At 69.6% G+C, this 48790-nt stretch carries 43 protein-coding genes and 2 pseudogenes; 19 read left to right on the top strand and 26 right to left on the bottom strand.

All coding sequences use genetic code 11. From position 1 onward, the window contains the following. The coding region (locus VFA06_RS09150; protein ID WP_324840012.1) for a hypothetical protein at positions 1 to 360 on the top strand (360 nt) is incomplete at its 5' end. Then, positions 318 to 1637, top strand: a complete 1320-nt coding sequence (locus VFA06_RS09145; protein ID WP_324840011.1) for an ATP-dependent 6-phosphofructokinase — start codon at positions 318 to 320, stop codon at positions 1635 to 1637. The genes VFA06_RS09150 and VFA06_RS09145, both read left to right, overlap by 43 nt. Positions 1638 to 1720: 83 nt before the next feature. On the opposite strand, the gene VFA06_RS09140 is transcribed toward VFA06_RS09145, so the two are convergent. The 8 genes from VFA06_RS09140 to VFA06_RS09105 all read right to left on the bottom strand — a co-directional run bounded on the left by VFA06_RS09140 (position 1721) and on the right by VFA06_RS09105 (position 9461). Continuing rightward, positions 1721 to 2467, bottom strand: a complete 747-nt coding sequence (locus VFA06_RS09140; RefSeq protein ID WP_324840010.1) for an urease accessory protein UreD — start codon at positions 2465 to 2467, stop codon at positions 1721 to 1723. Positions 2468 to 2528: 61 nt separating this feature from the next. After that, positions 2529 to 3257 (bottom strand): urease accessory protein UreG, encoded by a 729-nt coding sequence (ureG, locus tag VFA06_RS09135; protein WP_324840009.1) that lies wholly within the window; start codon positions 3255 to 3257, stop codon positions 2529 to 2531. Continuing rightward, positions 3247 to 3951 (bottom strand): urease accessory protein UreF, encoded by a 705-nt coding sequence (locus tag VFA06_RS09130; RefSeq protein ID WP_324840008.1) that lies wholly within the window; start codon positions 3949 to 3951, stop codon positions 3247 to 3249. The genes ureG and VFA06_RS09130 overlap by 11 nt, the downstream gene beginning before the upstream one ends. A 9-nt stretch (positions 3952 to 3960) precedes the next feature. Beyond that, positions 3961 to 5685: an urease subunit alpha gene (locus VFA06_RS09125; RefSeq protein WP_324840007.1), complete on the bottom strand. Its 1725-nt coding sequence runs from the start codon at positions 5683 to 5685 to the stop codon at positions 3961 to 3963. Continuing rightward, positions 5678 to 6001 (bottom strand): urease subunit beta, encoded by a 324-nt coding sequence (locus VFA06_RS09120; protein WP_349260121.1) that lies wholly within the window; start codon positions 5999 to 6001, stop codon positions 5678 to 5680. Before VFA06_RS09120 ends, VFA06_RS09125 begins: the two co-directional genes overlap by 8 nt. A gap of 92 nt (positions 6002 to 6093) precedes the next feature. After that, the gene (locus VFA06_RS09115) at positions 6094 to 6396 is read right to left on the bottom strand and encodes an urease subunit gamma (protein WP_324840005.1); all 303 of its coding nucleotides are present in this window, start codon (positions 6394 to 6396) and stop codon (positions 6094 to 6096) included. 11 nt (positions 6397 to 6407) lie between these two features. Beyond that, positions 6408 to 8144 carry a hypothetical protein gene (locus VFA06_RS09110; RefSeq protein WP_324840004.1) on the bottom strand — a complete coding sequence of 579 codons (1737 nt, stop codon included), beginning with the start codon at positions 8142 to 8144 and terminating at the stop codon, positions 6408 to 6410. A 213-nt stretch (positions 8145 to 8357) separates the two neighbouring features. Then, positions 8358 to 9461, bottom strand: a complete 1104-nt coding sequence (locus VFA06_RS09105) for a substrate-binding domain-containing protein (RefSeq protein WP_324840003.1) — start codon at positions 9459 to 9461, stop codon at positions 8358 to 8360. A 143-nt stretch (positions 9462 to 9604) separates the two neighbouring features. Here VFA06_RS09105 and VFA06_RS09100 point away from each other — a divergent pair, with 143 nt between their 5' ends. Then, the gene (locus tag VFA06_RS09100; protein ID WP_324840002.1) at positions 9605 to 10063 is read left to right on the top strand and encodes a MarR family winged helix-turn-helix transcriptional regulator; all 459 of its coding nucleotides are present in this window, start codon (positions 9605 to 9607) and stop codon (positions 10061 to 10063) included. 40 nt (positions 10064 to 10103) lie between these two features. On the opposite strand, the gene VFA06_RS09095 is transcribed toward VFA06_RS09100, so the two are convergent. The 6 genes from VFA06_RS09095 to VFA06_RS09070 all read right to left on the bottom strand — a co-directional run bounded on the left by VFA06_RS09095 (position 10104) and on the right by VFA06_RS09070 (position 19985). Continuing rightward, positions 10104 to 12542 (bottom strand): glycoside hydrolase family 95 protein, encoded by a 2439-nt coding sequence (locus tag VFA06_RS09095; RefSeq protein WP_324840015.1) that lies wholly within the window; start codon positions 12540 to 12542, stop codon positions 10104 to 10106. Then, positions 12536 to 15499, bottom strand: coding sequence for a glycoside hydrolase family 2 TIM barrel-domain containing protein (locus tag VFA06_RS09090; protein WP_414639857.1), 2964 nt, complete (start codon positions 15497 to 15499; stop codon positions 12536 to 12538). Before VFA06_RS09090 ends, VFA06_RS09095 begins: the two co-directional genes overlap by 7 nt. Positions 15500 to 15502: 3 nt before the next feature. Further along, positions 15503 to 16351: a carbohydrate ABC transporter permease gene (locus VFA06_RS09085; RefSeq protein ID WP_324840000.1), complete on the bottom strand. Its 849-nt coding sequence runs from the start codon at positions 16349 to 16351 to the stop codon at positions 15503 to 15505. A gap of 11 nt (positions 16352 to 16362) precedes the next feature. After that, positions 16363 to 17403, bottom strand: a complete 1041-nt coding sequence (locus tag VFA06_RS09080) for a sugar ABC transporter permease (protein WP_324839999.1) — start codon at positions 17401 to 17403, stop codon at positions 16363 to 16365. A gap of 34 nt (positions 17404 to 17437) precedes the next feature. Further along, positions 17438 to 18820 (bottom strand): extracellular solute-binding protein, encoded by a 1383-nt coding sequence (locus VFA06_RS09075; protein WP_324839998.1) that lies wholly within the window; start codon positions 18818 to 18820, stop codon positions 17438 to 17440. A 148-nt stretch (positions 18821 to 18968) separates the two neighbouring features. Continuing rightward, entirely contained in the window at positions 18969 to 19985 is a 1017-nt protein-coding gene (locus tag VFA06_RS09070) for a LacI family DNA-binding transcriptional regulator (protein WP_324840014.1), read from the bottom strand. Between the two features lie 343 nt (positions 19986 to 20328). Here VFA06_RS09070 and VFA06_RS09065 point away from each other — a divergent pair, with 343 nt between their 5' ends. The 4 genes from VFA06_RS09065 to VFA06_RS09050 all read left to right on the top strand — a co-directional run bounded on the left by VFA06_RS09065 (position 20329) and on the right by VFA06_RS09050 (position 29189). Next, the gene (locus VFA06_RS09065; protein ID WP_324839997.1) at positions 20329 to 21018 is read left to right on the top strand and encodes a peroxiredoxin family protein; all 690 of its coding nucleotides are present in this window, start codon (positions 20329 to 20331) and stop codon (positions 21016 to 21018) included. A 104-nt stretch (positions 21019 to 21122) separates the two neighbouring features. Beyond that, positions 21123 to 23576, top strand: coding sequence for a ricin-type beta-trefoil lectin domain protein (locus tag VFA06_RS09060; RefSeq protein ID WP_324839996.1), 2454 nt, complete (start codon positions 21123 to 21125; stop codon positions 23574 to 23576). Between the two features lie 31 nt (positions 23577 to 23607). Beyond that, positions 23608 to 26055: an RICIN domain-containing protein gene (locus VFA06_RS09055; protein ID WP_324839995.1), complete on the top strand. Its 2448-nt coding sequence runs from the start codon at positions 23608 to 23610 to the stop codon at positions 26053 to 26055. A gap of 104 nt (positions 26056 to 26159) precedes the next feature. Next, the gene (locus VFA06_RS09050; protein WP_324839994.1) at positions 26160 to 29189 is read left to right on the top strand and encodes a glycosyl hydrolase family 95 catalytic domain-containing protein; all 3030 of its coding nucleotides are present in this window, start codon (positions 26160 to 26162) and stop codon (positions 29187 to 29189) included. A gap of 71 nt (positions 29190 to 29260) precedes the next feature. Here the strand turns inward: VFA06_RS09050 and VFA06_RS09045 are convergent, their stop codons facing one another. The 9 genes and pseudogenes from VFA06_RS09045 to VFA06_RS09010 form a co-directional block, all read right to left on the bottom strand. Then, on the bottom strand, positions 29261 to 30631 hold the full coding sequence (locus tag VFA06_RS09045; protein ID WP_324839993.1) for a phosphoribosyltransferase: 1371 nt from the start codon (positions 30629 to 30631) through the stop codon (positions 29261 to 29263). A gap of 130 nt (positions 30632 to 30761) precedes the next feature. Then, positions 30762 to 31013, bottom strand: coding sequence for a DUF1918 domain-containing protein (locus VFA06_RS09040; RefSeq protein WP_324839992.1), 252 nt, complete (start codon positions 31011 to 31013; stop codon positions 30762 to 30764). Positions 31014 to 31122: 109 nt separating this feature from the next. Then, a complete protein-coding gene (locus VFA06_RS09035) occupies positions 31123 to 31866 on the bottom strand; it encodes a GAF and ANTAR domain-containing protein (protein ID WP_324839991.1) in 744 nt (247 codons plus the stop codon). A gap of 101 nt (positions 31867 to 31967) precedes the next feature. Then, the gene (locus VFA06_RS09030) at positions 31968 to 32864 is read right to left on the bottom strand and encodes an ANTAR domain-containing protein (RefSeq protein WP_324839990.1); all 897 of its coding nucleotides are present in this window, start codon (positions 32862 to 32864) and stop codon (positions 31968 to 31970) included. A gap of 62 nt (positions 32865 to 32926) precedes the next feature. Beyond that, positions 32927 to 33253 (bottom strand): annotated as a pseudogene (locus tag VFA06_RS26065) (PAS domain-containing protein); the annotation flags it as partial. 324 nt (positions 33254 to 33577) lie between these two features. Then, positions 33578 to 34783 (bottom strand): annotated as a pseudogene (locus tag VFA06_RS26060) (CheR family methyltransferase); the annotation flags it as partial. A gap of 47 nt (positions 34784 to 34830) precedes the next feature. Further along, complete coding sequence (locus VFA06_RS09020; RefSeq protein ID WP_324839988.1) at positions 34831 to 35439, bottom strand: chemotaxis protein CheB; 609 nt, start codon at positions 35437 to 35439, stop codon at positions 34831 to 34833. A 177-nt stretch (positions 35440 to 35616) separates the two neighbouring features. Continuing rightward, positions 35617 to 35835 (bottom strand): hypothetical protein, encoded by a 219-nt coding sequence (locus VFA06_RS09015; RefSeq protein WP_324839987.1) that lies wholly within the window; start codon positions 35833 to 35835, stop codon positions 35617 to 35619. Between the two features lie 21 nt (positions 35836 to 35856). Continuing rightward, positions 35857 to 36210 (bottom strand): hypothetical protein, encoded by a 354-nt coding sequence (locus VFA06_RS09010; protein WP_324839986.1) that lies wholly within the window; start codon positions 36208 to 36210, stop codon positions 35857 to 35859. Between the two features lie 343 nt (positions 36211 to 36553). Between VFA06_RS09010 and VFA06_RS09005 the strand changes: the two genes are divergently transcribed. The 4 genes from VFA06_RS09005 to VFA06_RS08990 all read left to right on the top strand — a co-directional run bounded on the left by VFA06_RS09005 (position 36554) and on the right by VFA06_RS08990 (position 38950). Then, entirely contained in the window at positions 36554 to 36742 is a 189-nt protein-coding gene (locus VFA06_RS09005) for a hypothetical protein (protein ID WP_324839985.1), read from the top strand. 405 nt (positions 36743 to 37147) lie between these two features. Further along, positions 37148 to 37588 (top strand): hypothetical protein, encoded by a 441-nt coding sequence (locus VFA06_RS09000; RefSeq protein ID WP_324839984.1) that lies wholly within the window; start codon positions 37148 to 37150, stop codon positions 37586 to 37588. Between the two features lie 111 nt (positions 37589 to 37699). Then, complete coding sequence (locus VFA06_RS08995) at positions 37700 to 38494, top strand: hypothetical protein (RefSeq protein ID WP_324839983.1); 795 nt, start codon at positions 37700 to 37702, stop codon at positions 38492 to 38494. 93 nt (positions 38495 to 38587) lie between these two features. After that, on the top strand, positions 38588 to 38950 hold the full coding sequence (locus tag VFA06_RS08990) for a VOC family protein (protein WP_324839982.1): 363 nt from the start codon (positions 38588 to 38590) through the stop codon (positions 38948 to 38950). 222 nt (positions 38951 to 39172) lie between these two features. Here the strand turns inward: VFA06_RS08990 and VFA06_RS08985 are convergent, their stop codons facing one another. Both VFA06_RS08985 and VFA06_RS08980 read right to left on the bottom strand, forming a co-directional pair. Next, entirely contained in the window at positions 39173 to 39808 is a 636-nt protein-coding gene (locus tag VFA06_RS08985) for a hypothetical protein (protein ID WP_324839981.1), read from the bottom strand. Between the two features lie 179 nt (positions 39809 to 39987). Then, entirely contained in the window at positions 39988 to 40782 is a 795-nt protein-coding gene (locus VFA06_RS08980; RefSeq protein ID WP_324839980.1) for an indole-3-glycerol-phosphate synthase TrpC, read from the bottom strand. A 307-nt stretch (positions 40783 to 41089) separates the two neighbouring features. Between VFA06_RS08980 and VFA06_RS08975 the strand changes: the two genes are divergently transcribed. From VFA06_RS08975 to VFA06_RS08960, 4 genes are read left to right on the top strand one after another with little or no spacing between them, the layout of a single operon-like run. Continuing rightward, a complete protein-coding gene (locus VFA06_RS08975) occupies positions 41090 to 41482 on the top strand; it encodes a TOBE domain-containing protein (protein WP_324839979.1) in 393 nt (130 codons plus the stop codon). Positions 41483 to 41530: 48 nt separating this feature from the next. Continuing rightward, positions 41531 to 42367 (top strand): molybdate ABC transporter substrate-binding protein, encoded by an 837-nt coding sequence (gene modA, locus VFA06_RS08970; RefSeq protein WP_324840013.1) that lies wholly within the window; start codon positions 41531 to 41533, stop codon positions 42365 to 42367. Next, positions 42367 to 43224, top strand: coding sequence for a molybdate ABC transporter permease subunit (gene modB, locus VFA06_RS08965; RefSeq protein WP_349260119.1), 858 nt, complete (start codon positions 42367 to 42369; stop codon positions 43222 to 43224). The genes modA and modB overlap by 1 nt, the downstream gene beginning before the upstream one ends. Beyond that, the gene (locus tag VFA06_RS08960; RefSeq protein WP_324839977.1) at positions 43221 to 44273 is read left to right on the top strand and encodes an ABC transporter ATP-binding protein; all 1053 of its coding nucleotides are present in this window, start codon (positions 43221 to 43223) and stop codon (positions 44271 to 44273) included. Before modB ends, VFA06_RS08960 begins: the two co-directional genes overlap by 4 nt. A 61-nt stretch (positions 44274 to 44334) precedes the next feature. Here the strand turns inward: VFA06_RS08960 and VFA06_RS08955 are convergent, their stop codons facing one another. Then, positions 44335 to 45348, bottom strand: a complete 1014-nt coding sequence (locus VFA06_RS08955) for a dihydroorotate dehydrogenase-like protein (RefSeq protein ID WP_324839976.1) — start codon at positions 45346 to 45348, stop codon at positions 44335 to 44337. Positions 45349 to 45626: 278 nt separating this feature from the next. On the opposite strand from VFA06_RS08955, the gene VFA06_RS08950 reads away from it, so the two are divergent. The 4 genes from VFA06_RS08950 to VFA06_RS08935 form a co-directional block, all read left to right on the top strand. Further along, a complete protein-coding gene (locus VFA06_RS08950; protein ID WP_324839975.1) occupies positions 45627 to 46208 on the top strand; it encodes a hypothetical protein in 582 nt (193 codons plus the stop codon). A 181-nt stretch (positions 46209 to 46389) separates the two neighbouring features. Next, entirely contained in the window at positions 46390 to 47694 is a 1305-nt protein-coding gene (locus VFA06_RS08945) for a citrate synthase (RefSeq protein ID WP_324839974.1), read from the top strand. 116 nt (positions 47695 to 47810) lie between these two features. Continuing rightward, positions 47811 to 48554 carry a phosphatase PAP2 family protein gene (locus tag VFA06_RS08940; protein ID WP_324839973.1) on the top strand — a complete coding sequence of 248 codons (744 nt, stop codon included), beginning with the start codon at positions 47811 to 47813 and terminating at the stop codon, positions 48552 to 48554. Further along, positions 48551 to 48790: diacylglycerol kinase family protein (locus VFA06_RS08935; protein WP_324839972.1), on the top strand; the 240-nt coding region annotated here is incomplete at its 3' end. The genes VFA06_RS08940 and VFA06_RS08935, both read left to right, overlap by 4 nt.

The following is a 48790-nucleotide window of genomic DNA, read 5'->3' as shown; positions in this document are numbered from 1 at the left end:
TGGAACGAGCACGGCTACGACGCGAACTGGTTCCCGCAACTGCGTAGCGCACTCAACAGCAACGGTTACAGCAGCGTGCAGGTCGTGGCCGCCGACGCGAACGACTCCGGCTGGTCGACCGCGAACGCGCTGGCGGGCAATGTGGGCGCGGCAACGACCCTCCGCTACAGACCAGCCGCTTGCACGTTGGCGCCGAGGGCGGTTGCTGTGCATACCGGCGAAACAATGGCGTCCTACGCTGCGGTGCACGTGGCCCACGTGTCAGAGCGCGCTGATCCGTGGTGCGGAGCGAAGCCATCGCAAGGGACGTGTTTGCTATGGACACCGCCGACCTGCTCGCCATCACCGCCGATGATCTGACCATCGCCCGGCTCGGCGAACGCACCGTGGACACGCCGCTGCGCGACCTGCTCGGCGGCCGCGAGGAGAGCGTGCATTACGTCACGGAGACCGACCGGGTGTTGCTCGACGACACCCTTGGCGTCGCCAAACGCCGCGGAGCCGCGGCCGATCTGCCCGCCTTCAACCCCGGCGGCCCACGCGAGAAGCTCTACTTCGAGCCCACCGCCGTCACCGCCGCCATCGTCACCTGCGGCGGTCTGTGCCCGGGGCTGAACAACGTCGTGCGCGCGCTGGTCTTGCAACTGGCCAACGCCTACGGGGTCAAGACGGTGCTGGGCTTCCGCAACGGGTACCGTGGACTGACCGACGGATCAACGCCGCTCGCCCTCACCCCCGAGTTCGTGCGCGACATCCACAATCGCGGCGGCACCATCCTCGGTACCTCCCGCGGCGGCCAGGACCCGGCCGCGATGGTCGAGACCCTGGCGCGATACCAGGTCGACATGCTGTTCGTGATCGGTGGCGACGGCACGCTGCGCGGCGCGCAGAAGATCGCCGCCGAGGCCGCCGCACGCGCCCTGCCGCTCGCCGTGGTCGGCATCCCGAAGACCATCGACAACGACATACCGTGGATCGACCAGAGCTTCGGCTTCCAGACCGCGTTCGCCCGCGCCGCCGAATCCATCCGCGCCGCGCACACCGAGGCGGAGTCCACCGCGGGCGGCGTGGGCCTGGTCAAGCTCATGGGCAGGCACAGCGGCTTCATCGCCTGCTACGCCACGCTGGCCAACCACGACGTCGACTTCACCCTCATCCCCGAGGTTCCGTTCCGGCTGGACAGCTTCCTGACATGCGTGCGCAAACGCGTCGAGCAGCAGGGCCATGCCGTGGTCGTGGTCGCCGAGGGCGCCGGCCAGGAACTGTTCCCCCAGTCCGCCGAAACCGACGCGTCGGGCAACGCGCGCCTCGGTGACATCGGAACCCTGCTGCGCGAAAGCATCACCGGCCACTTCGCGGACCACGGCACGGTGCTCTCGCTGCGCTACGTCGATCCCGGATACGCCATACGCTCGGTGCCCGCCAACGCGTTCGACGCCGTTTACTGCACCCGCCTCGCCCAAGCCGCCGCGCACGCGGGCATGGCCGGCTTCACCTCCATGGTCGTCGCCCGCTGGCACGGGCGCTTCATCCACCTGCCCATCGCCCTGGCCACTGCCACCCGCAACCAAGTCGACCCCCACGGTGACCTGTGGATGTCGGTACTCGAAGCCAACGGGCAGCCCAAACACCTCTGACGCGGCACGGTCCACATGGCGGATGCACCGCGAGACATAAGGACCAGGCGTGTGCTCGGGCTCGCCGCGTGTTCGAATACGCGTTAAGAGATCGGTGCCGAGTCGAGGAGTTTGCGCAGGCTAAGGCCGTCGGGTGCCAGGGCGCTGACGAGGACGGCTGGGCCGGGCAGCGGCATCACGGTGACGGCTCCGTCGCGGTCGTCGCGAGTGGCCACGGTGAGCCGGTCGGCGGGTGGGACGCGCTCCCAGGCGGGGTCGACGATCAGAATCGTGCCGATCGCACGGTCGCCGCTCGTCACGCCGGCGCCGAGAGAACCGGGGTAGTGCGGCCCCGCGGCGAGGGTGTGATCCAGCAGCGCCTTTCCGTTGCGCCGTACGCGTAGCCGCGTCGTGACGGAGCCAGGTGCTTCACCGTGGCGGCCGAGCACGGTCTCTTCGCGCCACAGCAGGCGTGAGCTCGCGGCGAGCTCGATGCGCGCGGTGGTGCGGTGGCGGGCACCACGCGCGACTATGAGCGGTTCGGGGCTCCAGGACAGGCTGGCGCGGTCTGCCACTCGGACAGCGATATCGAGGGTTGATTCGGTTTCGCCCAGTCCCGGCAGGGCGATCGATGCGGCGACGCTTCGCACGTCTACGCGTGCACCGGGGCCAAGTTCCACGTCGTATTCCAGTTCGTCGCCGCCGAGCGGGCCGGCGGCGCCACCGACGAGGTGGACGAGGGCGGCAGCCGGCCTGCTTGGGGAAGGCCGCTCGTGTGCTTCGGTGGATGGTTCCTCGTGCGTGTCGGTTTGACGCAGGAGCAGCGGCGCTTGTCCGGCCAACACGATCATGCGGGTGTGTCCGTCTGGGCGTGCTTCGGCGGCGATGCGGGCCGACGCCCTCACGTCAGGCTCACGCGGGGCTCGGGGCAGGGTTCGCGGCAGCGCGGCGCCGCGCGATGAGTCCCGTGATCCAGGCCGCAACCGCAGGGGCGCCCGAGTGTTCGGCGAGCGAGATGAACGCAGTGGGGCGCTCGCCGCGCTTGGCAGCGGCGTCGCGGCGCATGACCTCCAGGTCCGCGTGCACGAGGTGCGCCAGGTCGGTCTTGTTGATGACCAGCAGGTCGGATGAGGTGATCCCGGGGCCGCCCTTGCGCGGCACCTTGTCCCCGCCCGCGACGTCGATCACGAAGATCTGGTAGTCGATCAGGCCTTTGCTGAACGTGGCGGTCAGGTTGTCGCCGCCGCTTTCGATCAGCACCAGATCGAGAGGCGCGAAGCGTGCTTCGAGGGTTTCGACGGCGTCGAGGTTGGCGGAGATGTCGTCGCGGATGGCGGTGTGTGGGCAGCAGCCGGTTTCGACGGCCGCGATCCGCTCGGGATCGAGTACGCCTTGGCGCAGCAGGATCTCGGCGTCCTCGCGGGTGTAGATGTCGTTGGTGACCACGGCCAGGGAGTATTGCTCGCGAAGGGTGCGGCAGAGTGCTGCGACGAGGGCGGTCTTGCCGGAGCCGACCGGGCCGCCGATGCCGATGCGCAGCGGGCTGCCCGGTTGCGCGCGGCGGATTCCGAATCCCGCGGCCGGGGCCGGGCGCAGGCCGATTCCGGCGGCGCCGGGTTCGTCAGTGTGGTCACGATGCAAAGAGACGCACCTCCCAAGTGCTGTGATGTTCCGCAGACACGTCCAGTCGCGGGGCGCTGAATGAGGGCAGTTCGGCGGCTGGTCCGTGCGCCGCCTTGGTCGCGGCGGTGGCCACGTCGCCGACGAGCCGTTCGAGCGCCGCGAGCACGGCGGTGACCGCGTGGGGGTCGACGCCGAGCAGCCGGGTCGCGGCGTTCGCGGGTCCGGTAATGCTGCCGAGCGCGGCGGCTACGGCCGCGTCGTGCGGGTCGAGTCCGGTCGCCGCGCCGGCGGCTCCGAGGGCGAGCGGCTGGTGAGGGCCGTCGGGATGGATCGCGGCGGCGGCGTCGAGCGCGGGGTGCGGCCAGCCGGCGCGCACCGCGCGGATCAGCAGGCGGCCCAGTGCGCGTGATGCGCGGCGTTGCGCGGGAGACGGCGTACGTGCGTCGTATTCCGCGTCGAGATCGGCGAAGAGCGCGGCGGGTCCGGCTTGTTCGGCGCGGTTGGTCGGGTCGTACGCGGCTTGGACGGTGGCTGCGGCGAACGCTGCGCCGGTCAGGCCCACGGTGGTGAGCCTGCCGGTCAGGAAGGAGTGCAGATCGGCCGCGTCGCGTACCCGACCGGCGGCGACTGCCGCCTCCAGGCCTCCCGAGTGCGCGTGCGCACCGGCGGGCAGGCGACTGTCGGCGAGTAGCAGCAACGAAGTCAGGCTCATGACACCGCCCTAGAACAGGAAGTAGCGCTGGGCCATGGGCAGCACCTCGGCAGGTGCGGGCTCGACCGGGTCGCCGTCGATGCGCACGGTGAACGTGTCCGGGTCCACCTCGATCCGCGGCAGCGCGGTGTTTTCCGGCAGGTCGGCCTTGGTCAGAGTCCTTACGTCGCGCTGCAGGACGAGGCGGCGGCGCACCTCCAGCCGTTCGGCCAGCCCGTCTTCGAGGGCCGCCTCGGCGACGAACGCCAGGCTGGTGGCGGAAGCAGCCGCGCCGTACGCGCCGAACATCGGACGCGGGAGTACGGGCTGCGGGGTCGGGATCGAGGCATTCGCGTCGCCCATCGCGGCCCAGGCGATCGCGCCGCCTTTGAGCACCAGGGCCGGGCGCACTCCGAAGAACACGGGGTCCCACAGCACGAGGTCGGCCAGCTTGCCGGTCTCGACGGAACCGATCTCGCCGTCCATGCCGTGCGCGACCGCCGGGCCGATGGTGTACTTCGCCACGTATCGGCGGGCCCTGTGATTGTCGGCCGCACCGTCGCCGGGCAGCGCGCCGCGCCGCTTCTTCATCACGTGCGCGGTCTGCCAGGTGCGCAGCACGACTTCGCCGATGCGGCCCATCGCCTGCGAGTCCGAGCCGATCATCGAGATGGCGCCGAGGTCGTGCAGGACGTCCTCGGCCGCGATCGTGGTGGGGCGGATGCGCGACTCGGCGAAGGCCAGGTCCTCCGGGATCGACGGCTGCAGATGGTGGCAGACCATCAGCATGTCCAGGTGCTCGTCGATGGTGTTGACGGTGTGCGGCCGGGTGGGGTTGGTGGACGCGGGCAGGAAGTTCGGCAGCCCCGCCACGGTGATGATGTCGGGGGCGTGCCCGCCGCCCGCCCCCTCGACGTGGTAGGCCTCCAGGGTGCGCCCTGCCACCGCCGCGACGGTGTCTTCGACGAACCCTGCTTCGTTGAGAGTGTCGGTGTGGATGGAGACCTGCGCGCCGGAGGCGTCGGCAACGCGCAGGCACGTGTCGATGATCGCCGGGGTGGCGCCCCAGTCCTCGTGGATCTTGAATCCGGCGGCGCCCGCGCGCAGTTGTTCCCAGAGCGCGTGCTCGTTGGTCGAGTTCCCCTTGCCCAGCAACGCGAAGTTCACCGGCCAGGTGTCTAAGGACTCGAACATGCGCGCAAGATGCCAGGCGCCGGGTGTGACGGTGGTCGCCTTGCTGCCTTCGGCCGGGCCGGTGCCGCCGCCGATCAACGTGGTGACACCGGAGGCGAGCGCTTCTTCGATGGACTGCGGGCAGATCAGGTGTACGTGTCCGTCGATACCCCCAGCCGTCAGGATCTTTCCATTGCCCGCGATGATCTCGGTGGACGGGCCGATGACCAGTCGCGGGTGCACGCCGTCCATCGTGTCCGGGTTTCCGGCCTTGCCGAGCGCGACGATGCGGCCGTCGCGGATACCGACGTCGGCTTTGACGATGCCCCAGTGGTCGAGCACGATCGCGCCGGTGATGACCGTATCGGGGGTGCCCGGCACTCCGTCGCGCTCGACTCGCGTGGCGTGCGCCATACCCATCGATTCGCGGATCACTTTCCCACCGCCGAACACTGCTTCGTCGCCGCCTGCGCAGTGGTCGTGTTCGATCTCGATGAACAGGTCGGTGTCGGCCAAGCGGATGCGGTCGCCGGCGGTGGGTCCATAGAGGGCCGCGTAACGAGCCCGGGAGATCTCAGTCATCGAGTCGTCCTTCCGAGCGCGCACCGGCCTCGCCGCGTAGCCCGGTGACGATGCGCCGCCCGGTGATCGGCACGAGCCCAACCTCTCTCGGCAGACCGGGCTCGAAGCGGACCGCGGTTCCCGCCGGAATGTCAAGGCGCTGACCCCAGGCCGCCGCGCGGTCGAACTCGAGCGCGGGGTTGGCCTCGGCGAAGTGGTAGTGCGAGCCGACCTGCACCGGCCGGTCGCCGCGATTGCTGACGATCAGGGCCGTGCGCGGCGCGCCCGCGTTGAGCTGCACGGGCGCGTCGGCGAGGAGGTACTCGCCGGGGACCAGCGACTCGGTGGCCCCCGGCTGCCGCGATACGTGTTCTGACGCGGTGTCGTCTGATGCGGTGTTGTCTGACGCGCCGTTCGCTGACACGGTGCTCACCCGATCGGCCGGTGGACGGTGACCAGTTTCGTGCCGTCCGGGAAAGTGGCCTCGATCTGCACTTCCTTGATCATCTCGGCCACCCCCTCCATCACGTCCTCGCGGGTGAGCACCCGGCGGCCGGCATCCATCAACTCGGCCACCCCCTGCCCGTCGCGCGCCCGCTCCAGCAGGAAGGAGCCGATGACCGCGACCGCCTCCGGGTAGTTCAGCCGCAGGCCGCGCGCCCGTCGCTCCCGGGCCAGCCCGGCGGCGACGTGGATCAGCAGTCGTTCCTGTTCGTGGGGCGAGAGCAGCATCTGCGCGCCTTTCAGGCTTCGGCCGCCGCCGCGGCGACAGGCATTCCCAAGTCGACCGGTCCGGTCTTCTTGCAGGCATCGTGGCAGTCTTTCTCCAGGCTGCAACAGAGCGAGCAGATCGCGCCTTCGTGGAAGGGGCAGGCCGCCATGTCGGGACGCTCGAAGACATCGGCGCAGACGGTGCAAGTCAGCGTGGCCGCCGACAGCTGACCATCGACGATCAGCGGTTCGGCCATCTGGTCGATGCGGGCGATGTAGTAGCGGCCCTTGGTGAGGTAGGCGAGCACTGGGGATAGCACGATGCCGATGCCGAGCGCGATCAGCGGGGAGAACGCCTTGGCGTAGGCGCCGAACGCGTTGTAATAGGCGGCGATGGAGACCACGGAGGCGATCAGCATCGAGCCGAAGCCGACCGGGTTGAAGTTGTAGAGGTGCGCGCGCTTGAACTCGATGTAGGAAGGGCTCAGCTTCAGCGGTTTGTTGATGACCAGATCCGCTGTGACGGCGCCGATCCAGGCGATGGCGACGTTGGAGTAGAACCCGAGCACGTTGTTGAGGAAGGAGAAGACGCCGCCCTCCATCAGGGCCAGCGAGATGCCGACGTTCAGGAAGATCCACACCACCCGGCCCGGGTGCCAGTGCAGCAGCCGGGAGAAGAAGTTGGACCAGGACAGCGAGCCGGAGTACGCGTTCGTCGTGTTGATCTTGATCTGGGAGAGGACCACGAAGAAGGTGGCCAGGCCGAGCGCGACCGGGGCGGCGAAGGTCTTGAGGCCGGCCAGGTACTGCTGGATGGGCTGATCGGCCTTCACCAGGCCCACGCGGTCGGCGATGTAGAACGCGAGAAACGCCCCGCCGAGCTGCTTGAGCGCGCCGAGCACGACCCAGCCGGGTCCGGCCGTCAGCACCGCTGCCCACCAGCGTTTGTTGTTCGCGGCCGTCTTGTCGGGCATGAAGCGCAGGTAGTCCACCTGCTCACCGATCTGCGCGATCAGCGAGAGCGCGACGCCCGCCCCGGCTCCGGCGCCCAGGACGCTGAAGGACGAGCCGCTGGAGCTGTTGCCACCGAAGTGCGTGAACGCGGCGAACTTGCCAGGATCCTGAATCGCGATGGATACGAACGGGGCGACCATCAGCAGCAACCAGATCGGCTGCGTCCACACGTGCAGTTTCGATAGCGCCGTCATCCCGAAGATCACCAGTGGTATGACAAGCAGCGAGGAGATCAGATAACTGACGGCGAGCGGGATATGCAGGCCGAGCTGGAAGGCCTGCGCCATGATCGAGCCTTCGAGGGCGAAGAAGATGAAGGTGAAGCTGGCGTAGATGATCGAGGTCAGCGTCGAGCCGAGGTAGCCGAAGCCGGCGCCGCGGGTGAGCAGGTCCATGTCGATGGAGTACTTCGCCGAGTAGTACGCGATGGGAACACCGGTGGCGAAGATGATGACGGCCGCGATCAGGATCGCGACCGCGGCGCTGGAAAAGCCGTAGGAGATGGCGATCGAGCCGCCGATGGCGAAGTCGGCCAGGTACGCGATGCCGCCGAGCGCGGTGGTGGCCACGACGTACGGAGACCAGCGGCGGAAGGACTTGGGCGCGTAACGCAGTGAGTAGTCCTCGAGCGTGTCGTTCTTGGCCCAGCGGTGGTACGAGCGTCGAGCGGTGCTCGCTTCGGTGTGCGGCGCAGTGCCCGCTTCGACGTGCAGCGGTGGCGCGGTTTGGGCGGACCGGCTGCCGATGTCGGTCATGCTCTTCCCCTGTCACAGTCGCGGATGGCTGCTCCGGAAACGGCCTCCGGAACGGCACGAGCGTGCCGCGCGCCGGTGCAGGATGTGTTACGCCACGTTACTTCACAGAGAAATTATTTCCGCGAAGGGGTATTCGCGAGTGCAGAGCCCTACCATGGACTCGGGACGCACCGCGAACAGCGCACGGTGCACGACCGGCACAGCGAGGGGGCTTCACAGTTGCGCGACGATGTCGAAGTCGAACGCGTCGGCGCGCGCCAGGTAGATGCGCTGGGCGACGTGGTTGCCGCGCAGCGCGAGCGGCCCGCGCGGACCCTCGTACTGCACGCCCTCTCCCGTTCGCATCAGAGCACGTACATCCAGGGTGCCGGCCCGCTCGGCGAGGGCGGCCAGCAGCCGTACTCCCTCGTAGCAGGACTCCCCCAGGCTGCTGAGCACCGGCGCGTGCGCGCCGAACCGCGCGGCGTACCGGCCGCCGAAATCCATGCTCTCCGCGGTGGCCAGGGTCTCGAAATAGCCCGCGGCCGCCCACAGGTTCGCGGTGCCCTCCGCGCCGGTGGCCAGCAGCATGTTCTCGTCCATGTGGGTGCTCAGCCGCAGCATCTGCCCGTGCAGGCCGCGCTGCGCGAACGCGCGGTTGAAGTGGACCGCGTCAGCGCCGACGAGCAGCATCAGCACCGCGTCAGCGCCACTGCGCTCGATGGCGCTCAGCACACGGTCGTAGCGCTCGGTGCCCAGCGGCACGAACGCCGCCCCACGCACTTCGCCGCCGCATGCGCGCGCATAACGCCTGGCGGCGTGGGCGGTGACGCGGGGCCAGACGTAATCGTTGCCGACCACGAACCAGCGGCGCGCCGAAGCCGCCTGCGCGAGCACGCGCATCGCGGGCAGCAATTGACCGGCCGGGGTTTCACCCGTCACGAACACTCCGGGTGTTCTCTCGCCGCCCTCGTACTGCGCGGTGTACACGTACGGCACGCGCCCGGCGATCCGCGGACTCAGAGCCCTGCGCACCGCGGAGATGTGCCAGCCCACCACGGCGTCCACCGCGCCGAGCGACACCAGCGCGCCAACATCGTCTGCGACCTGCCGCGGTGCGCGGCCGCCGTCCACCGGCACCAGCCGCACCCGCCGGCCCAGCACACCCCCGGTCTCGTTCAGCTCGCCGACCGCCAGGCGCGCGGACAGCTCACAGGACGGTCCGAACACCCCGGCCGGCCCGCTGAGCGGCACCACCAGCGCCACGGCCAGTTCCTCCGTCCTGCGGCCGGGCGCGAGCGCGCCGGCGGACGGCGGCTGCGGAGGCTCGGCGGGCACGCGACCACCTCGAGGCGAGAACGAGAACGTACGGCGGACAGGCGTGGAAGGTGCAGTGCCGCTATGGTGACGGGCGCGTGGCGCGCACGTCCAGCGCCGATCAGGCGACGGGCGCGGCTTCGCCGTACGAGAGGAGAGAGCGCGTGAGCAGCGCGACACCCCCCCGTGACCTGGTTCATCTGCTCAGCCGCGCCGAGCACCTCGCGGCCCGCCGCCTGACCGCGGCACTGGAGCCGGAGGGCTGCTCCCTCGAACAGTGGCGCGCTCTGGCATTCCTGGCCGGTGGTGCCGGACGCACCATGACCGAGCTCGCCGAGTACGCCCTGCTGCCCGCACCGACCGCGACCAAGCTGATCGACCGGATGGTCACCGACGCGCTTGTCTACCGACGCCCCGATCCTGCCGACCGACGCAGAGTTCTGGTTTACCTGACCGAGCGCGGCGCGGCGCTACACGAGCGCGCGGCTGCGATCGTGCGCGAGGTGGCGGCTTCGCTGGCCGACGACGGCACTCTCGCCACGCGACTCGCGCACCTAGGCGACACCCTGGAGTCCGCGCCGCACCGCATCCCCGTCCCTTCGCCCGCGCCCACCGCAGGATAGGCACGCTGGGGCTTCGCGGCCGACGAGCGCGGTCAGCGGCTCAATCCACGAAGTCGATCAGATAGGTCGCGGGTTCAGGGTTGGCCGTGCTGAGGATCAGTTGCCCGTTGTCGGCGCGGCGATAGGTGCACGGCTGCGTGACGCGGCCGTCCGCACGGCGCAGCCGTGGTGTCCGGGCTTGGCTTCGGCCGGGTGTTGCGACCGCGAGTTCCGCTAGCGGCCGGCTCGTGGTCAACCTGGCTTGGCGCAGTTCGCCGTGCTGCCAGCGCAAGTCGACGACGACGCCGCCGCGTGCGCGCAGGCCGCGTGCTACGCCATTCGGCCAATGGTCGCCCGGCAGCGCGGGCAGCAGACGCAGCACGCCGTTGTGCGATTGCAGCAGCATCTCGGCGATGGCTGCGGTGATGCCGAAGTTCCCGTCGATTTGGAAGAGGCCGGGCGGGTGCAGGTCGAACAGGTTTGGCGCGACGGACGTGGTCAACAGCGTGCCGACCGCCTGATGGGCAAGTTCCGCTTCACCCAAGCGCGCGGCGAGTGCGGTCACCCAGGCGAGGCTCCAGCCGGTACCTCCTCCCCCGTGCTCCAGTCGCCGTTTCAGTGCTTTGCGGGCCGGTTCAACGCACGTGGTTTCAGAGATGGGGTCGATCGCGCTGCCGGGATAGAGGGCGTAGAGGTGGGAGAGGTGGCGGTGTCCGGCATCCTCCTCCGGTAGGTCTTCCCACCACTCCAGCAGACGTCCGTCTGCGCCTGTCGCCGGCCGGCGCAACTGTGAGCGTGTCCGCGTGAGCCGCGCGGCGAACGTCTTGTCTGTGCCGAGCAGTGCGGCGGCGGTTGCGGTGGTTTCGAAGAGTTCGTCGATGAGCCAGTAGTCCATGGCGCTCCCGGCGGACACCGCGGCCAGCCGGCCGTCCGGCGCACGGAAGTGGTGTTCCGGGGAAGTCGACGGGCAGGTGACCAGCCTTCCTTCGCCGTCGTCGACGAGAATGTCGAGCGCGAACCGGGCGGCGCCACGCATCACCGGGTAAGCGCGCTTCGCCAAGAACTCGATGTCGCCGGTGAATTGGTAATGCTCCCACAAGTGCGCGGCGAGCCAGGGTCCTGCCATCGGCCAGGTCGCCCAGACCGGATCGCCGGACACCGGGTTGGTGGCTCGCCACAGGTCGGTGTTGTGGTGGCAGCACCAGCCGCGGGCCCGATAGGACGTCTTGGCGGTACACGCGCCCGCTTCGGCAAGATCGCCGATCAAGTCGAACAGCGGCTCGTGGCACTCGGCGAGTCCGGTGGTCTCCGCGGGCCAGTAGTTCATCTGGACGTTGATGTTCGTGGTCCAGTCGCTGTTCCACGGCGGGGCGACTTCGCGGTTCCAGATGCCTTGTAGGTTGGCCGGCTGGGTGCCGGGGCGCGAGGAAGCGATCAGCAGGTACCGGCCGTAGGCGAAGAGCAGCGCGGCTAGACGCGGATCGTAGGAACCCGACCGTGCTGCGACTGTGCGCTCCTCGGTCGGCGCGTCGGACGATTCGTCGGCAGGCTCAAGCTGCACCGCGCAGGCCCGGTAGAGACGCCGGTGGTCGGCGACGTGCTCGGTGTGCAGTTCCTCGTATGACCGTCGTTGTGCGGCGTGCACGAACTGGCGCGCCTCCTGGACCACCGAATCGTCCGGCCCGAGCGGCGCATTGCGCCAGCCGCGATAGCCGGTGGCGACAGCGACCAGGATGACGACGTCATCGGTCTCTGAGACGGTGACCGAATCGGGTGCCATGGCGACCCGGCCATCCGGTGCTATCACGCGCAGGACAGCGGCGAAGCCCATGCCCGCGTCGGATGAATAGGTGGCGGGTCGTTCATGCTGGAAGGCGATGTGCGCGGGAACGCGGCCCCGGATCGCCAGTTCACCCTCGTGATGCGATTCGGTTCGTGTGTCTGGATGAACGCTGTCGAAGCGCGCGGTGAAGGCGAGAGCGCCGGAGCGCTCGGCCTTGATGCGCAGTGCCATGACACCGGCGGGCGCGGAAACGAAGGCTTGCCGCTCGATGCTCACGCCGTCCAGCTTGTAGGCGGTGGTGTGAACCGCGCGGTCGAGATCCAGGGTCCTGCGATAGCCGGTCACGTCATCTGCCGCGCCTGCGAACCCGATGCGCAGCGTGGCTAGCGGCTGGTACGCCTCTGTGTCGGGACCATGCATCCGCGTGGCGATCTCGTCGGCGCGCACGTAGTCGCGATCGCGAAGCACGGCTTCGCGCAAGGCAGGCAGGTGCATCGCGGCCCGGTATCGGTCGCGCGGACCCGGGCCGCCCGACCAAAGCGTGTCGGCGTTGAGTTCGATGCGTTCCTCGCGCACGCCGCCGTAGACCATGGCGCCCAAGCGGCCGTTCCCCAGCGGCAGGCCTTCAAGGAAGCTCTCGGCCGGTCGCCGGTACCAAAGTCGGTCGAGTGTGAAGTCGTCGGATCCGAAGTCATCGATCCGGTCCGCACTCAGCACGGCGCAAGCCCGAACGCAAAGCTCGTGGGCACCGCGGCAAGGGTGTACTGCGCGGGCAGCCAGGGACCGCAGGCCGCGCTGCCGATGCCGTGATGCGCGTGGTCGACGTGCAGGTGCAGCGATCCATCGGCGCGCAGATCGCTGGTGTGGCGCGCGGCTTCGAGCGCTGCGGTGCTCCATGGCCTGGCCGTCAGATCGAACCAGGGAGCGCCTACAAGTTCCAGCCCGCGCCCATTCGGGCGCGTTACGCGGGCTCGGCGTACTTGGCGGCGGTTGCCGTTCTCCTGCGGGAAAACGTACGGAGTCTGCATCGCCGCGACGGTGGCGCGGTAGCGGCCTACGCGTGCAGCCTGGCCGGTGTCGCGGTAAGCCTCGCCGGGACCGAGACCGAACCATTCGATCTGTGTATCGGCGTCTGCGCCGGGGATCGTCATGGCGACGCCGAGCCTGGGCAGCGGGCACGGCCACGTACCCTCCGGTGTCACCTCGATTGTCAACCAGAGCGCGCCGTCGTCGGCGTGTGCGGTCCAGCGGTAGTCGGCTCGCAATGCGACCTGCGCACCGGCTGCGGCCACCCTCGTCTGAATCAGAAGGTTGTCATGTCCAGCCGAGACGGACAGCAGCTTGTGCCGCATCCGGTCGAGCCCGGCGTCGCGCCAGGCGTCGATCAGCGGCGCGCCGAGTGCGTTTCTCAGGTCGTTGTCGATCGGTGCGCGCCACACGTCCAAGCGCGGTCCGTCGAGCTGGAGGTCCCCGAGGCGGCGCAGTGCACCGGTGCGGCGGTCAAACCGCGCCGCCCCGAGGACGATCGTGTCGGCGCCGTCGTGGGCGAGCGGCACCAGGGCGAGCTGCGGCGGCGTGGGCGCGGGTGCGAGCCCGGCCTGGGCTGCCGGGAGGATTCGGGACTGCGCCCAGGCGATTTCGTGTCCGGATGCGGCCCACGGCTCGTCGGCGTCGAGCGAGGCGCTGACGGTCAGCCACAACTCACCCGCCGTCGCGATCGGGGCACTGAGAAGGGCGTCGAGCTTGTCCGGCCAGGGGACGATCGTCGTCTGCGCCGCGCCTACGGGTTCCACGGGCAGGTCGTCGGTCGCGACCGGATCGCCGTCCGCTTCCAGCGTCCACCGCCAGCGCAGATAGGCGGTGCTGCGGGAGTGGTGAAGGTTCCGGATCGCGATGTGGCGGCGGTCGGGGTCGATCGTGAGGCGGACCGGTTCGCTGACCTTCTTGTAGTCCAGCAGTCCGGGCGACGGGGTGCGGTCGGGGAAGACCAAGCCGTCGGCGACGAAGTTGCCATCGTGGATCTCCTCGCCGAAGTCGCCGCCATAGGCGTAGTAACGCGAGCCGTCAGGCGCGGTCTGCGCGATGCCGTGGTCGATCCACTCCCAGATGAAGCCTCCGGCCAGGCGCGGATGCGCGTCGAAGAGTTCTTCATACTCGGACAGGCCGCCGGGTCCGGTGCCCATGGCGTGCGCGTATTCGCACAGGATGAACGGCAGGCCGCGGCGGTGGGCGTCGTGCGCCGGATCGCTGGTCAGCGCCTCTTGGCCCCGGCCGATTGCGGCCACCTCGTCATAGCCGGCGTACATCTTCGAGTACAGATCGACGTAGGAGGCGTTCTCGTGATCGCCTTCGTAGTGGATCAGGCGGCTGTCGTCACGCGCGCGGATCCACTGCGCCATCGCGGCCAGGTTCTGTCCCGTGCCGGCCTCGTTGCCGAGCGACCAGGCGATGATCGAGGGATGGTTCTTGTCCCGCTCGACCGTGCGCGCGGCCCGGTCCAGGTACGCCTCGCGCCATGCGGGATCGTCGCTGGGGTTGCCTTGCCAGCCGCCGAAGACGAAGCCGTGGGTTTCCAGGTCGCACTCGTCGATCACCCACAGCCCGTAGGCGTCGCAGAGATCGAGGAAGCGCGAGTCCGGCGGGTAGTGGCTGGTACGCACGGCGTTGATGTTGTGCCGTTTCATCAGCAGCACGTCCGCGAGCATCGTGTCGGGTGTCAGCGCGCGGCCGGTCTCCGGGTGCCACTCGTGCCGGTTCACTCCACGCAGCCGGATCGGCTTGCCATTGACGGTCAGCACACCGCCGTCCACACTTACCCGCCGGAAGCCGATGCGTAGCGCGATGGTCTCGCCGTCCGCGACGAGAAAGCCCTCGTAAAGCTTGGGCTGTTCGTCAGACCAGGGCGTGACCGCGTCAAAGGTGTGCGGCCCGGCGGGATCGGCGCCGACCAGGCCGAGTTCGGGCACTGACAGCTGAGCTGCGGCGGAGGTCTGGACGCTGAGGGTGCCGCAGCCGGTGCCGGCGTCGTAGTCGGCGTGGACGAAGAAATCCTCCAGTCCGCGGGCGATGATCCGCACGCTGCGGAATATTCCGGAGAGCCACCACATGTCCTGGTCTTCGAGGTAGCTGCCCGCCGACCACTGGTGCACCCGCACGGCCAGGACGTTGCGGCCAGGGGTCAGGGCGTGTGAGATATCGAACTCGCTGGGCAGCCGGCTGCCCTTGGCGTCGCCGAGCCGGATGCCGTTGAGCCACACCGCGAAGCACGAGTCCACGCCCTCGAATCGCAGCGCCGCGTGCGCAACCGGGAAATCGGCGTCCGCGTCGAATTCGAGCCGGTATTCGCCAGTCGGATTCTCGTTCGGCACACGCGGCGCATCGAGCGGAAACGGGTACACGATGTTCGTGTACGCGGGCAGGCTGTATTGCGGCGCGTCCAGGATGCCGTGCATCTGCCAGCTGGAGGGCACCGCGATCTCGTCCCAGGCGGCGCTGGCGAATTCAACTGCCTCGAAGCCTTCGGTGATGTCGTCGAGGCCTGATGCGAGGCGGAAGCGCCAGACACCATCCAGCTCGATCGTTTGGGCGTCGGAGGCGAAAGCCGCGCGCGGGCGCAGGCTGCCGCAGCCGGGAGAACGGTCTTCGACATAGGCGTGGTCCGTCGGCAACGGGATTTCCTAACCTTTCAGACCGGTGGTTGCGACGCCGCGCACGAACGAGCGCTGCGCGAGGAAGAAGACAATCAGCACCGGCAGGACGTAGAACATCGTCCCGGCCGCCAGAACGTTGGACAGCGGCGTGTCGGTGACCGGGTCGGTATAGCCGTTGCCCATCGCGACGGCCAGGGTCGTCTTGTCGTTGTTCAGGAAGATCTCCGGAGTGAAGAAGTCGCCCCAGACCCAGGTGAACGACAGGATGAAGGAGGTGGCCAGCACCGGCTTGGACAGCGGCAGGAAGATCCGCGCGAAGATGCGCAGCCAGCCGCAGCCGTCCAGGATCGCCGCGTCCTCCAGCTCGGCCGGGAGTGAGGCGAAGAACTGGCGGAACAGGAAGGCCAGGAACGGCGAGGCGGCCAGTCCCCACAGCACCCACGGCCAGCGCGTGTTGACCAGGTGAATCCGGGTGAACAGCACATAGGTCGGGATCACGGTGAGGATCTGCGGCACCATGCTGGTAGCCAGCATCAGGACGAACAGCCCGGAGCGGCCGCGGGCGCGCAGCCGCGCGAAACCGAACCCGACCAGCGCGCTGGTGATGGTGATCAGCGTCGCGTAGGGGACAGCGATCAGCAGCGTGTTCCACAGGTACTGCCAGAAGTCGATCAGAGTGAGCGCCTGCTTGTAGGTGCCCCATTGAGCGTGCTGCGGCAGCAGGTGGACATTGATCGACGCCGACTCGGCCGCGGACTTGAGGGAGTACAGGAAGTTCCAGGCCACGGGCGCGACGAACAGCGCCGCGAGCAGGATCAGCCCCGTGTACGTCAGGAACCTGCTGCGCCGCTGGTCCGCGCGCGTGCCGAACGTCATGCCGCCGCCGCTCATCGCCGACCGGCCTTTCCGTCCTGTTCGACCTCGTAGTAGACCCAGAACGAGCTGCTGCGCAGGATCGCCGCCGTGATCACGAGGATGACCACGAACAGGATCCACAGCAGCGCCGCGCCGTACCCGTACTGCTGATAGTCGAAGAACTGGGCGTAGACATGGACCATGTAGAGGTAGTCGCCTGCCTGCACGTGCGTCGGATCGGTGAACCCGCCGCCCGCACCGGAGTTCACCGCCGGCGAGAGCAGCAGCGGCTGCACTACCGTTTGCAGGGAAGCGATGGTGGCGAATACGAACTGGAAGAAGACGACCGGGCTGAGGATCGGCAGCGTGATGCGGCGGAAGCGCTGCCACGCGCCCGCGCCGTCGACCGTCGCCGCCTCCAGCAGCTCCGCCGGGATGCCTTGCAGCCCGGCCAGGAAGATCACCATGCCTCCGCCGAGGCCCCACAGCGCGAGCAGCACCATGATCTTGAACGCCCACGGGTCGGACAGCCAGCCGACCGCGCCGACGCCGAACCAGGAGAGCACCGTGTTCAGCAGGCCGGTGTTGCGGTCGAACAGCAGCTTGAACATCAAGGTGGTGGCGACCACCGGGATGACCGAGGGCAGGTAGAAGATCGTGCGGAACACGCCGACCGCGCGCAGCCGCCGGTTGACCAGCACCGCCAGGCCCAGGCCGCCGGCCAGCGAGAGCGGTACGGTGACGACGCCGTAGACCGCAGTCGTGCGCAGGCCGGACCAGAAGTGCTGGTCGTGCCAGGCCTTGTTGTAGTTGGCGAAGCCGACCCAGTGCCAGTGCCCTGAGAGGCCGTCGAAGTTCGTGAACGACATGCCGAGGGCGTAGAACATCGGGATGGCGGTCAGCGCGAGGAAGCCGAGCAGCCAGGGCGAGACGAAGGCGTAGAACATCCACGGCGAATAGCGGCGCCAGCGCCGGGGGCCGCGTTGGAGGGTCCAGGCGGCGCCGCGCGCCGCGAGGGCACGCGGCGGCACCGCTTCCAGGGCGCCGTTGTCGGACACCGCGTCGTCTGACACGGTGTTCCTAGACGCATCGTTCTTGGACGCCGTCTCAGGCACCGAGCTGCGCCTTACCCGAGTCGATGATCCCGTTGACGGCCGCCTGGAGGCTCGACACCGTCGCATCCAGCGATGCGCCGCCTTGCACCGCTCCGGTCAGCGCCGTGTTCAGCGCGGCCTCCATCGCCGAGCCCGCCGCGTACGGAGAGAACTTCAGGACGCTGAGGTATTTGACGTTGTTCATCTGCGTCGCGTACGTCGCCGAGGTGAAGGGCGTGTTCTGCGGCAGGTACTTCCGGTTGCTCAGGCACAGCGGCAGGCCGCCGCCTTGGGCGAAGTGGGCCTTGGCGCCGTCGGTGCCCGATCCGCGCCACGCCTCGAGGAATTTGAACGCCAGGTCCTTGTTCGCGGCCTTCGCCGGGATCCACGCGCCGGAGCCGCTCATGCACGCGTCCACACGGGTCGAACCGAACTGCGGCGCCGGGGCGAACACCGAGACCTGCTGGAGCTTGGCGGAATTCGCGCCCGCGTCCTGCCCGAGGATCTCCTGGCTGAACCAGTACCCGTAGCTGACGATCGCGATCCGGTCGGCGTCGTACACCGGCCCGTCCCAGTTCGACTCCTGATCCAGCGGACCCGGGCCGGTGCGGGCTTTACCCCAGTCGATGTACCACTGCAACGCCTTGCGGGCCTCGGGCGTGGTGAAGTCGGCCTTGGTGAAGTCGTCGTTCCACAGCGAACCGCCCTGCTGGGCGATCATCTGCATCAGGTGCGCCTGATTGTCGAAACCCCACACCGGGTCGAAGCCGTAGACCTGGGTCTTGCCGCCGGAGCGCTTCGTCAGCTGCTTGCCGATGGTCAGGTACTCGTCGTACGACATCGGGTCCGTGGTCGAGGGATGCGGGATCTTGGCCGCGTCGAGCATGTCCGTGCGGTACCAGATCATCGCGTCCTGCGAATAGTCGGACGGAATTCCGTAGATGGAGCCCTTGCCCTGGGTCTTGCCGTCGAACTTGTACACCCCGATGATCGGGTCGAGGTCGTCGGACTTGAAGTACTGGCTCTTGGCGAAGTAGGGGTCGAGGTTCTCGGCCAGGCCACGGGCGATGATGTTGGGCATCTCGGCGGCGCCGTTGGTGCGCACCAGGTCCGGCGGGCTGCCGGCGGCCAACGCGGCGTTCAGCTTGACCTGGTCGAACTTCGAGACCTTCACGACGCAGTCGTTGGCGGCCTGGAACGCCTTGAGCGCCGGCGCGAACGCCTGGTCGGTGTCCACGTTGTCGATCATCACGTTGAGGACGGCCTTGCCGCCCGCGGTCTTGGTCGCGGAACTCGACGAGCAGGCAGCCAGAGCGCTGCCGCCGAAAGCGAGCCCGGCGGCGGCGGCGCCGGTACGGCCGAGGAAGGCGCGGCGGGAAAGCGAGTTCTGGGACATCGGTGTCCCCCTTTGAGGGTGGCGGGAGAAACGGACACGACAAGAAACTGATATGCGTTTTGGGATTTCGGGCATGCCGAGGGCGACACGGCGCCCTGAACTCGTCAGCGCCGCGGCCCGAACCCGCTCATTGAGCCAAGCTATTTACTTATGCGACCGCGTCCACGCCGCGCGCCGGCGGCGGGGCGCTGCTGGACCGCACGACCAGCCGTGGCCGCAGCAGTGAGATGGCGTTCGCGGGCGGCTCACCGGACTGCACCGCGCGCAGCAGCAGTTCGACGGCTTCTTGGGCCATCTGCCGCTTCGGGAAGGCGATCGTGGTCAGCGCGGGGTGTGCGCGGCCGACCTCGGCGATGTCGTCGAACCCCACGACAGACAGGTCCCGCGGCACGTCTCGCCCGGCCAGCTTGGCGGCTTCCAGCGCGCCGAGGGCGAGGATGTCGTGCGTCGCGAAGATCGCCGTGGCGTCCGGGTAGGCGGCCAGCGCGCCGGTGGCCGCGTCAAACCCGCCGTCCGGGGAGGACTGCGCCGTGGCGAACACGGCCTGGTCGCTGACGGTCAGCCCGTCGCGGCCGAAGGCGCGGCGCAGGCCATCGATCCGCCGCTGGTGCGCGGGCAGATCGGCGATCACGATGATGTTCTCGTGGCCCAGTTCGCGCAGGTGCTGCCCGGCCAGGAAGCCGGCGTGCTCGTAGTCGATGGACACGACCGGCAGGCTGTCCGGCGGATCGACCTCCCAGGCGCACAGCGCGACCGGGAACCGCACCCCGGTCAGCGTCGGCAACTGCTCGGCCACGCCCTCGTCCCCGGCCACCAGCAGCGCGTCCACCGAGCGCGCGGTGAGGATCTCCAGATGCTGGCGGGTACGCTCCGCGTCGCCTTGCGTGGTGGCCAGCAGCAGGTTGTAGCCGTGGCGCATCAGGACGTCCTCTACCTCCTCGACCACCTCGCAGTAGAACGGGTTGACCACCGTCGGCACGAACAGCCCGACGGTCATCGTCGTGCCGGTGGCCAGCGAGCGGGCCACCAGGTTCGGCTTGTAGCCCAGCTCCTCGATCGCCGCCCGCACGCGGGCCGCGGTCTCGGGTCGTACCGCCACTTTGCCGGTCACCACGTTGGACACGGTCTGCTTGGTGACCCCTGCACGCGCGGCCACTTCTGCCATCGTCACCACGGCGCCACCTTTACTTGACCGGTCCAATTTCACTGCACCGGACCGTAGCGGCGCTGTCCGGTTGAGTCAACCCCCACGTCGAGGCGCCACCTCCAGTGGCCACCTATCACCCGAGCATGGTGATGCATCAGAATAGGTAAACATCGCGCTCCACGCGGACAATGCGTTGATCTTTGAACCGGAGACCGGATTCTTCGCCACCTCTTGACGCGCAAGTCACCCTTCGTTAGCTTCTCGGCTTGCGCAGCTTTAGCGGTCAAATGACGGCAGCGCGCGACGCTCGACAACCCGCCCCCCTCTCCCGCGACGTTCCGGCATACACAAAGAGGTGACTATGCCCGCGCCGACCCGCACCCGCGGCCATCCTCCTCCCGCGGCGCGCCCGTCTCGCGCCGCGCCCACGCGAATCCCAGCCGCTGCGGCCGTCTCCACTGTGCTCGCGCTGCTGATCGCGGTCGCCGTGACCGTCACGGTTCTCGTCGGGCACGACCGCGCCGGACGCGGCGGCAACTCCGCCGGGCGGGCAGACTCCGCCGCCGCAGGCGCGCACCCCGCAGCACCGCTCGCCGTCGGCGCCCAAGCACCGGCATTGAACCTGACCGACGCGGCCACCGGGAACCGGTATGCGCTCGCGTCCGCCACCAGCACGGTCACGCTGGTCTCCTTCCTGAGCACCCAGCCGGACACCGCGGACACCCCTTCGCGCAGCCAGGCGGTGGCTTTGGTCAGCCTCGCCACGCAGTACGGCGTCCGTGGGCTGCACGTGGCGATCGTCGATGAAAGCGGTGCATCGGCCGGATCCGGCGCGCTGGCAAATACGGCCTACGACTGGCAGCTCGGTCCGGTCGCGTTGCTGGCAGATCCCGGCCGCGGCGCGGCGGACCGGTACGGGGTCGTCTCGACGCCGAGCTCGTTCCTGATCAACGATTCAGGCACCATCCTCGCCCGATGGCCGGGATACGTCCTGACCTCGACGGCCGCCGCCAGCATCACGGCAAGTCTGCCGGTTTCCTCCGCGTCCTGAGCGCTCCAGCGTTCGCGTTCCCAGGCGCCACAACGCAGTCCCGCACATCCGCGCATCGGCAAACCAGCACAGACACGCACCTAACCAGAGGAGTGGGTACCCCCATGCCGCGAACCTCCCAGCCGCCCGGCGGATTGCTGCGCCGGTCGCTCGCCCTGCTCGCCGCGGTCGCGGCCGTGGCGGCCGGCTCAGTGATGGCCGAAGCGGCGCCGGCCGCAGCTGCCACGGGCACGACGTACTACGTCGACTGCGCCGCGACGACCAACGGCACCGGCACCCAGGCAAGCCCCTGGAACAGCACCGCCTCGGTCAACGCGGTGACCTTCCAGCCAGGCGATCAGATCCTGTTCGACCGCGGCACCACCTGCTCCGGCAACCTCGCTCCGCAGGGCTCCGGCAGCAGCGCCGCCGCCATCACCATCGATGCCTACGGAACCGGCGCCCTCCCGGTCATCGCCGCCGGAAGCAGCGCCGCCGCGGCCGTGCAGCTGTCCGACCAGAGCTACTGGAACCTCCAGAACCTCAAGATCACCGGCGGCGTCGACTACGGCGTCTACATCACCGGGAACACCGCGAACGCCACCCTGACGAACTTCAACCTCACCAACCTCGACGTCTCCGCGGCCACCGGGACCACCACCGTGCGCGGCGATTCCGGCGAGGTGTACGTCTATCCGCGCGGCAGCCAGGAAGTCATCGACAACGTCGTGATCAACGGCGTCACCGCGCACGACGCCAACGTCGGCGAGGGCATCTTCGTCGGCGGCGCCTACGGCGCTTTCCCGCCCGGCACCTCGGTGCCCGGCCCAGGCGGCACGCCGATCGGCCAGAACATCACCATCGAGAACTCCACCGCGCACACCGTGGCCGGCGACGGCATCCTGATGACGATGGTGCAGAACGGCACCATCCAGAACAGCGTCGCGTACGACTCGGGGGCCTGCTCCGCCTGTGGCAGCACGCCGAGCGGTCTGTGGGAGTGGTACTGCCAGAACTGCACGCTGCAATACAACGAGTCCTACAGCAACCACACCTGGGGCAGCAGCGACGGCGGTGCGTTCGACATCGACAACTACAACTCGAACAACACCCTGCAGTACAACTACGGCCACAACAACGACGGGTACTGCCTCGCCGTCTTCGGCGACCACGGCTTCACGCCCGTCAACGACGTATTCAGATACAACGTCTGCGCCGACAATGAACAGAAATCCTCGTCCAGCAGCGACGAGATGGATCTGTGGCAGACCGCCTCGACCAATGTCCAGCTGTACAACAACACCTTCTACTTCAATCCGGCGAACGGCCGCCCCTTCCTCCAGCAGACCACCAGCGGCGCGTCCGGGCTGTTCAAGAACAACATCGTCTACTCCACGCAGGCCGACCTGCTGAACACCACCGGAAGCTTCGCCTTCGACAACAACATCTACTACGTCTCCACCGGCACGACGCCGACCTTCACGCACAACGGGACGAGCTACTCCGGCCTGTCCGCGTACCAGTCGGCCACCGGTCAGGACACGCATTCGCTGACCAGCAACCCGTTGCTGAACAACCCGACCTACAGCGGCACCGGCGTATCGCTGACCGCTGACACGCTTCAGGCAGGTTCGCCCGCGTTCGGCGGCGGCATCAACATCTGCCAGGGCATCGCGGGCTGCTCGATGGGCACCCAGGACTTCTTCGGCGACCCGGTCACCACTGCGGGCACGCACACCATCGGCGCCGAGGACGTCCCCACACCGCTCAGCCCGCCGGTCAACACCGGCTTCGAGAGCGGCTGCTCGTCCTGGAACTGCTACGGCGGCGCGGCGGCCACCACCGGCAACGCCCGCACCGGCAACGACGCGGTCCGGCTGCCCGGCGGCAGCAGCGCGGGCGCCGAGCAGACCGTGACCGGGCTCGCCCCGAACACGCAATACCGCTTGCAGGGCTTTGCAAAGAGCGCGACGGCCGGGCAGTGCGTGTACGTCGGTGTGAAGAATTTCGGCGGCACGGAGACGCGCACCTGCGTCAGCACCACCAACTACACCGCCGGCGCGGTCACGTTCACCACCGGGTCGACCAACACCAGTGCGCTGATCTACTTCTGGAATCCGCCGACCAACACCGCCACCGGGTACGGCGACGACATCTCCCTCAGCGCCGTCCCGGCCGCGCACAACTACGGCGCCCTGCTGAACTCGGCGTCCAGCAGCTGCCTGGACATCACCGGCGGCAGCCAGAGCGCCGGCACCGCCGCGGAGCTGTGGAGTTGCAATGGCGGCACCAACCAGCAGTTCACTCGCGCGGCCGGCAGCGAGCTCCAGGTCTACAGCGGCGCGGCCACCATGTGCCTTGACGTCTCTGGCGGCGTGGCCACGGCCGGAGCGGCAGTCGTGATCGAAAGCTGCACCGGCAGTTCGACGCAGCAGTGGACCACGCATCCGAGCGGCACGATCACCGAGACCGCGTCAGGGCTCTGCATCGGCCCGACCGGCGGCGCCACTGCCGACGGCACCAAGCTCCAGCTCCAGACGTGCACCAGCGCCTCGAACCAGACCTGGACCGAGCTGTAACCCCTCCCGCCGAAACAGAAGGTTCCACACCATGCCTGATATCCGAAGGCGGAGGCGACCGCGCGCCGCGGTCCTCGCGACCGCCGCTCTCAGCCTGGCGCTGACCGGCCTCGCGCCGATCTCCCCCGCTCATGCCGCGACCGTGAACACGACGATCACTGTCGACGGCACCAGCCCCGGGCGTACGTTCGACGGCGTCGGCGCGATCAGCGGCGGTGGCGGCAACACGCGCCTGCTAGTCGACTACCCGGCCACCCAGCGCAACCAGATCCTCGACTACCTGTTCAAACCGGGCCACGGCGCGGACCTGCAAATCCTCAAGGCCGAGATCGGCGGCGACACCAACTCCACCGACGGCGCCGAATCAAGCATCGAGCACACGCAGGGCACGATCAACTGCTCCAACGGCTACGAATGGTGGCTGATGCAGCAGGCCAAGGCGCGCAACCCGAACATCAAGCTGTACGGCCTGGCCTGGGGCGCGCCCGGCTGGGTCGGCAGCACCTTCTGGACCACCAATACCATCAACTACCTCATCTCCTGGCTCGGCTGCGCCAAGCAGAACGGCCTGAGCATCGACTACCTCGGCGGCTGGAACGAGCGCAGCTACAACATCTCCTGGTATGAGCAGCTTCGCAGCACCCTGAACGCGAACGGCTACTCCGCGGTGAAGATCGTCGGCGCCGACGACAACTGGAACATCGCCAACGACATCGACAGCAACTCCACGTTCGCCTCCTCCGTCGACATCATCGGCACGCACTACCCCTGCGGCTACCTGACCGCGGAGACTTCGTGCCCGTCGACCTCCGCGGCCGTCTCCTCCGGCAAGCAGCTGTGGGCGAGCGAGAACGGCTCCGAGGACGCCGAGCTCGGCGCGGCGGCCACCGCGCGCGGCATCAACCGCGGCTATCTCGACGGGCAGATGACCGCGTACATCAACTGGCCGGTCGTCGCCTCGATCTACCCGGAACTCTTCTTCAACGACGACGGCCTGATCACTGCGAACCAGCCGTGGTCCGGGGCTTACACGGTCGGCCGCACCACCTGGGCGATCGCGCAGACCACTCAGTTCACCGCGCCCGGCTGGCAGTACTTGAACACGGCCTCCGGCTACCTGGGCGGTAGTCGAAGCAACGGCAGCTATGTCAGTTACGCCTCGCCCGATCGCAGCGCGTGGAGCACCGTCTTCGAGACGATGGACGCCACCGCGTCCCAAACCGTCTCCCTCTCGGTCACCGGCGGCCTGCCCAGCGGATCGCTGCACGTGTGGTCCACCGACCTCTCCCAGCCCGGCGCCGCCACACCGCACATGGTGCAGAACACGGACCTGACCGCGACCAGCGGCAGCTACCAGCTCACACTCGCCCCCGGCCACATCTACACCGTCACCACCACGACCGGACAGGGCGCGGGCACCACCACCAGCCCGCAACGCAGCATCCTGCCTCTCCCCTACAGCGACAGCTTCGCCAACTACACCACCGGGCAGGAGGCTACCTACTTCGCCACCATGAACGGCGCCTTCCAGGCAGAGCCCTGCCAAGGCGGCCGCAGCGGCAACTGCCTGCGCCAGATGGCGCCCACCACGCCGATCCGCTGGACCAACGAACCCGGCGATCAGCCGTACACGCTGATGGGTGATCTGAGCTGGAGCAATTACACGGTCGGCAGCGACGTGCTCCTGGAACAGAGCAGCAGCGCCGCGGAGATCCTCGGCCGCGTCGTCGCGCAGAACCGCAACAACAACGGCCTTAACGCCTACCATCTGCGCTTGGCCGACACCGGCGCCTGGTCGCTGCTCAAGACCGACTCCGCGTGGAACTGGACGACGCTCGCGAGCGGCACCGTCACGGCGCCCGGCACGGGAACCTGGCACCACCTCGCCCTCGGCTTCCAGGGCACCACCATCACCGCGGCGATCGACGGTACGACCGTCGCCACGGTGACCGACGCCAGCTACACCGGCGGGCAGGTCGGCCTCGGCACCGCGGGCTACTACCCGGTCGAGTACTCGAACTTCTCGGTCACGCCGGGCACGACGACGGCGCTGTCGGGCAAGTACAACATCGTCAACGTCAACAGCGGCCAGCTGATGGACGCCTCCGGTGGCAAGACCGCCGACGGCACCCCGATCCTTCAGTGGCCGTCCACCGGCGCCACCAACCAGCAGTGGACGGTGAGCCAGAACAGCGCCGGCTACTACACCATCACCGGCGTGGCCAGCGGCAAGGCGCTGGACATCCCCAACGTCACCACCTGGCCCGGCACGCAGCTGGAGCTGTGGACGCCCAACGGCGGCACCAACCAGCAGTGGCTGATCCGCCCCACCGGCGACGGCACGTACACGATCGAGTCCCGTTCCGACGGCGACGTCCTGGACGTGGCCGGTGCGTCGAGCACCAACGGCGCCACCATCGACCAGTGGTACCCGAACGGCAACAACAACCAGCTGTGGACGCTCGTCCCGGTCAGCTAATTCGTTAACTCTTTGATTCCTGTCGTGGCGCGCCGATTCGACGATCGGCGCGCCACGCGCATAAGACGCATGCCTTTAAGACGCATGCATTGAGGAAGGTTTCCATGGTCACCCATCCACGTGTGCAACGAAGGACCGCGGCGGCGGTTTTCTGCGCCCTCGGCGTCGCGCTGTTGCTGCCCGCCTTCGGTCCCGCGCCGCGAGCGCGCGCCGCCACACCCACGACCGCATGGCAGAACGGCGCGTTCTCCGAGAACACCGCGGGCGTCGTCGACCGCTCAGACGTGATACTCGGCAGCCCGAACTCCCAGGCCGCGCAGTCGCTCCCGCTCGGCAACGGCTCGCTCGGCGTCGCGGCGTGGGCGGCAGGCGGGTTCACCGCGCAACTCAACCGCGCCGACACCCTGCCCGGCCGCAAGTCACCGGGCCAGGTGGTCATCCCCGGCCTGGCCAAGCTCACCTCCGCCCCCAACTTCACCGGCCGCCTCGACCTGTACGACGGCGTGCTCACCGAGTCCGGCGGCGGGATGACCATGAGGGCCTTCGTCGCTCAAGGCAGCGCGCAGAGCAGCGACGAACTGATCGTCGACGTGACCGGCGCGGATCCGTCCACGACGCAGACCGCCGACGTGCACTTGTGGAGCGGACGCGCGCCGAGTGCGGCGGCGTCCGGGGCGATCGGTACTCTCGCGGAAACCTGGTCCGACGTGCCCGCACCGATCGGCACCGCCGGTACCTTCGGCTCGATGGCCGCGATCACCGCCGGCGGTCAGGACGTCGCCGCCTCCGTCGTCAGCTCGACCGACGTGCGCGTCAGCTTCACCCCGAACGCCGACGGCTCGTTCCGCGTCATCGTCGCCGCGCCACACTGGACCGGCGGCAATGCGCTGACGACAGCACAAACTATCTTCAGCGCCGATTCCCTCTCCACCGGCGGCGCGCCATACTCCACGACCACCACCTGGTGGCACAACTTCTGGGCGAACGCCGGGTTGTTGGAGCTTTCCTCATCCGACGGCGCCGCCCAGTACCTCGAGAACATCAGAACCCTCTACCTCTTCGACAACGCCGCCGAAGAACCGACCACCGGGCAGTTGCCGGGCTCGACCTCTGGCGCGGCCTCGCTGTTCAACTTCTCCGCCGACAGCCAGCCGTTCTATCCGAACGCGTACTGGTTCTGGAATCTGCGCCAGCAGGTCGCGGCGAACCTGAGCACCGGGCAGTACGCGCTGAACCTGCCGGTCTACAACCTCTATCTGAACAACCTCGCCAATATCCAGACATGGACGAAGGCGAACATGGGCGGACTGCCGGGCATCTGCGTGCCGGAGACCATGCGCTTCAACGGCAACGGCTACCAGAGCGACACCAGCACGACCTTCGCCGTCAGCTGCCAGAACGCCACCGCCACCTACAACGGTGAGACGATCACCAGCGGCGCCGAGATCTCGCTGTGGATCTGGCAGCAGTACCTTGACACCGGGGATCTCGACTTCCTGAAGACCTACTACCCGCTGATCAGCCAGTCCGCGCAGTTCCTCTACTCCTATGCGAGCAAGGGCAGCGACGGACTGCTGCACACCGTGAGCAACGCGCACGAGACGCAGTGGGACGTCACCGATCCGACGACCACGCTTGCCGCGATGCGGTCGCTGTTCCCGGCCGAGATCCAGGCCGCCGCGCTGCTCGGCACCGACCAGACGCTCTCCGCACAGCTGAGCACCGCACTGACCGAACTGCCCGACTACGCGCGCACCGACGAATCCACGCACACCCAGCTGCTGACGGCCTCGGCGGACGCCTCCGGCACCGACGTGATCGGCGACTCGTATCAGCCCACTGCTGCCTTCCACAACTCGGAGAACATCGGCCTGGAACCGGTGTGGCCCTACAACGTCATCGGCGACGACTCGGGCTCGCTCACCGCGCTGGCTCAGCGCACGTATACCTACCGGCCCAACGTGAACAACCCTGACTGGACCGACGACGCGATCGACGCCGCCCGCCTCGACCTGCCCGCGCAGGTGCAGAGCACGCTGGTCGCCTCGGTCGAGAAATACCAGGTCTTCCCCTCCGGCATGGCCTCGTGGCTGGGCAGCCAGGGCAGCGAGCCGTTCATCGAGGAACCCGGCGTGGTGACCACCGCGCTCGACGAGGCGCTGGTCACGGACTACGACGGCACGTTGCGCATCGCGCCGGCATGGCCGTCCGGCTGGGACGCCTCAGGCACCGTCTACCTGCGTGACCAGACCAAGGTGGACGTCCAGGTCGAAGGCGGTACGACAGTGACCGTGGGCATCGTGACAGGCGCCACGCACTCGATGACGATTCGCAACCCCTGGCCCGGCCAACTGGTGCAGGCCGTCGACGGCGCGAGCGGCGCCATCGTGCTCGGTCCCACCTCGGCCGGAACCTTCACCCTCGGCGCGACCGGAGGGCACTCCTATCTGCTCGAACCCACCGCGAACCCGACTACGGCGCTGCCCTTCGCGCAGGTGACCGGAACGCCGGCCACCGCCGCAAAGCACCTGGGCAGCCAGAGCATCGGCCTTGACGCGCCGACAGCCTATGCGTCACTCGCGGCGTCGTTCGACAACGTCGGCGTCACGAGCGACACGAACACCAATGTGGGCAACTTCGACGGCAACGGCGCGAGCATGTCGTCACAGGCCCTCGCCACAGCCGGGGCGGCTTCCGGCGGAACCGTCACCGCGGGCGGCCTGACGTTCGCATGGCCGGCCGAGGGCGGCGGGCAGAACGACAACACGCTGGCTGCCGGCCAGATCATCAACCTCGGCGGATCCGGCTCAACACTCGGATTCCTCTTCGCCGCGACGTACGGTCCGCTCTCCGGGACCGGCTCCATCATCTACGGCGACGGGACTGTGCAGTCGTTCACCCTGAGCGCGACCGACTGGCAGGCCACGCCCACCTCCGGCGAGACCACCGCAGTCACCGAGGCCTACCAGAACCGTGCCGGCAACACGCAGTACAACAAGCCGAGCTACGTGCTCTACGCCGGCATCCCGCTGGCGGCGGGCAAGACGGTGACGCGGGTTCAGTTGCCCAACGTCGGCCCGGTCCCGGCGGCCAAGACCGCCGAATTGCACATCTTCGCCATCGCCATCGGTTAGGGCGTGTTTGGAAGTAGCGCTGCGGCCTCTTTCGACACTGGTAGGCGGTGAAAGGACGTCTCCCTTCCGCTTCAACGCGGGGCTGCTGCCGCCATCCGGCGTTCGAGGCCGCCGAATTGCAGGTGGTAGGCGAACCAGCCGCGAGCCAACCGCGCGACGACGCCGAGGGTGTGTGGCTCCTCGAACAGGTGGCCCGCTCCGGCGACGAGCACCAGGCGGCTCTCGCAGCGCATCCTGCCCTGGGCGCGGCGGTTGAGGTCAATCGCCGCGTGGTCGTGCGAGCCGACGATCAGCAGCGTCGGCGCCGAGACCGCGGGCAGGTAGGGGCCGGCCAGGTCGGGTCGGCCGCCGCGGCAGACGAGCGCCGCGACTTCGGTATCCGGGTCGGCCGCGGCCTGCAGCGCCGCGGCGGCCCCGGTGCTGGCGCCGAACAGGCCGATCGGCAGCCGCGCCGCGCCGGGCTGCTCGCGCAGCCAGCGCATCGCGTGGGCCAGTCGTTCGGCGAGCAGGTCGATGTCGAACACCGCCTGCCGGTCTGCGGCTTCTTCCGCGCTGAGCAGATCGAACACCAGGGTGCCGAGGCGCGCGCGGTTGAGCTGGCCGGCGACGAACCGGTTGCGCGGGCTGGTGTGGCTGCTACCCGCGCCGTGCGCGAACACCACGATCCCGCGCGCGTTCTCCGGAATCTCCAGCCGGCCGGGGAGATGTATCTGCCCGAGCGTGATTTCGACCTCTGGGACGCGCGCGGCGCGTCTGGCTCCGGCGAAGCTGGTCGCGGCCGTCTCGGCGGCCGCGACGTCGCCGAAGCGCTTGGCCGCGTGTTCGAGGCACTCGATCACCTGGCCGTCGCTGACCGGCTGGAATCGCGCGTAGTGCAGGCTGATCGCCGACAGGTCCCGCGGAGCGTGGGCGCAGACGACCTCGTCCGCGAATCCGCGCAGCCGCTCCACCGCCTCCGCCGCGCCGACCGGCACCGCCAGCACGATCCGGGACGCGCCGCGCCGACGCAACACGGTGCAGGCGGCCTGCGCGGTGGCCCCGGTGGCCAGCCCGTCGTCGACCACGATCACGGTGCGGCCCCTGACATCCAGCGGCCCGCTCCCGCCGCGATACCAGCGAAGCATCCGCTCGAGCGCGGCCCGCTCGCTCTGCTCGACCTGCGCGAACTCCCGCTCGCTCACTCGCGCCGCACGCACCAGCTCGTGGTGCACGATGCGCACACCGTCCTCGCCGATCGCGCCCATCGCCAGCTCCGGCTGGAAGGGCACGCCCACCTTGCGCACGAGGCACACGTCCAGTGGCGCGCCCAGCGCCTCGGCGACCTCAGCGGCGACCGGGACGCCGCCACGCGGCAATCCCACCACCACGACGTCGAGGCCGTGCAGGTACTCCAGCCGCGCGGCCAGTTGCTCGCCAGCATCCTGCCGATCGACGAAGAACACGACGAGACTCCCTTCGCCCGCGGACGGCGGCCCGTCGCGGATCACGGCGCCCGGACGGTCAGCGTCCTCAGCTCCTGATCGAATCAGTGCTGATCGATTCACTGCTGATCGAAGCGCCGACGGCCGGCGGTCACCAGCCGCGGAGCGTGTGGACGCGGCGGCGATGGCCGCCGTGCGCGGCGGAGAGCTCCCCGTGCGGTATCTCGGACTCGACGACGGCGTCCGGGCCGGGGAAGAGCAGGCCCACGTGTCCGTCCGGGAACTCGACGAGGTACGGCGGGGTACCGTCCGCGCCGCGGATCTCCACGATCCGGCCCCACTGATCCGGCGAGTCGGTGTGCCTGGCGTGGATGTGAAGGGTGTCGCCTACCTTCGCGTGCATCGTGGTCGCCTCTTTCCTCGTCTTAGCACTAAGCCCATTTCAGCCGCCCCGAGGTCGGCGGCCAACGGCCGAACGTCCCGAATCCGGCACGCGGACGGGGACGCGCCCGTCACTTCGCGGGCGGCTGCGGGCGGTCGGCCGTCTGGGCGGGCAAGCGCAGGTTCTCGCTGATCACGTCCGCGGCCACTTCGTGGATCTTGCGGCCATGGCTGCGGGCGTATTCGCGCAGCAGCTGGAAGGCCTGGTCGACGGTGGTGCCGGCGCGTTCGGAAAGCACGCCCTTCGCCTGCTCGATCAGGATCCTGCTGTCCAGCGCGAAGCGCAGCTGGGCCGTGACCAGCGCCTGGCGGCGCAGCAGCCGCTGGTGCAGCAGCCCGACGGTCGCGGCGTCCGCCAGCGCCTGGACCGTAGCCAGCTGGCGATGGTTCAGGTGGGGTGTCGCCTCGCTCGCCAGGAGAGTCAGGACGCCGACACGGTACTGCCTGCGTCGCAGTGGTCTGACGTACGCGGCGGTGAATCCCGCGCCCCGCGCCTGCCCACCCCACAGCGGCCAGCTCGGAGTCCGATCGCGCAGGTCGGTCCATGCGAGCGGGACTCCGTCGCGGAAGCAGTCCACGCTCGGACCCTGGCCGGAATCGACTTCCGTCGCGGCGAGGTCCGCCGCCTCGGATCCGTGCGCCGCGGCGACAGTCAGCGAGCCGGCCTCATCGAGCAGCACGGCGGTGTCGGTCTTGACCAGGCCGGCCACGCCGTCCGCGAGGATCTGCGGCAGGTTCTGCTGCCGCGAGTCCGCGCCGACGCTGTCGGCCAGCGTGACGATCAGCTCGTGAACGGCCTGGGTACTGCCCGCCATGAGCCACCCCAATCCGTTGCGGCCAGGTTACTGCCGTGTCCCGAGCATTGTCCCGCCTCCGGTTCCTGCCGGAAGAACATCCGAGCGATTTTGGCGCTAATTCAGCGATCGAGGCGCAATCGGCGATCGACGATGTCCTGGGCGACGGTGTCGATCGAGACGCCCTCGGCGTATGCGTGGGCGCGGATCAGGGAGAGGGCCTCGGCCGGCGGACAGCCGAGTTGCGCCGCTAGTACGCCGCTGGCTTGGTGCACCGTGGCGTGTATGTCCGCCTGCGTGAACAGCGACGGCAGTTCGGCCGCGCCGCCGCGGCCTTCGGCGGATTGCCGCGGGCTGAGCATGACCCGGGAGAGGGTGTCGGCGATCACGTGCAGGCGCTCGAATCCGTCTTGGACGGCGGATTCGCGCGGATCGAAGACGGTCAGGGCGCCGAGCGGGGCTCCCGCGGGCTGGACCGGGACCGCGACGACATCCGTCACACCGAGGCTGGCGGCCGCCGGACCGAAGACGGGCCAGCGTTCCAGCAATGCCGCGCCGCGTGCCCGTACCGCGCTGTGCAGCTCGACGCTCGAGTGGGCGGGGCCCTCGCCGAGGGCGAACTCGATGTCCTGGACGGCTTTGCTGCGTTCATCCGAGGCGGCCGCGAGGGTCTCGACCGACTCGGGCCCGAACAGGGTCACCGCGGCCCCCGCGGCATCCGCGATCTCCGCCACCGCGGCCATGAACTCCCCCAGCAGCTGCGCCACGTGCGGATTACGCGCCCGCAGGCGGCCGGCGAAGGACTCGTGCATGCGGGCGGTGGTGTAATGCCGCTGTTCGGCGCGGCGGTGGGTCTGCGCGAGCCGCTCGTGGAACTCGCGCATCACCTCGGGACCGGACTTCGCCCGCTCCTCGTGCCGCGCGGCCACCGCGGCCGCGCGGCGCGCCCGCTGCCGCTCGAGCGCGGCCCAGCCGAGCGCGACGCGCACGGTTCGCGGCACTGACGGCGATGGCGTCATGAGCGCAGCGTAACTCCGATGCGCCCGCGCCGGGCCCGCTCGCGCCAACCCGCCCATCGCGGTCAGCCGATGCGGTCGGCCTCCTCCATCAGGAGCACGAGGCCCTCGGCCGGTTCGTGCAGCGGCGAGCAGATGACCGAGCAGGTGATGGGGCGCCCGATGCGGTTGATCGCCGCTACCCGGACCGGTCCGACCCGGGTCTTGGCGGCGCGGCACTGATCGACCGCCTCCCGCAGCTCGGCCGCGGGCAGCCCGAAGTCGAGCGCGAAGAAGTCCTTCAGCTCCACCTCGCCCGACCGCAGCCCCCACAGGTCCTCGGCCCTCGCGTTCCAGCTGCGCACCCGCAGGTCGGCGTCGAGGACGACGAGGCCGGCGCCGATGCTGGCCACCACGCCGGTGAGGAACGCGTGCGCTTCGTCGAGCTCGGCGGAGCGGCTGCGCAGCTGGTCGTTGACCGCCTGCAGCTCCTCGTTGCCGGATTCGAGCTCTTCGTTGGTGGTCTCCAGCTCCTCGTTGGTCGACTGGAGCTCCTCGTTGGTGGTCTCCAGCTCCTCGATGCTGGACTGCAGCTCCTCGTTGGTGGTCTCCAGCTCCTCGTTCGTCGACTGCAGCGCCTCGTAGGCCGTGGCCAGGTCCTGGCGGATGCGCTGTACCTCGTTCTGCAGCCGGACGGTCGCGGTGCAGTCGACGAAGGTCAGCGACACTCCAGCGCGTTCCCGGTCCGCAGTGGACAGCGGCTGGACCAGGACGTCGAGGTACTGGGTCTCTCCCGTCGGCAGCCGGCGCTGCGCCGCCTGCATCCGCACGCTGCGATGCTCCGACTCGGCCTGCTCGACCAGCGCGCGCAGGTCCAGGGGGCGGTAGGACAGCTCCAAGTCCCGGAAGGGCCGGTGCCGGTCGTGCGCCATCAAGCCGAACAGGGCCCGGGCCTGCGCGTTGAACATCACCACGACGCCGTCGGCGTCGAGCGTGATCATCGCGTTCGGCGCGGTCTCCAGGGTCAGGTCCCGGGCGGCGCGCCTGCGGCCGGCGGCGCGCGACTCGCGGGTCGCCGCGCTCTCCGGCCGGGCCGGCTGGGCGGCGTGCTGCAGCCGAGACTCCCCGGCGCGGCGGCGGAAGATCCGGTTCCTCATGTTGACGGCCTCGAACCGGTCGCCGTCGGACAGCAGCATCTCCGCCTTTCCGAGGAACAGGTGGCCGGCGGGCTTGAGCGCGAAGTGGAACCGGTCGACGATGTCGGCCTGCGCCTGAGCGTTGAAGTACATGAGGGTGTTGCGACAGATGAGCAGGCTGAGCCGGGAGATGGGCGCGTCGCGGGTGATGTCGTGCCGGCCGAAGATGACCCGGCGGCGCAGGTCGGCGCGGAACGAGTAGTCCTCACCTTCGGCGTCGAAGTACTTCTCCACCAGCTGCGGGGACAGCGACCGCAGCGCCTTGGCCGAATAAACACCCGTACGCGCGGTCCGCAACGCCTCGTCGTCGACGTCCGTGCCGTAGATCTTCAGCCGCTTGACGCACTCCTCGATGCCCACGACCTCGGCGAAGATGATCGCCGCCGAGTACGCCTCCGCCCCGGTGGAGCAGCCGGCGCTCCACACCCTGATCTCGCCGTCGTCGGCCACCGCCTGCGGCACGATCTCGCGTTGCAGATAGGTCCAGGCGTCGCTGTCGCGCAGGAAGCCGGTGACGTTGATCAGGATCGTGTTGAACAGCGTCCGGAATTCCTCGGCGTCCGCCTCCAGCAGGTCGCGGTAGTCGGCGTGCGAGGCGGCGCCCAGCTCGCCCATCCGCTTGTGGATCCGGCGCGCGAGCGAGGAGCGCTTGTAGCCGGTGAAGTCGAAGCCGCGGCTGTCGCGGATGAAAACGAGCAGGTCTTCGAACTCGCGGTGCTCGTCGTCCTGGCCGGGTGCGTCAGACATCGATCCTCCCGCGCCGGGCGCGTGCTGATTGCGGACAGGGCTGCCGGTCATCGCCGCGGCGCCGCCACGAGTGCGCGGATCACGGCGGCGATCTGCTCGAGCGGCAGCACGCGGGCCTCCGGGCAGGCGCCGACCGCCGCCGCCGGCATTCCGCCGAACTGGGCGGTCTCCGGGTCCTGCACGATCACGGTGCCTCCGTGCCGGCAGACCGCACTGACCCCGTCCGCTCCGTCGCGGCCGGTGCCGGTGAGGACGCAGGCGAGCAGGCGCGCGCCGTAAATTATGGCCGCCGACTCGAACAGCACGTCAGCCGAGGGCCGCACAAAATGCACCGGCGCGGCGTCCGAGAGGGCGAGAACCGCGCCGGCCGTGACGGTCAGGTGACGGCCGGGCGGCGCGATGTGGACCACTCCGGAGCGCGGTTCCTCTCCGTCTTCGGCGAGCTTCACGGTGAGTTCGGTGCTGCGGGCGAGCACCTCGGCGATCAGGGTGTCGCGCCGTGGATCCAAGTGCTGAACCAGCAGTACGGGCACGGCGAGGGCGGCGGGAAGCTCTCGCAGGAGTGTCTCGAGCGCGGGGATGCCGCCGGCCGACGCGGCGATCGCCACGGCCGCGTAGCCCTCGCCCGGGGAGTGAACTGTGCGCGGATCAGTCACGGGAGGCCGCCGAGGATTTCGGCGGCTTGGCCCGCGCGCCGGCGATCGGCCGGATGCACTTCCGGTTTGCGGCGCGGAGACCTGCGGACACGTGCCGAGCCTATCGAACGCGCACCCGAACCGGCCCCCTTGACGCTCGACCAGATGGCGTGAGCCACCGGAGTCCCTGACCCGGGGCTAGTCGCGCGAATCCTCGGCGACCCCGGCGGCGCCGTCCTGCACGAGCCGGTTCACCCGATCCAGCAACGCCCCCAGTCCCGCGATCGTGTCTCGCAGGTCGCGCATCGCCTCCTCGCGCACGGCGGCGGCCACGAGCGCCGAGGCCAGGAGCCTGGCGAGCGCGTAGTGCGACGAGGTCGGTCGAAGCCCGGCCGCCCGCTGTGAATAGAGCATCATCACACCGGTCGCACGCCCCGCTCACATTACCGGCACCGCGCTGGCCCCGGCGAACGGCGAGGCGCCCATCGCTTGCGCGAATGCCGGCCACCTGGCATCTGCCGCACCGTTGATCGCCGGGGAATGCACTTTGCCGTCGTGGAACGCCGCGTAGGCAGGTCCTCCGTTAAGGCTGGTTTGAATCGCGTCCAATTCACGCGCGGAGGGATGAGACGCCGCCACGGAATGCAACCCGCGATCGTCTCGGTTCGCGACGAACACGCTCACCGCCGAGACATGCAAGAGCCGCGCCACCTGCCGTGCGTCGATATCCGCATGCGCTTCCGCCGCACTCGGCGGAGGTGCGGACACGCTCCCGAGGTCAGGGCTTGACATGGCTCGAACCTAGGTCCGTCCGGTCCGCGTCACCAGAGTCATTAGCCCTGTCCGGCCACGGATTTGACCCCTGCCGGCACCGGCGCGACCGATTCCTGCGGTCTCCTGGCGGCTCATGCCGCCGGGCTCTAGGATGGGCGTGTCGGTTCGCGAATTTCGGGCTTCTGCGCGCCGGCCCAAAAGGCACGTCTTGCCACGCTGTCCTAGACCCCGACGGCTCAACGGCTCCGCTCGAGTGCGGCTGAGCGAACTAGGTGGTCCGGCAGTGGTCCAGGCACAAGAGCGTCATAGCGGCGTAGACGAACTCCCCCACGATGTGAGGCGATCCACCGCCGGTGGAAGCTTGATCGAGCATGCCGTGGTCGAGGCGCTGCTGCGCGCGAGCCTTGAAGTCCACGGGGCGCTCTCCCTGCTCAACGACGAGGGAGTCGTGGCCGAACACCTTCGCGAAGCACTGGACTGCTTGGACGAGGCGGTCAATCAGACGCGCCGCGAGGTCGTCGAACGCATGGACGGCGGCGTGAATTCGTAGCCGCGGGCAATCGCGATCCTCCATCCGACCGCACCCGCATCCGACCTACACCGGGCAGCCGGGACGCGCGGGCGTCGCGCGCTCATTTCGCGCTTCGCGACCGCATGCCCGAGCGGCCGCCATGAGGGGGACGCCAGAGCCGAAGGACCCGATCGATCCGGTCCTTCGGCTCTGGCGGGCGGCCGGGCACCCGCCCGACCCTGGTCGCCACTCTGATGACAGAGCGTGAGCTGTGAAGCCGGCCGGCGGGGCGAACGGGCATCGTGGTCGCCTACGAGGTCGACGACATCGACCCGGACACCCACCTGGGTGGAGCGTGATAGCGGGCCGTTCGCCACTGGCGCGCCCGGGAGGCGAGAGCGACGGTGTGCTCAAAGCCCCTACTTCCGGAAGGAGGGGACGAGCATGAGACTCACCTGGCGGGACGCGGCCACGGTCCCGTTCATGGCCGCGATCATCGCCGTTTACACGGCGCACCTTGGCGGTGCCGACGGCTGGCTGCTGGCCAGCACCCGGGGCAACGCCACCGCGATCCTGGTCCTCGGCACGGTCGGAGGCTGCGCGCTCGGCTCCGCGGCCGAGGTCTTCGAAGGCGATCGCCGCAGCACCGGCGTCGAACTGTACGCCACGCTGACCGGGCTACTCGGCCTGGCAGCGCTGGTCGGCGGCGCCGTCGCGTTGATCGCCGCGAACGGGAGCGCCCTCGCCGTGCTGTTCGGCGCGACGATGGCGCTGTGGGTGCTCTCGACCCTGCGTCATTTGTTCACCGCCGCCGCTCCCAGGCCGGGTGGCGAGCTAGGACCGTACACACATGAGGTGATCGATCAACCGCCCGTGCGCCACTGACGACGGGCGACATCTGCGGCCGAGTCAGGCTGATCGGCTCGGCACGCCGGGACGCACGGCCCTGGCTCACCCGCGTGACGCCGATAGCGTCGATCGCGGGAGATGGTAGAGATGAGTGGCACCGCGCCGCACCAGATACCGGATTACGGCCAGGGCCGGCCGACCAGCGCCCCGCCGACGCAACCGTCGGCCCCTCGCGCCCATCCCGGCTACTCCCCCGGCCGCGTCGTATCGATCATCAGCGGCGTTCTGCTCCTGTTGGTCGGCCTGGTGGCGCTCGGCGGCGGCGGCACCCTGCTGTGGGCCGACCTGGGCGCTCGCCACGGCGGATACCTCACGGTAGCCGCTGGCGATTACCGGACCAGCGGCTACGCCATGAGCAGCGACAAGGTCACGCTCTGGGGCAACGGGCATCTGTGGTATCAGACCTCGTTGATAGGCGACGTGCGCGTCACTGTGACCGCCACCGATCCGGCCACCGCGGTGTTCGTCGGCATCGCGCCGGCTGACACCGCGCAGGCGTATCTGTCCGGCACGCATTACAGCACCCTGACGCACCTGGCCGGCGGCCGCGACAGCGTCGTCGACCATCCGGGCGCCGCGCCGGCTACCGCGCCGGTCCGCTCCTCGGTCTGGACCGTCTCGGCAACCGGTACCGGCACGCAGACGCTGACCTGGCCTTCGCGTGACGGCACCTGGATGCTCGTCGTGATGAACGCCGACGGCTCAGCGCCGGTCAGCGCGCATGTCGACGTCGGGATCACCGCGCCCTCGCTGCTGTGGATCAGCGTCACGCTGTTCGTCGTCGCCGCGCTCTTCACCGTCGCGGGCATCGTGTTGATCATGATCCCGATGGGCCGTGTCGCGCGCGAACGCTCGATAGGTTCGTCGACGACGATCCGCTGACGTGCACTGAACGAGTGGACGTTAGGCCCTACCGCCCGCGCGCGTCCGCTCAACGATTGAAGGTGCACGAAGCTCTGGATGGTTGGAGGAGAAATGCCGAATCCAGTGGTGCACTTCGAGATCGGGATCAAGGATCCCGAGGCGGCAGCCAGCTTCTACCGCGAACTGTTCGGCTGGGAGATCCACAGCAGCGACCCCGAGTACTCCATCGTGGACTCCGCGCAGGGCGGCATCGGCGGCGGCCTGATGCGCACGCACGGCGACATGCCGACATACGTCACCTTCTACGTCAGCGTCGACGACCTGGTCACGAGCCTCGAGCACGCCGTCAAGCTGGGCGGCCGGGCGCTGGTGCAGCCCACTCCCATTCCGCGGGTGGGTTCGTTCGCGCTCTTCACCGACCTGGACGGCAACGTGATCGGGCTGCTGCAGCCACGGGAGAACGCCACCGGCTGAATCAGCGCGACAACGGCCGACTGCGCGGCGTGGCACGCGACTGAAGCCACGACGGCGCGTCACCGACGCCGATCGGCACGCACGCTGTCCACGGCCAGGAGTGAGCGGCTCACGCGCCGCAACGACGAGCTTGGAGCGACGGCACGCCGCGCATCGGGCCGCGCGAGGCTCCGTGCTTGGCTCCGCGCGCGGCCCGCATGCGTCGGGCGAGGCGTTCCTGCCCTACTCCACCGGCATGTCCGCACCGTAGGCTCCGGAGTCGTCGTAGGAGCCTGCGTCGCCCGCCCCGGGGTCGCCGCCTGACGAGCTGTCAGAACTCGGCGCCGCGCTCGACGAACCGGTGTCGCCGCCGGACGAGTCGCCTCCGGACGAGTCATCGCCGTGCACGAGGTTGTACGCCGTGTCGCCGAGCCAGTTGCCCGCCGCCTGCAGCCCCGACTGGACCATGTGGTGCGCGTCGGAGCTCTCCCCGCCGCCGCCCGCGGCGTTGCCGAGGTCCCAGGCGCCTTCCGCGAGCCCGAGCACCCCGAAGGTCGCCGCGTTTCCGGCGGACTCGGCCATGCTCAGCGACTGGTCGGCCGCGCCGTCCCAGTCCCCGGTCACCGCGTCGCCGATCGCCGCTCCCGCGTGGTACGCCGTCTGCGCCACCGAGACGACCTCGCTCACGCCCGGGATCATGTCGGCGTCCGACGCCACCAGCTTCGCCGCGTCCTCCGCCGTCGCGCCCGCCGCTTGGAAGGCGTGCGCCGCGTCCTCGCCCGCCGACTCGATGAAGTGCCCGGCCGCCTCCAGACCGCCGTCGAGCGTGTGCTCGACCCCCTCGAACCAGCTGCCGCCGCTCTCGTCGCTCTCGCTCATCCCGCGATCCCCTCCCGGCTCGTCCACCGGCCGTAAGCACGGCCCGTCAGAGCTTTGACGGTAGGGATCCGCTCCGGCGGCCAGCAATGCCGCGAGCCGCGTTCTGCCTCGTTGGACGCAAGACGTGCCCAAAGGGGCAGCGGCCTGACAGCAGCGGTGCGCTGGAGAGCGGGGCGGGGTCAGACGGTCTGCGCGCCGCGTCGGGCGAGCGAAGGGTGCGCGCCGATCGACACCAGCCCGGTGAGGGTCGCGCACGGATCGGTGCCGGCCAGCGCCGCGCGCCCCAGCAGCACCGCGTCGGCGCCCTGCCTCGCGTAGGCGATCAGATCCGAGCGGCCCGCCGGTCCGCACTCGGCCACCCGCACGACGTCGCCGGGAACCATCGGCAGCAACTCACGGATCGCGGCACGCGCCGCCTCCGCGTCCGCGTGCTCAGGCGCCCGCACCAGCACCGCGCGGGCACCGGCACGCAGCGCCAGCCCCAGATCCGGCCCGTCGCGCACTTCGACGAGAGCCGTCAGGCCGAGCGAAGCGGTCCGCTCCACGAGCGAGACCAGCGCCTCACGCGGCAATGCCGCCGCCGTCAGCAACACCAGGTCCGCGCCGTGCGCGCGCGCCTCCCAGAGCTGATAACTGGAGACGACCAGGTCCATGCACAGCACGGGCATCCGCGTGCGCGAAGACACCGCCGCCAGCTGACGCCACGGCTGCGGCGACGGATGCGCAGCGGGCGCCATGGCGATCGCGCCGACGCCGCAGTCCTCCCACTGCTCGACCAGTGCGCAGCACTCCGCGTTCACGGGATCGAGCTCTGCGATCACGGCGACCCGTTCGCCGCGCAGCGCCTGCATCCTGCCCTGCGGCCTCGGCCGCGCGAGAGCTCGTTCCTTGATCTCCGCGAGCGGCATCCGGGCCTCACGCGCGGCGACCTGCGCGCGCACACTCGCCAGCAGCGTCTCGGGTATCCGGCTCACGCGCTCGCCTCCTGCAGCACGGACCGCCCGCCGGTCCCCGCATGCCGTCCTCGCCGTAGCGACACTCGCGCCCTCCCCGAGACCTCCGCAGGACCGACTCGGTCGTCGAACCTTGGCGATGGTGTGCCCGGCCGGTGAAGACACTAACCGCATCGGCCGACGCTGAGGCAAATCGACGCCGCGTGCGCAGACCACACGCCGTGGACGCGCTGCATCTCGCAGATGCGAGGATTACAGTCTCATTTCTATCGCCGCTCCGATGCTGTAGCGGCGATTCGCCTGGCATCTTCCGGGTTATCGTGTGCAGGTGCCGACGTTTGGGATCAGTGAAGCCGCCGAGCTGCTCGGCGTCAGCGCGGACACCGTGCGCCGCTGGGTCGACACGGGGAAGCTGCCCGCCGAGCGCGAGCCGAACGGGCACCGGCGGATCGCCGGGACCGACCTGGCCGCGTTCGCCGCGTCCCAGCGGGACACCACCGAGCAGGAGCGGGCCGGCGCGGTCTCCTCGGCGCGCAACCGGCTGCGCGGGATCGTGACCCAGGTGGTGCGCGACGGGGTGATGGCCCAGGTGGAGATCCAGGCCGGACCGCACCGGATCGTCTCGCTGATGAGCCGCGAGGCCGCCGACGAGCTCGACCTGCAGGTCGGCAAGGTGGCCGTCGCGGTGGTCAAGTCCACCAACGTCGTCGTCGAGCTCTAGCCGGGCCGCGCCGCGGCCCCAGACCAACGGGAGTGATCGGCAGTGATCATGACGTTCGCGCTGCGCGCCAGCCGCACCGCCTCGGCTTTGGCCCTGGCCGGGGCCGTGGTGCTGGCCGCCGCGGCCGGATGCTCCTCCGGCTCGGGCTCTGGCTCCGGCGGTGCGCCGGCGGCGGCCTCCTCCGGCGCCGCGTCGTCGGCCGCCGCGCTGTCCGGCACCGTGACCGTGTTCGCCGCGGCCTCGCTGACCGGCACCTTCACCAAGCTGGGCAAGGACTTCGAGGCGGCGCACCCGGGCGTGACCGTCAAGTTCAACTTCGGCGGCTCGGACAGCCTGGCCGCCGGCATCGTGTCCGGGGCGCCGGCGGACGTGTTCGCCGCGGCCAGCACCACCACGATGAACACCGTCACCAAGGCCGGTGACGCGGCCGGCACGCCGACCGTGTTCGTCAAGAACCAGCTGGAGATCGCGGTGCCGCCCGGCGACCCGAAGGGCATCAAGACCCTCTCTGATCTGACCAAGCCGGGGATCAAGGTCGCGCTGTGCGCGACCACCGTGCCGTGCGGCGCGGCGGCCGTGAAGGCCGAGGCCGCGGGCGACGTCAAGATCACTCCCGTCACCCTCGAGACGGACGTCAAGGCGGCGCTGACCAAGGTCGAGCTCGGCGAGGTCGACGCGGCGCTGGTCTACCAGACCGATGTGAAGGCGGCCGGCGGAAAGGTGCAGGGCGTGGACTTCACGGAAGCCGCCAAGGCGATCAACACCTATCCGATCGTCGTGCTCAAGGACGCCCCGAACGCCACGGCCGCGCAGGCCTTCGTCGCGTTCGTGCTCTCCGCCCACGGCCGCGACGTGCTCGACGCAGCCGGCTTCCAGAACCCGTGATGCCCGGCCGGACCCCGAGCCTCAGGCCTCGAACGGGACGCGCCGAAGGTCCGCGGCGCGGCCCGAGCCCCACCGCGACCCGGCGCGTGCCGCTCGCGCTGCTGCTGCCCGCGCTGCTCGGCGTGGTGTTCCTGACCCTGCCGCTGATCGGGCTGCTGGTGCGCACCCCGTGGAGCGACCTGACCGCACAGCTGCGCGGCACCCAGGTGCTCCAAGCACTGCGGCTCTCGCTGATCACCGCGAGCCTGGCTACCGCGCTCTCGCTCGTGCTCGGGGTACCGCTGGCGTGGCTGCTGGCCCGCGCGCGGTTCCCGGGCCGGCGCCTGCTGCGCGCGCTGATCACCGTTCCACTGGTGCTGCCCCCGGTCGTCGGCGGCGTCGCGCTGCTGCTGGCCCTCGGCCGGCGCGGGATCCTCGGGCAGTACCTGGACTCCTGGTTCGGCATCACCCTGCCGTTCACCACCGCGGGGGTCGTGCTGGCCGAGGCGTTCGTCGCCATGCCGTTCCTCGTGCTCAGCGTGGAGGGGGCGCTGCGCGCGGCGGACCCCCGGTTCGAGGACGCCGCCGCGACGCTGGGCGCCTCCGGCTGGACCACCTTCCGCCGGGTCACCCTGCCGCTGATCGCCCCCGGTGTCGCCGCGGGCGCGGTGCTGGCCTGGGCCCGCGCCCTGGGCGAGTTCGGCGCCACCATCACCTTCGCCGGCAACTTCCCAGGCACCACGCAGACCATGCCGCTGGCCGTCTACCTCGCCCTGCAGGACGATCCGCAGGCCGCGATCGTGCTCAGCCTCATCCTGCTCGCGGTCTCGATCACGGTGCTGGCCGCGCTGCGCGAGCGCTGGATGACGACGGCATGAGCGTCGACGCCCGCCTGCGCGTCGAGCGGCCCGGCTTCGCCCTCGACCTCGACCTGCACATCGAGGCCGGGCAAGTCGTCGCGCTGCTCGGCCCCAACGGCGCGGGCAAGACCACGACCCTGCGCACGCTGGCCGGCCTCAACGCCCTCAGCAGCGGCCGAATCGCCATCGACGACGCAGTGGTCGAAGACACCTCGACCGGGCGGCGCATCCCCACCGAGCGGCGCGGCATCGGGCTGCTCTTCCAGGATTACCTGCTCTTCCCCCATCTCTCCGCGCTCGACAACGTCGCCTTCGGGCTGCGCTGCCAGGGCCGCTCCAAGGCCGAGGCGCGCACCGCGGCCGCGGCCTGGCTTGAACGCGTGGGGCTGAGCGAGCACGCCGCCGCACGCCCCGCCGCCCTCTCCGGCGGTCAGGCCCAACGCGTCGCCCTCGCCCGGGCCCTGGCCCCCAGCCCGCGGCTGCTGCTGCTCGACGAACCCCTCGCGGCCCTCGACGCCCACACCCGCCTGGACATCCGCACCCGGCTACGCCACCACCTGGCCGACTTCACCGGCGCGACCCTGCTGGTGACCCACGACCCGCTCGACGCGATGATCCTCGCCGACCGCCTGATCGTCATCGAACACGGACAGCTGGTGCAGGCCGGAACGCCCGGCGAGATCGCCCGGCATCCGCGCACCGAGTACATCGCCCGGCTCGTCGGCCTCAACCTCTATCGCGGCACCGCGACCGACCACCGCGTGCGCCTGACGCAGGGGGCTGATATCACCACCGTCGACTCGCATCAGGGCCCGGTGTTCGTCGCCTTTCGCCCCACCGCGGTCGCGCTCTACCGCACCCGCCCCGACGGAACGCCCCGTAATCAATGGCCGGTCACCGTCGCAGGCATCGAACGGCGCGGCGACCACGTACGCATCGACCTGACCGGTCCACTCCCGATTGCCGCCGACATCACCCCGGCCGCCCTCGCCGAACTCGACCTGGCGCCAGGCACCGAGGTCTGGGCCACCGTCAAAGCCACCGAGACAAGCACCTATCCCGCCTGAGGCGTCAACACCCTCGAACCATTCAGGCCGACGACCACCCGCACCATAACAGTGTCCTGAGTCAGTGGTCGGGCGCGTACAGCTCAGTCGCCTGATGCAGGGCGTCGAGATACCCGGCGCGGCTGCTGTCCTCGGTGTTGCCGTGCTGCGACGTGGCCTCGGCGAGCATGCCGCGCACCTGCTCCAGATCGCTGAAGCCCTTGCGCTGCATCCACCCGGACAGCCCGTCGAGCAGCGAACCGATGTGTTCGGGGCCGTAACGCAGCAGGGCGGAGGTCGTCATCACCACGTCGGCGCCGGCCAGCAAGTACGCGGCCACGTCACCGGGCTGGTCGACGCCGCCGGTCGCCGCGAGGGAGGCGTTGACGCGTCCGCGCAGCCGCGCGATCCAGATGCGCGGGAAGGCGGCATCCGCCGGGCGGGAGAGCGCGAAGGTGGCGCTCACTCGCAGAGTGTCCGGGTCGATGCCGGCCTGCATGAACCGGTTGAACAGCACCAGGCCGTCCGCGCCGACGCGGTCGAGACGCAGCGCGAACTCGCCCGGGGAGCTGAAGTAGGGCGCGATCTTGACCGCCACCGGGATGTCGACCGCCGCCTTGACGGTGGTGAGCACCTCGATGTGCCGCTGCTCGACCTCGCGGCCCGGGGTGAGCGCGTCGGCCTGCGGGAAGTAGAGGTTCAGCTCGATCGCGGCCGCCCCGGCGCTTTGCATCGCGGTCGCGTAGTTCGTCCAGCCGCCGGTGGTGCAGCCGTTGAGGCTCGCGATCACCGGGATCTCGACCGCCGCGACGGCCTTCTCGATCAGGTCCAGGTAGCCGTGCGGGCCGTGCCGCTGACCGCCCGGAGGCAGGAAGGTCAACGCGTCGGCGAAGTCGTCGGTCCCCAGCTGTCCCGGCCGTGGGTCGTACTCGGCCTCGCGGCGGATCTGCTCCTCGAAGAGGGAGGCCAGCACGACGGCGCCGGCGCCGCTGTCGGCGAGGCGGCGCACGCCCTCGACGGTGCGCGAGAGCGGCCCGGCGGAGGCGACGATCGGGTTGCGCAGCTCCAGGCCCAGGTAACGGGTCGTCAGATCCATGAAGTCTCCTACCTCGGCCTGCGCGGGATCCGGCGGAATCGCCCGCCGCCTCAAGCGAAGCACGCGCGCGAAAGGCCGGCCCAGGGCACAAGGTCCCAAGGTCTAGGGGCCCGGCATCAGGGTTCGGTCGCGCGCCGCCGATGCTCCTGCCTGACCGGGGCGCTGCCGGGGACTTTCGGCCCGGATTACCAGGCCGGACGGTCCATTACCGCCGCTGAGCGCTAGGTGGATCGTGAGGACCAGGACCTGATACGCAAAGAAACCAGAAGGGGTGCGTCATGCGCCGCAAGACTTTCGACATCCTGGCCAGCCTCGGCGGCATCGTGGTCGTCGTGGCACTTCTGATCGCCGGCGCCCTGGCCACCTGGGGCTACAGCTTCGCCAGCGACAACGTGCGCGACCAGCTCTCCCAGCAGCAGATCACCTTCCCGGCGAAGGGCAGCCCGGCGCTGGCCAGCCCGGAGATCGGCCCGTACCTGAACCAGTACGCCGGCCAGCAGCTGACCACCGGCCCGCAGGCCAAGGCCTACGCCGACCACTTCATCGCGGTGCACCTGGCCGAGATGCCGTACGGCGGGGTCTACGCCAAGGTGAGCGCGGCGGCCCAGGCCGACCCGAAGAACACCACGCTGCAGACCGAGGTCCAGACCGTCTTCCGGGGCACCACCCTGCGCGGCCTGCTGCTCGAGGCCTACGCGTTCTCGGTGTTCGCGACCATCGCCTTCTGGGCCGCCATCGCGTCCTTCAGCCTGGCGTTCCTGATGGCGATCCTGGTCGGCTTCGGGTTCTGGCACTCCCGCCGGGTCGCCCCGGACACGGAGATCCTGGTGCACGAGGTCCCGCAGACCTCCGCCGCCTGAATCCGGCAACGGTAGACGAACGCTAAGCAACGCTAAACGCGGCACCCGGCTCCCGCCCCACGGCGGGGGCCGCGTGCCGTTCTCCGCTCCCCCCGGTGTTCGCGGCACGCTCGCGAGTTACGGTGGGAGCAGCGGTGGCCGCGACGGCGGCCGGACCAGCCGATCGGCGCGAGGAAGCGGCATGTCAGACACCATGGAATCCGTAGAGTCCGTCACACTGCGCCACGCCGGCGCCGAGCTCGAACTGCCGGTGACCGCCGGCACCGAGGGCGCGCACGGCATCGACATCAAACAGCTCGCGGCCAAAGCCGGCCTGGTCACGCTGGACCCCGGCTTCGTCAACACCGCCGCCTGCTCCTCCGCGATCACCTACATCGACGGGGACGCGGGCATCCTGCGCTATCGCGGGTACCCGATCGAGCAGCTGGCCGAGAACGCCGACTTCATCGAGGTCTCCTACCTGCTGATCTACGGCCGCCTGCCAACCCGGCCGCAGTACGAGCGGTTCGCCGAGAACATCCGGCGGCACACCCTCGTACACGAGGACCTCAGGCGGTTCTTCGACGGCTTCCCGCGCGACGCGCACCCGATGCCGGTGCTCTCCTCCGCGGTCTCCGCGATGTCCACCTTCTACCAGGACGCTCTGAACCCGTTCGACGAGCCGAACGTCGAGCTGTCCACGATCCGGCTGCTGGCCAAGGTCCCAACCCTGGCCGCGTACGCGTACAAGAAGTCGATCGGCCAGCCGTTCCTCTACCCGGACAACTCGCTGAGCCTGGTGGAGAACTTCCTGCGGATGACCTTCGGGCTGCCGGCCGAGCCGTACGAGGTCGACCCCGAGCTGGCCAGGGCGCTGGACGTGCTGTTCATCCTGCACGCCGACCATGAGCAGAACTGCTCCACCTCCACGGTGCGCCTGGTCGGCTCGGCCGAGGCCAACCTGTTCGCCAGCATCTCCGCGGGTATCAACGCGCTGTTCGGGCCGCTGCACGGTGGCGCCAACGCGGCGGTGCTGGACATGCTCGAGCAGATCCACGGCTCGGGCGACGACGTCGCCACCTTCGTCGCCAAGGTCAAGGACCGCACCCCCGGCCTGCGGCTGATGGGCTTCGGGCACCGCGTCTACAAGAACTACGACCCGCGCGCGAAGATCGTCAAGCAGATCGCCGACACCGTCATCGCCAAGCTCGCGCCGGACGATCCGCTGCTCGGGCTGGCCAAGTCCCTGGAGGAGACGGCACTCTCGGACGAGTACTTCATCGAGCGCAAGCTCTATCCGAACGTCGACTTCTACACCGGGCTGATCTACCGGGCGATGGGCTTCCCGACCAAGTTCTTCACCGTGCTGTTCGCGATCGGCCGGCTGCCCGGCTGGATCGCCCACTACCGCGAGATGATCAACGATCCGGTGCGCAAGATCGGCCGGCCGCGCCAGATCTACACCGGCGCTACCGAACGCGCTTTCGTACCGATCGACGAGCGCTGATACCGGCGCCAGTGGCCTGACGCCCCGGCTGCGCATCGCGCGCTGCACGGCCGGGACGCATGAGTGCGCGGAAAGCGGTAACCAGCCGGGCCGTGTATCTGCGCAGTGAATCTAACGTGACGCGGTCGAGCCGCGCCGCCGTTGGCCGCGAGACAACGGGTTGGCGCGCGGTCGTCCGGGTGCTGCTCTTGGTGCTGTTGCTCGGCGCGGTGATGGTCGGGCTCGGGTGGCTGGTGACACACTCGTTCGCTCACGCCTGGCCGTTCACCGCCGAAGACGGCGTAGACCGCGGTCTCGCGGCGCGTCGGGAACCGGTGCTCAACACGGTGACCGGCGTGTTGTCGACGGTGGCCGACACGCCGTGCACGGTCCTGCTGGCCGCAGCGGCGATCGTCGTCGCGCGACTCGTCACCGGCCGGTGGCGGGCCTCGGCGCTCATCGCGTCGGCGCTGCTGATCGAGGTCGGCCTCTTCCTGATCACGACCGTGCTGGTGCACCGCTCTCGTCCGGGCGTCATCGAGCTCGACCATTCGCCGCCGACCTCGAGTTTCCCGTCCGGGCATACCGCTGCGGCCGTGGCCTTGTACGGGGCCGTGGCCTGGCTGATCGCGCGTGGGACGGGACGCTGGCAGGCCTGGCTCCTGCTGCTGATGCCGGCCACTGTGGCGTTCGCGCGCTTGTATCGGGGGATGCACCATCCCAGCGACGTCGTCGCCGGATTCCTCCTCGGCGCCGGCTCGCTCGCGATCGCGGTACGTGCCGTGTATGCGCCACTCCCGCTGCCCGGCCGGACCCAGCCCTCCGCCGCGCGCGGCTCGAGATACCGATCCCGCTCGGCGATCTCGGAGGGACGCCGGTGAGCGACACGGTCCTGATCGTGAACGGGGCGAAGGCGGACGCGCGCGCCGCGGCCGAGTTGCATGAGCGCGTGGCTCGCGCCTTCGCCGAGAAGGGCCGGCCGAAGCCCCGGCTGGTCATGACGACTCCGGACGACAACGGTGCGACCGCGGCCAGGTCCGCGGTCGAGTCCGGCGCCGGCTTGGTGGTGGCCTGCGGCGGGGACGGCACGGTGAACGCGGTCGCCGAGGCGCTGGGC

The organism is Actinocrinis sp. (assembly GCF_035653575.1).
GTDB lineage: Bacteria > Actinomycetota > Actinomycetes > Streptomycetales > Catenulisporaceae > Actinocrinis.
The sequence above is the reverse complement of the archived record's forward strand: the minus strand, read 5'-3'. Positions and strand labels throughout refer to the sequence as shown.

What these genes read in the sequence shown, in the direction of transcription:
- VFA06_RS09145 (WP_324840011.1), top strand. Translation starts at nt 318, where the DNA reads ATGGACACCGCCGACCTGCTCGCCATCACCGCCGATGATCTGACCATC.
- VFA06_RS09140 (WP_324840010.1), bottom strand. Translation starts at nt 2,467, where the DNA reads ATGATCGTGTTGGCCGGACAAGCGCCGCTGCTCCTGCGTCAAACCGAC.
- VFA06_RS09130 (WP_324840008.1), bottom strand. Translation starts at nt 3,951, where the DNA reads ATGAGCCTGACTTCGTTGCTGCTACTCGCCGACAGTCGCCTGCCCGCC.
- VFA06_RS09125 (WP_324840007.1), bottom strand. Translation starts at nt 5,685, where the DNA reads ATGACTGAGATCTCCCGGGCTCGTTACGCGGCCCTCTATGGACCCACC.
- VFA06_RS09115 (WP_324840005.1), bottom strand. Translation starts at nt 6,396, where the DNA reads ATGCTGCTCTCGCCCCACGAACAGGAACGACTGCTGATCCACGTCGCC.
- VFA06_RS09110 (WP_324840004.1), bottom strand. Translation starts at nt 8,144, where the DNA reads ATGACCGACATCGGCAGCCGGTCCGCCCAAACCGCGCCACCGCTGCAC.
- VFA06_RS09085 (WP_324840000.1), bottom strand. Translation starts at nt 16,351, where the DNA reads ATGACGTTCGGCACGCGCGCGGACCAGCGGCGCAGCAGGTTCCTGACG.
- VFA06_RS09075 (WP_324839998.1), bottom strand. Translation starts at nt 18,820, where the DNA reads ATGTCCCAGAACTCGCTTTCCCGCCGCGCCTTCCTCGGCCGTACCGGC.
- VFA06_RS09070 (WP_324840014.1), bottom strand. Translation starts at nt 19,985, where the DNA reads ATGGCAGAAGTGGCCGCGCGTGCAGGGGTCACCAAGCAGACCGTGTCC.
- VFA06_RS09065 (WP_324839997.1), top strand. Translation starts at nt 20,329, where the DNA reads ATGCCCGCGCCGACCCGCACCCGCGGCCATCCTCCTCCCGCGGCGCGC.
- VFA06_RS09060 (WP_324839996.1), top strand. Translation starts at nt 21,123, where the DNA reads ATGCCGCGAACCTCCCAGCCGCCCGGCGGATTGCTGCGCCGGTCGCTC.
- VFA06_RS09055 (WP_324839995.1), top strand. Translation starts at nt 23,608, where the DNA reads ATGCCTGATATCCGAAGGCGGAGGCGACCGCGCGCCGCGGTCCTCGCG.
- VFA06_RS09050 (WP_324839994.1), top strand. Translation starts at nt 26,160, where the DNA reads ATGGTCACCCATCCACGTGTGCAACGAAGGACCGCGGCGGCGGTTTTC.
- VFA06_RS09040 (WP_324839992.1), bottom strand. Translation starts at nt 31,013, where the DNA reads ATGCACGCGAAGGTAGGCGACACCCTTCACATCCACGCCAGGCACACC.
- VFA06_RS09035 (WP_324839991.1), bottom strand. Translation starts at nt 31,866, where the DNA reads ATGGCGGGCAGTACCCAGGCCGTTCACGAGCTGATCGTCACGCTGGCC.
- VFA06_RS09030 (WP_324839990.1), bottom strand. Translation starts at nt 32,864, where the DNA reads ATGACGCCATCGCCGTCAGTGCCGCGAACCGTGCGCGTCGCGCTCGGC.
- VFA06_RS09015 (WP_324839987.1), bottom strand. Translation starts at nt 35,835, where the DNA reads ATGATGCTCTATTCACAGCGGGCGGCCGGGCTTCGACCGACCTCGTCG.
- VFA06_RS09010 (WP_324839986.1), bottom strand. Translation starts at nt 36,210, where the DNA reads ATGTCAAGCCCTGACCTCGGGAGCGTGTCCGCACCTCCGCCGAGTGCG.
- VFA06_RS09000 (WP_324839984.1), top strand. Translation starts at nt 37,148, where the DNA reads ATGAGACTCACCTGGCGGGACGCGGCCACGGTCCCGTTCATGGCCGCG.
- VFA06_RS08995 (WP_324839983.1), top strand. Translation starts at nt 37,700, where the DNA reads ATGAGTGGCACCGCGCCGCACCAGATACCGGATTACGGCCAGGGCCGG.
- VFA06_RS08990 (WP_324839982.1), top strand. Translation starts at nt 38,588, where the DNA reads ATGCCGAATCCAGTGGTGCACTTCGAGATCGGGATCAAGGATCCCGAG.
- VFA06_RS08985 (WP_324839981.1), bottom strand. Translation starts at nt 39,808, where the DNA reads ATGAGCGAGAGCGACGAGAGCGGCGGCAGCTGGTTCGAGGGGGTCGAG.
- modA (WP_324840013.1), top strand. Translation starts at nt 41,531, where the DNA reads ATGACGTTCGCGCTGCGCGCCAGCCGCACCGCCTCGGCTTTGGCCCTG.
- modB (WP_349260119.1), top strand. Translation starts at nt 42,367, where the DNA reads ATGCCCGGCCGGACCCCGAGCCTCAGGCCTCGAACGGGACGCGCCGAA.
- VFA06_RS08960 (WP_324839977.1), top strand. Translation starts at nt 43,221, where the DNA reads ATGAGCGTCGACGCCCGCCTGCGCGTCGAGCGGCCCGGCTTCGCCCTC.
- VFA06_RS08955 (WP_324839976.1), bottom strand. Translation starts at nt 45,348, where the DNA reads ATGGATCTGACGACCCGTTACCTGGGCCTGGAGCTGCGCAACCCGATC.
- VFA06_RS08950 (WP_324839975.1), top strand. Translation starts at nt 45,627, where the DNA reads ATGCGCCGCAAGACTTTCGACATCCTGGCCAGCCTCGGCGGCATCGTG.
- VFA06_RS08945 (WP_324839974.1), top strand. Translation starts at nt 46,390, where the DNA reads ATGTCAGACACCATGGAATCCGTAGAGTCCGTCACACTGCGCCACGCC.